We start from the raw sequence: 57,671 nt of genomic DNA, 5'->3' as shown, positions 1-57,671 counted from the left end.
TTGGTTCCGCGGCCGCGCAAACCTGAACAGAGGCGAATGGCAGCGTAACCAACATCAAACGGTGGTATATATTCATGAAAAGTATGATGTTAGTTCTGAGTTGCTAAAAAGAGGGCGGGTAGCTTATAGAATCCCCTGCAAGGATTGAGGGATTTAAATGCGGATTAACATCTGTTCATGAAAAAAGAGAAGACAGACCCGGCGAACGCCGGGCCGGAAAGAAGTTTACGCTAAAACGTATTTTTCAATGGCGAAGGCAACGCCATCTTCAAGGTTCGATTTGGTGATGAAGTTCGCCGCTTCTTTGACCGCAGGAATGGCGTTATCCATTGCCACGCCGACGCCGGCAAATTCAATCATCGCGATATCATTTTCCTGATCGCCAATCGCCATAATCTCTTCCGGCTTGATGCCCAGCGCATCGGCCAGCGACTTCACGCCAGTGCCTTTATTGACGCGTTTATCCAGTATTTCGAGGAAGTAAGGCGCACTTTTCAGCACGGTGTACTTCTCTTTCACTTCCGCCGGAATACGGGCGATGGCCTGGTCGAGGATTGCCGGCTCATCAATCATCATCACTTTCAGCAGCTGGATCTCAGGATCCATTTTCTCCGCTTCGCAGAACACCAGCGGAATGGTTGCCACATAGGATTCGTGGACGGTGTAGTAGCTGATATCGCGGTTCGCGGTATACAGCGTATTGCGATCCAGCGCATGGAAGTGGGAGCCGACCTCGCGGGAGAGCTGCTCAAGGAAGCGATAGTCGTCATAGCTCAGCGCGGTTTGCGCGACGGTGCTTCCGTCACCAGCCTTCTGCACCAGCGCGCCATTGTAGGTAATGCAGTAATCACCCGGCTGCTCCATATGCAGCTCTTTCAAATAGCTGTGGACGCCAGCGTAAGGGCGACCGGTGGTCAGCACCACGTTAACACCGCGCTCGCGCGCCGCGGCGATGGCGGCTTTCACCGCTGGAGAGATGGTATGGTCGGGCAGCAGCAGCGTGCCGTCCATATCGATTGCAATCAGTTTAATAGCCATAGGGTCCCCGGGTAAGATGAGTCTCCCCTCATGCTAACGCGATTCCGCTCAAAAAACAGTAAAAGTGTCGGCCAGAAAGGGGGATGGAACCACAGCAGCGGATTCCTCTTTTAGCGGCAAAAGAAAAGCCCGATCGCGCGATGCGACCGGGCTTATACATCCTGTTGCCCCGGTAAAACTCGTTACCGGGAAACATGCGGCTTAAATATCGATATTCGCCGCTTTCAGGGCATTCTCTTCGATAAACGCGCGACGCGGCTCAACGGCATCACCCATCAGGGTGGTGAACAGCTGATCGGCAGCGATGGCATCCTTGACGGTCACGCGCAGCATGCGACGGCTGTCCGGATCCATGGTGGTTTCCCACAGCTGATCCGGGTTCATCTCGCCCAGACCTTTATAGCGCTGGATGGAGAGACCGCGACGGGACTCTTTCACCAGCCAGTCCAGGGCCTGCTCGAAGCTGGCTACCGGCTGACGACGTTCGCCGCGCTCGATGTAAGCATCTTCTTCCATCAGGCCGCGCAGTTTCTCGCCCAGGGCACAAATACGACGATATTCCGGCCCCATAATGAACTCGTTATCCAGCGGATAGTCGGTATCCACGCCGTGGGTACGTACGCGAATAACCGGCTCAAAATGCTGCAGTTCTTTGTTCTCGTGGAGATCGAATTTCCACTGGCTGCCGTGCTGTTCTTTCTCGTTCAGCTCGGAGACCAGGGTGTTCACCCAGCGGGTCACCTTCTGCTCGTCCGCCAGGTCGGCCTCGGTCAGGGTCGGCTGATAGATTAGCTCTTTCAGCAGCGCTTTCGGGAAGCGGCGCTCCATGCGGCCAATCATTTTCTGGGTGGCATTGAACTCGGCAACCAGTTTTTCCAGCGGTTCGCCCGCCAGCGCCGGCGCATTGGCGTTGGTGTGCAGGGTCGCACCGTCGAGCGCGATGGAGATCTGATACTGATCCATCGCTTCGTCGTCTTTAATGTACTGTTCCTGCTTGCCTTTCTTCACTTTGTACAGCGGCGGCTGAGCAATGTAGACGTGGCCGCGCTCGACGATCTCCGGCATCTGACGATAGAAGAAGGTCAACAGCAGGGTACGAATGTGCGAGCCGTCGACGTCCGCATCGGTCATGATGATGATGCTGTGGTAGCGCAGTTTATCCGGGTTGTACTCATCGCGGCCGATGCCGCAGCCCAGCGCGGTGATAAGCGTGGCTACTTCCTGAGAAGAGAGCATTTTATCGAAGCGGGCTTTCTCGACGTTAAGGATTTTACCCTTCAGCGGCAGGATAGCCTGGTTCTTGCGGTTACGACCCTGTTTAGCAGAGCCGCCCGCGGAGTCCCCTTCCACCAGGTACAGTTCGGACAGCGCCGGGTCGCGCTCCTGGCAATCCGCCAGTTTGCCCGGCAGGCCTGCCAGATCCAGCGCGCCTTTACGACGAGTCATCTCACGAGCGCGACGTGCGGCCTCACGGGCGCGCGCGGCGTCAATAATTTTGCCGACCACGATTTTCGCATCGGATGGGTTTTCCAGCAGGTATTCGCTCAGCAGTTCGTTCATCTGCTGCTCCACCGCTGATTTCACCTCGGAGGAGACCAGCTTGTCTTTGGTCTGCGAGGAGAATTTCGGATCCGGCACCTTCACGGATACCACGGCAATCAGGCCTTCACGCGCATCGTCGCCGGTGGCGCTGACTTTCGCTTTTTTGCTATAGCCCTCTTTGTCCATATAGGCGTTAAGAGTACGGGTCATCGCCGCGCGGAAGCCGGCGAGGTGAGTACCGCCGTCACGCTGCGGAATGTTGTTGGTAAAGCAGTAGATGTTTTCCTGGAAGCCGTCGTTCCACTGCAGGGCCACTTCCACGCCGATACCGTCTTTTTCGGTGGAGAAATAGAAAATATTCGGGTGGATCGGCGTTTTGTTCTTGTTGAGATACTCAACGAACGCCTTGATGCCGCCTTCGTAGTGGAAATGGTCTTCTTTGCCGTCGCGCTTATCGCGCAGGCGGATAGAGACGCCGGAGTTCAGGAACGACAGCTCGCGCAGGCGTTTCGCCAGGATGTCATATTCAAATTCGGTGACATTGGTGAATGTTTCCAGGCTTGGCCAGAAACGCACCATGGTGCCGGTTTTGTCGGTTTCGCCAGTCACGGCCAGCGGTGCCTGCGGCACACCGTGTTCGTACATCTGCTTGTGAACTTTGTTATCGCGCTGGATAACCAGCTCCAGCTTCTGCGACAGGGCGTTAACCACCGAGACGCCTACGCCGTGCAGACCGCCGGAAACTTTATAGGAGTTATCATCGAATTTACCGCCAGCGTGCAGGACGGTCATGATAACTTCCGCTGCGGAGACGCCCTCTTCCGGGTGAATGCCGGTCGGGATGCCGCGGCCGTCATCCTGGACGGAGACGGAGTTATCGCTGTGGATGGTGACAACGATATCTTTGCAGTAACCCGCGAGCGCTTCGTCGATAGCGTTATCCACAACCTCGAATACCATGTGGTGCAGACCGGTGCCGTCATCCGTGTCGCCGATATACATACCCGGGCGCTTACGCACCGCATCCAGCCCTTTCAGGACTTTGATACTGGAGGAGTCATAAGAATTCGACATCAACGTTTCTCGCTCATTTAATCTTGGGTTAATCCGTTATTTTACCTTTTTCCACGCGGAACATCTTCGAATTTTTGTCCGACATGTCCATAACGTGTTCAGCGCTGATCGCGCTGACGAAAACCTGCGACTGCGTCGCTTTCAGGCGGCTGGATAACAGACCGCGGCGGGCATCATCAAGTTCCGAGGCAAAATCATCTATCAGGTACAGGCAGCGCCGCCCGCTGACGCGGGTGAGGAACTCTCCTTGCGCCAGACGCAGGGCGCACATCAGCAGCTTAAGCTGCCCGCGCGACAAGGTATCTTCCACCGGCGCCCCGTCGGCGCGAATGCGAAAATCCGCTTTATGCGGGCCGTGGGCGGTGTAGGTTAACATTCTGTCGCGCTCGAAATTCCGCTCCAACACCTCCGCGTAGTCGGTCTCTTTTTCCCAGCCGCGCTGGAAAGAGAAGGTGAGCGTGAATTCCGGTAAAAATTGCTGACAGGTATCCGCCATGTCTTCGACGATAGCGGCGCTGTATTCGGCACGCCAGCGGCTGATCTGCTCCGCCAGCGGGATTAATTCCAGATCCCAAGGCCGCAGCTGGGCATAGCGGCTGACCTGACGCAGCGCGGCGTTGCGCTGCTTGACCAGGCGCTTCAGGTTGCTCCAGGCGGTGAAGAATCCGGCTTCGTTATGAAAGCATCCCCAGTCAAGGAATGCTCTTCTGTATTTGGGGCCGCCGTTGAGTAAAGTAAACCCCTCCGGCGTAATCAGCTGCATCGGCATCAGGTGCGCCAGCTCCGCCACTTTGTGGCCGTCGGTGCCGTCGATACGCACCTTGCTGTCGCCCTGTTTGTCTTTGGTCAGGCCGATGGCGGTTTCCCGCTCTTCGCCCTGCAGACGGCCATGCAGAACAAACGCATCCTGCTCGTGGCGGATCACTCGGCCAATTTGCAAACTGCGAAATGCCCGGCCGTGGCCAAGCGTATAGATAGCTTCCAGCACGCTGGTTTTGCCGCTGCCGTTCGCGCCAACCAGGAAGTTAAAGCCGGGAGATAAAGCGAGATCCGCATGTTCAATATTGCGGAAATCTTTGATTAGAAGTCGGGATAGCGACATATCAGCTCGTCATCATTCAAGGGGCGTGGGTGTCGCAGCCAGTTCGTCTACCGCCAGCGCGCAGAAAGCGGAGCGTACACGAAGTACGTGAGCATTTGCTCGCTCCGCTCGTCCTTCGGACCGTCTTACAGACGTCCAAAACGCATAGCGTTTTGTCGAGCACTGCCGGAAGGCGAAATGGCAAGTAAACCAGCCCCTTTGCAGATTCTACAATCGCATAGGCATGACAACGTAGGCTGCGGATTGGGAAGCCGCATCCTCAATCTGCACGCTCGACACCGAATCCGTCAGCAGAATGCGTACATTCTCGCACTTCAGCGCATTCAGCACATCCAGCACATAGCTAACGTTGAAGCCAATCTCCATCTCCGTTCCGGCGTAGGTCACATCCAGAATCTCTTCCGCTTCTTCCTGTTCCGGGTTATTGGCGGTGATTTTCAGCTGGTTTTCGCTAACGTACAGCCGCACGCCGCGGAATTTTTCGTTGGAGAGAATCGCCGCGCGCGCAAAAGCCTGCTTCAGAATATCGCAGCCCGCTTCGAGGTGTTTATCCGGATTTTTCGGCAATACGCGGCGATAATCCGGGAAACGGCCATCAACCAGCTTAGAGGTGAAGATAAAATCGCCAACGTGGGCGCGGATATTGTTGCTGCCAATCTGCACGCGCAGCGGGGTATCGCCGCCGTCGAGCATCCGCATCAGCTCAATCACCCCTTTACGCGGCACGATCACCGAATGGTTCGGCAGCGACGCTTCCAGCGGCATCGAACAGACCGCCAGGCGGTGACCATCGGTGGCCACCGTGCGCAGTTCGCTGCCTTCGGTTTCAAACAGCATGCCGTTTAAGTAGTAACGAACATCCTGGTGCGCCATCGAGAACTGGGTGGCTTCGATCAGACGCTTCATGGTCGCCTGCGGCAGGGTAAACTCCACTTCACTCTGCCAGTCATCCAGATTCGGGAAATCGGCGGCGGGCAGGGTCGACAGCGAGAAGCGGCTGCGGCCGGAACGCACCAGCATGCGATCGCCTTCCAACTGAACCGCGATCTCCGCGCCTTCCGGCAGGCCGCGGCAGATATCAAAGAATTTCCGTGCCGGAACGGTCGTTGCGCCCGCTTCGTGCGGCTGAACCAGCGCCACGCGCGCCACCATCTCCATTTCAAGATCGGTACCGGTCAGCGACAGCGCGCCGTCCGCGACCTGAAGCAGCAGGTTACCGAGAATGGGCAGCGTCGGACGACCACCTAACGGACCGCTCACCTGTTGCAGCGGTTTTAATAAATGTTCACGTTCTACGGTAAATTTCATAGCGTCACGAGGATAATGTTCTGATTAAATTGGAAAAATCTTCTTTAATGTCGTGGCTTTCTTCACGCAGCTGCTCAATCTTGCGGCAGGCGTGCAGCACGGTGGTATGGTCTCGGCCGCCAAACGCATCGCCGATTTCCGGCAGGCTGTGGTTGGTCAGCTCTTTGGCCAGCGCCATCGCCATCTGGCGAGGACGCGCCACCGAACGGGAGCGGCGTTTGGACAGCAGATCCGCTACCTTAATCTTGTAGTACTCCGCCACCGTCTTTTGAATATTGTCGATGGTGACCAGTTTTTCCTGCAGCGCCAGCAGATCGCGCAGCGCTTCGCGCACGAAATCGATGGTGATCGCCCGGCCGGTGAAGTTGGCGTTGGCGATAACGCGGTTCAGCGCCCCCTCCAGCTCACGCACGTTCGAGCGCAGACGCTTGGCAATAAAGAACGCCACTTCGCCCGGCAGGCGGATGTCGTTCTCGTCGGCTTTTTTCATCAGGATCGCGACGCGGGTTTCCAGCTCCGGCGGCTCGATCGCCACCGTCAGCCCCCAGCCGAAGCGGGATTTTAGACGATCCTCAACGCCGTTGATCTCTTTTGGATAACGATCCGACGTCAGGATGATCTGCTGATTACCTTCCAGAAGCGCATTGAAGGTGTGGAAAAACTCTTCCTGGGATCGTTCTTTATTGGCAAAGAACTGAATGTCATCGATCAGCAGGGCGTCAACGGAGCGGTAGTAACGCTTAAACTCTTCGATGGCGTTGTTCTGCAGCGCTTTAACCATGTCCTGAACGAAACGCTCGGAGTGCATATAGACCACTTTCGCGTTCGGCTTACGCGCCACAATGCCGTTCCCCACCGCGTGCAGCAGGTGAGTTTTACCCAGACCCGTCCCGCCATAGAGGAACAGGGGGTTGTAGGCGCCGCCCGGGTTATCCGCCACCTGACGCGCCGCCGCGCGGGCCAGCTGGTTAGATTTACCTTCGACGAAGTTATCAAACGTGTGTTTCACGTTAACGTTAGAGCGGTAGGTCGGCTCCGCCGGCGCCGGGACATTATCCCAGCCAGGGCGCACGATCGTCGGCGCCGCGCGCGCGGTCTGCACCTGCGCCGCCGGAATGGCCGCCGCAGCCGGGCTTACCGCCCCTTTCTGCAGCGAGCTGGCGGGCTTAGCGCCCACCTCAAAACGCAGCTGCGGGGCGTCCGCACCGCAAAAATCATTGAGGAGTCCATTGATATTATTGAGGTATTTGTCCCTTACCCAGTCGAGCACAAAACGGTTTGGCGCATACAGTGCCAGCGTGTTATCGCTCAGTTCCGCCTGCAATGGGCGGATCCACATGCTGAATTCTGTGGCTGGTAACTCATCCTGCAATCGGGCAAGACACTGCTGCCAAAGCGAAAGTGACACGGCGGACTCCACTCGAACATAAAATCGATATCAAAGAAAAACTGAAACAATCGTGATTGTTGGCACACGTCGACAAGACCCTGCATTAGCCGAAAAGCCCCTGCACAAAAGGGGTGACGTGCGAACCGCTATCTGCGGTTATTACCCGCTGCGGATCCGGGGATCGCGATCGGGACCGGGGATCATAGCCTAAACTGAGAAAGAGATCTTGTGTTTCTCAACAGATTCTTCCCGATTTATCCACAGGAAGGATCGAAACCGGGTAAGTGTAATCGATCCTGCGGGGAGTGAAGCACGATTTCCGCCGCATATTGGAAAAATTAATGAGCTATGCCGCTTTTGGGCGGAAACGATCTAATAAAGATCCTTGCGGATCCTTGCGCTTTACTGGCCAGGCCGTATAATTCCCCACCCGGCGCGTAATGCCCGTTTTCGTCACGCGTCTCAGCTTATTTTTTGTGCGACGAGGTGCGAGAAATAAGGAAAGAGAATTGACTCCGGAGTGTACAATTATTACAATCCGGCCTCTTTAATCACCCACGCTGAGGCGTAAGTCGTTCGAAGTTCGTTCGGGTCTACGCAAAAGTCAGTGAATTTATTCAAGTTTAGGTAGAAATCGCCATGAAACGCACTTTTCAACCGTCTGTACTGAAGCGCAACCGTTCTCACGGCTTCCGTGCTCGTATGGCTACTAAAAATGGTCGTCAGGTTCTGGCACGTCGTCGTGCTAAAGGCCGCGCTCGTCTGACCGTTTCCAAGTAATAAAGCTAACCCTGCGTGGTTAAGCTCGCATTTCCCAGGGAGTTACGCTTGTTAACTCCCAGTCATTTCACTTTCGTCTTCCAGCAGCCACAACGGGCTGGCACGCCGCAAATCACCATCCTCGGCCGCCTGAATTCGCTGGGGCATCCCCGCATCGGTCTCACCGTCGCCAAGAAAAACGTGAAACGCGCACATGAACGCAATCGGATTAAACGTCTGACGCGTGAAAGTTTTCGTTTGCGTCAACATGAACTCCCGCCAATGGATTTCGTGGTGGTGGCGAAAAGAGGGGTTGCCGACCTCGATAACCGTGCTCTCTCGGAAGCGTTGGAAAAATTATGGCGCCGCCATTGTCGCCTGGCTCGCGGGTCCTGATCGGCCTGATTCGAGTTTATCAGCGCCTGATTAGTCCGCTACTCGGGCCGCATTGTCGTTTCACCCCAACCTGTTCTCAATACGGAATTGAGGCCTTACGCAGGTTTGGAGTGATAAAAGGCAGTTGGTTGACGATGAAACGCGTATTAAAATGCCACCCTTTACACCCTGGTGGTGACGATCCCGTCCCGCCTGGACCATTTGATACCAGAGAACACTAACGATGGATTCGCAACGCAATCTTCTTATCATCGCTTTGTTGTTCGTGTCTTTCATGATCTGGCAAGCCTGGGAGCAGGACAAAAATCCGCAGCCCCAGCAGCAGACCACGCAGACTACGACCACAGCAGCGGGTAGCGCCGCCGACCAGGGCGTACCGGCCAGTGGCCAGGGGAAACTGATTACGGTTAAAACCGACGTGCTTGAGCTGACTATCAACACCAACGGTGGCGATATTGAGCAGGCGCTGCTTCTGGCGTATCCAAAAACGCTGAAATCGACCGAACCGTTCCAGTTACTGGAAACCACGCCGCAGTTTGTCTACCAGGCGCAGAGCGGCTTAACCGGCCGTGACGGTCCGGATAACCCGGCAAACGGCCCGCGTCCGCTGTACAACGTCGATAAAGAGGCGTTTGTGCTGGCCGATGGCCAGGATGAGCTCGTTATCCCGCTGACCTACACTGACAAAGCCGGCAACGTCTTCACCAAAACCTTCACCCTGAAGCGCGGTGGCTATGCGGTGAACGTGGGTTACAGCGTGCAGAATGCCAGCGAGAAGCCTCTGGAAGTCTCGACCTTCGGTCAGCTGAAGCAGACCGCTGCGCTGCCGACCAGTCGCGATACGCAGACCGGTGGCCTGTCCACGATGCATACTTTCCGTGGCGCCGCGTTCTCCACTGCGGATTCGAAATACGAGAAATATAAATTCGATACCATTCTGGATAACGAAAACCTGAACGTCAGCACCAAAAACGGTTGGGTTGCCATGCTGCAGCAGTACTTCACCACCGCATGGGTGCCGCGGAATAACGGGACGAATAACTTCTACACCGCCAACCTCGGCAACGGCGTTGTCGCTATTGGCTACAAATCGCAGCCGGTACTGGTGCAGCCAGGCCAGACCGACAAACTGCAGAGCACGCTGTGGGTCGGCCCGGCTATTCAGGACAAAATGGCTGCCGTTGCGCCGCACCTGGATCTGACCGTCGACTACGGCTGGCTGTGGTTCATCTCCCAACCGCTGTTCAAGCTGCTGAAATTCATCCACAGCTTCCTCGGCAACTGGGGCTTCTCGATCATCGTTATCACCTTTATCGTTCGTGGCATCATGTACCCGCTGACCAAAGCGCAGTACACCTCCATGGCGAAGATGCGCATGCTGCAGCCGAAGATTCAGGCCATGCGTGAGCGTCTGGGCGACGATAAACAACGTCAAAGCCAGGAGATGATGGCGCTGTATAAAGCGGAAAAAGTAAACCCGCTGGGCGGCTGCTTCCCGCTGATTATTCAGATGCCGATCTTCCTTGCGCTGTATTACATGCTGAGCGCCTCGGTTGAACTGCGTCATGCGCCGTTTATCCTGTGGATCCACGACCTGTCTGCTCAGGACCCGTACTACATCCTGCCGATCATCATGGGCGCGACCATGTTCTTCATCCAGAAGATGTCGCCGACCACCGTGACCGACCCGATGCAGCAGAAGATCATGACCTTTATGCCGGTCATCTTCACGGTGTTCTTCCTGTGGTTCCCGTCTGGCCTGGTGGTGTACTACATCGTCAGCAACCTGGTCACCATTATTCAGCAGCAGCTGATTTACCGTGGTCTGGAGAAACGTGGCCTGCATAGCCGCGAGAAGAAGAAATCCTGATACTCTTCATTCTTCAAGCCGCAGATGCGTTGGCTTCATTAGTTCGCCCCAGTCACTTACTACAGTAAGCTCCTGGGGCCTCACTAACTTGCCGCCTTTCTGCAACTTGAATTATTTCGAGTATCTACGGTAGCGTTAATGCCAGAGAAGGCGGTCAATGGACCGCCTTTTTTACATCTACATAGAGAGTCACCATGAGCCATAACGACACTATCGTCGCCCAGGCAACCCCTCCGGGACGCGGGGGTGTGGGCATCCTGCGTATCTCCGGCCTTAAGGCGCGCGACGTCGCGCAGGCGGTGCTGGGCAAGCTGCCGAAGCCGCGCTATGCCGACTACCTGCCGTTCAACGACGTTGACGGTACCCCGCTGGATCAGGGGATTGCGCTGTGGTTCCCCGGGCCGAACTCCTTTACCGGGGAAGATGTGCTTGAGCTGCAGGGCCACGGCGGCCCGGTCATTCTCGACCTGCTGCTTAAACGTATTCTGACCCTGCCGGGCCTGCGCATCGCGAGGCCGGGTGAGTTTTCCGAGCGCGCGTTCCTCAACGACAAGCTCGATCTGGCGCAGGCAGAGGCCATCGCCGACCTTATCGACGCCAGTTCAGAGCAGGCGGCGCGCTCGGCGCTGAATTCGCTGCAGGGGGCGTTCTCCGCGCGGGTGAATCATCTTGTGGAAGCGCTCACTCACCTGCGCATCTACGTGGAAGCGGCCATTGACTTCCCGGATGAAGAAATTGATTTCCTTTCCGACGGCAAAATTGAAGCCCAGCTGAACGAGGTGATGGCCGATCTCGACGCCGTCCGCGCGGAAGCTCGTCAGGGCAGCCTGCTGCGCGAAGGGATGAAAGTGGTGATCGCCGGGCGGCCAAATGCCGGTAAATCAAGCCTGCTGAACGCCCTGGCGGGCCGCGAAGCGGCGATCGTCACCGATATCGCCGGTACCACCCGCGACGTGCTACGCGAGCATATCCATATCGACGGCATGCCGCTGCATATCATCGATACCGCAGGCCTGCGCGATGCTAATGACGAAGTGGAACGTATCGGCATCGAGCGCGCCTGGCAGGAGATTGCCCAGGCCGATCGGGTGCTGTTTATGGTCGATGGCACCACCACCAGCGCCGTTGACCCGGCGGAGATCTGGCCAGACTTTATCGAGCGCCTGCCCGCTAAATTGCCGATTACCGTGGTGCGCAATAAAGCCGATGTCACCGGCGAAGCGCTGGGTATCAGTGAAGTAAATGGCCACTCACTTATTCGCCTGTCGGCACGTACCGGCGAAGGCGTGGAGGTGCTACGTAACCACCTCAAGCAGAGCATGGGCTTCGATACCAATATGGAAGGCGGCTTCCTCGCCCGCCGCCGTCACCTGCAGGCCCTGGAAGAGGCGGCGAACCATCTGCAGCAGGGCAAAGCCCAGCTGCTGGGCGCCTGGGCCGGCGAGCTGCTGGCGGAAGAGCTGCGCCTCGCGCAGCAGGCGCTGAGCGAGATCACCGGGGAGTTCACTTCCGACGATCTGCTGGGCCGCATCTTCTCCAGCTTCTGTATCGGTAAGTAACCGTCAGTCCGTAAACGTTCACTCACCCGCATTAACGCCGCGTTAATGCGGGTTTTTTCTTGCCCTTTGCGGCGCAACGTTCTCTACTTTTATCTCCCCCTCTGCCGCGAGACTAAAACATGACCGTTGAATATACCGTGATCGAGAAGGTGCCCTCCGCCGAAGCGTTTTGCCACCTGCGGGTAGCCGCCGGCATGTCGCCGCGCCCCCTGGAAGGCGCCAGAGCCGGACTGCCGCATAGCTGTTATGGCGTACATATCCTCTGGCAGGAGACGCCGATCGCGATGGGACGCATCGTCGGCGACGGCGCGATTAATTTCGATATTGTCGACGTCGCCGTCGATCCGGCTCACCAGGGAAAAGGCCTTGGCCGGCTGGTGATGGAGAAGCTGGTCGCCTGGCTGGACGCTAACGCCTTTGATGGCGCCTACGTTACGCTGGTGGCGGATGTGCCGGAACTGTACGCGAAGTTCGGCTTCGAAAGCGTTCGCCCGGAGAGCGAGGGGATGGCCCGCGTCTGGCGAACCCGCAGTCGTTAGCTCGCATTTCCTGCCAGGAAAAGAGCGTTGTCCAAATGGCAACTCGTCTTACGGCGCGTTCCTCACTATGCTGAACGCCATTCACATCGCGAGGATCCCATGACACGCTTTCTTCTCTGCAGCTTTGCCCTGGTTCTGCTCTACCCCTCCGGCATCGATATGTATCTGGTCGGCCTGCCGCGTATTGCTCAGGACCTGGGGGCCAGCGAGGCGCAATTACATATCGCCTTCTCGGTCTATCTGGCCGGTATGGCCTCCGCGATGCTGTTTGCTGGCCGCATCGCCGACCGCTCGGGGCGTAAGCCTGTCGCTATTGTAGGTGCAGCGATCTTTGTTATCGCCTCCCTGCTCTGCGCCCAGGCGCATACCAGCAGCCACTTCCTCATCGGACGCTTTATCCAGGGGATCGGCGCCGGCAGCTGCTACGTGGTGGCTTTCGCTATCCTGCGCGATACGCTGGACGACCGTCGCCGCGCCAAGGTGCTGTCGTTGCTCAACGGCATCACCTGCATTATCCCCGTCCTGGCGCCGGTGCTTGGCCACCTGATTATGCTGAAATATCCGTGGCAGAGCCTGTTCTACACGATGACCGGCATGGGCGTCATGATCGCTGTGCTGTCGGTCTTTATCCTGCGTGAAACGCGGCCGACGGCGCCTCCGCAGGCAGCGTCACCGCAGCATGACGCTGGCGAATCGCTGTTGAACCGCTTTTTCCTCAGCCGCTTACTCATTACCACCCTCAGCGTGACGGTGATCCTGACCTACGTTAACGTCTCGCCGGTACTAATGATGGAAGAGATGGGGTTCGACCGGGGAACTTACTCAATGGCGATGGCTCTGATGGCGATGATCAGCATGGCGGTCTCCTTCTCAACGCCGTTCGCCCTGTCGCTGTTTAATCCCCGCACCTGACCTCACAGGTGCTGTTTCTGGCGGCAGGCGTGACGCTGAGCCTCGCCACTCGCCAGGCCGTCACCCTGATCGGGCTGGGCATGATTTGCGCCGGCTTCTCCGTTGGGTTCGGCGTCGCGATGAGCCAGGCGCTGGGGCCGTTCACGCTGCGCGCGGGCGTCGCCAGCTCGGTCCTCGGCATCGCGCAGGTGTGCGGTTCATCGCTGTGGATTTGGCTCGCCGCCATCATCGGACTCAGCGCAATGAATATGCTGATCGGGATACTCATTGCCTGTAGCATAGTGAGCCTTGTTTTGTTACTGGTCGTTACCCCGCCGCGGGTTGCGCAATACGATGAAGAAGCCGCTGTCGAGTCTTGATCTTAATTTACTCCTCTGCCTGCAGCTCCTGACCCAGGAGCTCAGCGTTACCCGTACGGCGAAGCGGATGAACGTTTCGCCGTCAGCGGTGAGCAAGTCGCTGGCCAAACTGCGCGCCTGGTTTGACGACCCGCTGTTTGTGAAAACCCCGCTGGGCCTGGCGCCCACGCCGCTGGTCAGCAGCATGGAGCAGGATCTGGCGGACTGGATGCAGATGGGCAACCAAATCCTCGATAAACCGCACCATACCATGCCCAGCGGCCTCAAATTCGAACTGGCGGCGGAAGCGCCGCTGCTGATGATCCTGTTTAACACCCTCTCTCAGCGCATCTATCAGCGCTATCCGCAGGCATTGATTCGTTTGCGCAACTGGGACTACGACTCCCTGGACGCCATCATCCGCGGTGAAGTGGATATCGGCTTCTGCGGACGCGAAAGCCATCCGCAGTCGCGTGAGCTGCTGAGCCTGCTGCCGTGGTATATCGATTTTGAGGTGCTGTTCACCGACCTGCCGCAGGTCTGGCTGCGCGCCGATCATCCGGCGCTCAGGGAAGAGTGGGATCTGGCGGCATTCTTACGCTTTCCGCATATCACTATCTGCTGGGAACAACGCGATACCTGGGCCCTGGACGACGTGCTGCAGGAGCTGGGGTATAAGCGTAACGTGGCGCTGACCGTGCCGGGGTTTGAGCAATCACTTTTTATGGCCGCTCAGCCGCAGCACACCATGCTGGCCACCGCGCCGCGCTACTGTCAGCACTATAATCAGCAGCACCAGCTGCCGCTCGTCTCCCGGCCGCTCCCCTTGGAGGCGCAGCACCTGGAAAAGCTGCGCGTTCCCTTCACCCTGCTATGGCATAAGCGCAACAGCTACAACCCGAAGCTTGTCTGGCTTAGAGATACGCTGAAAGCGCTCTATTCCGGTACGCTTTAAGCCTTGTTTCGTGCCCATAGCACCTTATTTGCGCAAGAATTTGTAAAATTCAAACAAATTCCCTTTTCAATGGGGGATTTCGGCATTAAAACCTGTTAATACCAGGCGATAATAGCGCCCGCAGTTTTATCCAGACCATTACTCACGGAGCGACGTATGGCAACGCATTTTGCAAGAGGGATACTCAGTACCGGGGAGCCGCTATCGACACGTTTGTCAGCGGCCTGTCATCAATCCGCACGTCTTCTCCCGACATATCGCCAGGCTCGCTTTTGCGCGTCGCGCTCGCTGCTTGCCGAGCTGCTGTTTATGCTTTACGGCATCAGCGAGCTGCCTGAAATCATCAACGAAGCCAATGGCCGACCGGTTTTTAGCGATCGCCAACTGCCCCGCTTTTCGATCGCTTATACTGGCAATATCGTTGGTGTTGCCCTCACCACCGAGGGGGATTGTGGCCTCGACATGGAACTGCAGCGCACTGTCCGCAGCCACGACGCCGACCGGCACAATTTCAGCAACAATGAGAATCTGTGGATTAACATACAGCATGACCCGGACGAAGCGCGCAGCCAGCTGGTAGCGCTGCGCCGCAGCGTGCTAAAGCTGACCGGCGAAGCATCAACGCAGCTGCAGCTGCTGCCCGGCTCTGGCCGCCTGCGCACCGCCGGCAGTCAGCCAATCGAAGCGGTATGTGACGCCGAATCGCTGCTGGTATGGTCCATTGCCGCTACCCCGAACATCGGCTCGCTGAAGGTCTGGGAATATGATGCTAAGGGAGGTGACTGGCGCAGCCTGGCAGATGCGCAGCAGCGCGCACGCGAACCGTCAGCCCGCCTGATGCGCTTTACCAGCTTACCCATGGAAAAAACCTTATCCCTCAATTGACCGGTCTTGCCGGCATCATGATCCAAAGGAGCAATCATGTCAGATACCTTGAAAGTGGTTACGTTACTCGGCAGCCTGCGTAAAGGGTCGTTTAATGGAATGGTCGCGCGCACCCTGCCCGGCATCGCGCCAGCGGGCATGGATATCTCCGCGCTGCCGTCGATCGGTGATATCCCGCTGTACGATGCTGATATGCAGGAGGAAGAAGGTTTTCCGCAGCGCGTGCAGGAGATTGCGCAACAGATCCGCGAGGCGGATGGGGTAGTGATAGTCACTCCAGAATATAACTATTCCGTGCCTGGCGGCCTGAAAAACGCCATCGACTGGCTCTCACGTCTGCCGGAACAGCCGCTGGCCGGCAAACCGGTACTGATCCAGACCAGCTCCATGGGCGCTATCGGCGGGGCTCGCTGCCAGTATCATCTGCGCCAGATTCTGGTCTTCCTCGATGCGATGGTCATGAACAAGCCGGAGTTTATGGGCGGCGTCATCCAGAACAAAGTCGATCCGCAGGCGGGTGAAGTGGTCGATCAGAGCACGCTGGACCATCTGCGCGGCCAGCTGACCGCCTTTGGCGACTATATTCGGCGGGTTAAAGCATAAAAAAAGCCCGGCAGCGATGCCGGGCTTTTTCATCATGCGTGCGGATTAATGTGCATCGATAAAGACAATTTTCAGCACGAACAGCAGCGAAACGATAATCACACACGGGCTGAGCTCGCGCAGCCGGCCGGTACCGATCTTCATCACGCAGTAAGAGATAAAGCCCAGGGCGATACCTTCGGTGATCGAGAAGCTAAACGGCATCATCACTGCGGTGATGAACGCAGGCACCGCCTCGGTCAGGTCGCTCCACTTCACGCGCGCGAGGCTGGAGGTCATCAGCACGCCAACGTATATCAGCGCGCCCGCGGCGGCATAGCCAGGAACCATCCCCGCCAGCGGAGAGAGGAAAATAACCAGCAGGAACAGGATACCAACGACAACGGCGGTCAGGCCGGTACGCCCGCCCACGGAAACGCCGGAAGAAGATTCGATATAGGCCGTCACCGACGAGGTACCGATGAAGGAGCCCGCCACCGACGAGACGCTATCGACAAACAGCGCTTGCTTCATGCGCGGGAATTTACCGTTGGCATCCGCGAGACCCGCTTTATCCGTCACGCCAATCAGCGTCCCGGAGGAGTCAAACAGGTTGACCAGCATAAAGGAGAAGATCACGCCGGCCAGGCCCAGGTTCAGGGAGCCCGCCAGATCGACCTGACCAATCACCGAAGCCACGCTCGGCGGCGCCGAGACGATCCCGGTGTAATGCACGTCGCCCAGCATCCAGCCCAGCAGGGTGGCCACAACGATAGAGACCAGTACCGCGGCGTGAATGTTGCGCGACGCCAGAATCGCGATGATAAAGAAGCCCAGCACGCCCAGCAGTACGCTGTGGGAAGTCAAATGACCAATGCTGACCAGCGTTTCCGGATTGGCGACAATCACCCCGGCGTTTTTCAGGCCCATCATGCCGATAAACAGGCCGATACCGCTGGTGATACCTACACGCAGGCTAAGCGGAATATTGGCGATCATCCAGTAACGTACGCGGAAGATGGTCAGCAGCAGCAGGCCCACGGCGCCCCAGAAGATGGCGCCCATGCCCACCTGCCACGGCAGCCCCATCGCCTGCACCACCACAAAGGCGAAAAAGGCGTTCAGGCCCATCGCCGGCGCCAGGGCGACCGGCAGGTTCGCGAACAGACCCATCAGGATACTGCCGAAAGCGGCAATCAGACAGGTGGTCACAAACACGGCGCTGGTATCCATGCCCGCTACGCCAAGAATTTGTGGGTTAACAAAAACGATATACACCATCGTCAGGAACGTGGTGAAACCGGCGATGGCTTCGGTGCGCACCGTGGTGCCGTGCTCGCGCAGCTTAAATACGCGCTCCAGCAGACCCTGGCCAGAAGACTGGCTGGTTTGTTGTTGACTCATTATCGGTTTCCGAACGTAAGGAGGGAAAATTCGAGGCTATCCTATACCAAATTACGGCACCAGGCGCGGTTGTATGGTAATTTTTTTCATTTATTTTGCTTATACGGCAACGATTGCGTCGCGGCATTGAGCATTACGAAAACGTTAAACTTGTTAATATGGAAAGGCTATGACTCAACCAGAAGCAGTATTTTTTGACTGTGACGGCACGCTGGTCGACAGCGAGGTGATTTGCTCCCGCGCCTACGTTCACATGTTTCAGGAATTCGGCATTACGCTGGACCTCGCCGAGATTTTTAAGCGCTTCAAAGGTGTGAAGCTGTACGAAATTATCGACACCATCAACGCTGAGTATGGCGTTAATCTGCAAAAGGCCACCCTGGAGCCGATTTACCGGGCGGAGGTCGCTCGCCTGTTCGATAGCGAGCTGGAGGTGATTCCCGGAGCCCAGGCGCTGCTGGATGCGGTAAGCGTCCCGATGTGCGTGGTTTCCAATGGCCCGGTCAGTAAGATGCAGCACTCGCTCGGACGCACCGGCCTGCTGCGCCATTTCACTGACCGCTTGTACAGCGGCTACGATATTCAGCGCTGGAAGCCCGACCCGGCGCTGATGTTTCATGCGGCAGAGGCCATGCAGGTAAAAGCCGAAAACTGTATTCTGGTGGATGACTCCAGCGCCGGCGCTCAGTCGGGGATTGCCGCCGGCATGGAAGTGTTTTATTTCTGCGCCGATCCGCACAACCAGCCGATCGATCATCCCAAAGTGACGACCTTTACCGATCTGGCAGAGCTGCCGGCATTGTGGCAGGCGCGCGGCTGGGATATCACGCGTTAAGGGCCTGGTGAGCGGCACGTTGGCATCGATGCCCCCCCGCTATGCGTCTGCGTAAGCGGGGAATAGAACTAGCGGCTTTTTATTGCTGCAATTCCGCCGCCGCCGCTTTATCGGCAATAATCACCAGTGAAGGGTGCAATTTGAGCACTGAAGCCGGCACCTGCACGCTGACCGGACCTTCCACCACTTGCTTTAACGCGTGCGCTTTTGCCGCACCGCTGACAATTAGCAATAAATTTTTCGCCGCCATCACGCTTCTCGGCCCCATGGTGACATAGCTGTCTGGTACTGCCGAGATATCCCCGCCCATCTCGCTGTTAGCGATAAGAGCAATCATTTCCCCATGAATCGGCACTTCGACCGTCTGATCATGAAAGCGGGTGGTATTCGGCAGGTTGCCGCAAAAATGGCCGTCGGCCCCCAGCCCCAGCACCATCAGATCCAGACCGCCAGCCTCTTCCAGCTGGCGATCGTGCTGAGCGGCGTTGTCCAGCGTCAGCTTGTGAATGTTCTCTTCTTTGATCTGCGCCGGGGTAAAAAACAGCTGGCGCAAATTAGATATCGTGACGCCTTCTCGCGACTGGCCGCGAAAAGGGATCTCATCGAAGTTGTAATAGTGCACCCGATCATAGAATGCTTTGCCTTTCACGGCGGCGGTCAAATGCTCATACATCCGCTTTGGCGTGCTCCCCGCCGTCACCGCCAGATTCACCCGCCGCGGCGCCGTGATATAGCCCAGAACATGATGGCTGGCGACCAGGCTCATCTCTTCATAATCTTCGGTCACAATCATTTTCATCTTGTCGTCCTTCACAAGCACAAAACGGGGGCTGAAGGCCCCCTAAAGGTTATTTAAACAGTTTTTGCACAAACTCGGCATAGGCCGGGCGCCAGACGTCCATTTCATGGTTCAGGCCGGGATACTGGTGGTAATCAAATTTAATCTGCTGTTTTTCCAGCTCGCTTTTCAGACCAGCAATGTCTTTACCGGTCACAGAATCTTTTTCCCCGACGACCACGGTAAAGTTACGCAGCTGCTTATTGATCGCGTCAGGCTGCTTCAGCTGCGCTTCCACGCCGGCATGCGGCACTGTGGTAGTCGTAACGCCGCTAAAGGTGGCGAGCCAGCCAAAGCTCTCCAGATGATTCATTCCGGAAACCAGCGCCTGATAACCGCCCTGCGAGAGGCCCGCCAGCGCCCGACCGTCGGCATCGTTACGCACGTTAAATCGGGCATCGATCAGCGGAATAATATCCTGCATGAGCTCTTTATCCGCCGCCTGCGCATTAAGTGGATAGAAGGTTTTGCGCCGCTCCTGCGGCGGGAAGTTTTCCGCGACCGCTTCCGGGATATCGGTTTCGGTATCCGGGACCACCACCAGCATCGGCTTAATCTTGCCCTCCGCCAGCAGGTTATCCATGATTTGCGGGATCCGCCCCTGATCGATGGCCGACAGGCCGCTGTCGCCAAAGCCATGATAGAAATAGAGCACCGGCAGCGGATCGCCGGTTCCGCTATAGCCCGGCGGCGTCCAGACATAGAGACGACGTTCGGCGTTCAGAGCCTTCGAGTGATAGGTGAGGGTGCGCAGATCGCCATGCGCAACCTCCCGATCGTCAAGAATACTGCCCGGCACCAGAATCAAACTGGTGTTCACCTGGCGCTGCGGCTTCTGATAGCGGCTGCCGGTATCTACCGAGCGGAAGCCATCCACATCGAAATAGTATTCATAGAGATTGGGCTTCATCGGCTCGCTTTTCCATGTCCAGACTCCGTCCGCTGCCTTGGTCATGTCGTGCGAGACAAAGGAGTCCGGCGTGGCGCCAGTCACTATCGAGACCCGCCGGGCATCAGGGGCAAACAAGCGGTAAGTGATACTCTTATCCGCGTTAACCTGGGTGATAAAGTGGCTCACCGGCAGGCTTGGGTCCGGCATCGCGGGTAATGGCGCCGCCTGGAGGGTAAACGCCGCGCCCGCCAGCGCCAGGGCGAAATAAATTGCATGTCGTTTCATCGTTGTTCCTCTTTCGTTGTGTCCGCTCAGTTATCGTCTCACCACCAGATTTCCGCCTGCGCCCCCACGGCAAACTGATCGTTCTTCCCGTCTTCAAAAATGCTGGTGGTATTATTCGCGGCCTTATCCAGGTCAATATCCTTCGCTTTAATATAGGTGGCATAGAAACGAATTTCCGGGCGCGAGGTCAGCATACTGGTATTGACTTTGAAGGTATGGAACAGCGTGGTCTTGTAGCCGGACTCGTTATATTTCTTGCCGGTAACATCTTTGTTTTGCTGTTTGAAGTACCCCAACTCGACGCCGGTCTGGTTATATTTATCCCAGATATAAGCCGGTCGCAGAACCGTACGGATAGATTCAAAATCGGAGTGGGCCCCGGTTTCGTAGCTATAGACGTCGTTACCAAAAGAGTAGACGATGGCATTCGCCATAATAACGTCATCGCGTAAATAGGTTTCCCCCTGCGAGGTTAAGCGCACGGCGGTGCCATTGGTATGATCGCCATAATAGCGGCCATTAAAGGTGGTATAGGGGCTGGATCCGGCATAGCGTGAGAAGCTGCTGGCAATAGAGTTATTGGCCAGTAAGAAAGAGAATTCGTTAAAGCCGCCGTTAGCAAATTTCTGCGTTAAAGAGGTACCAGCCATCCAGGTATCTTTCCACGGATAATAACCTTCATTGCCCTTTTTATATTTCTCAGAGGAACTTTGGTTGGCGGCGACATAGCGTCCGCTAACCATCAGGCTGGCTTTATCCCACAGCGGAATCTCTTTGTAACGAACGTCCAGGGTGTTGGTGTTAATTTGCTGCTTATTGCTTAAAGAACGGTCATAATCATCGACATCTTCGCGAATCAACGCGATATCGAATTTCCCGGCGCCCACCTGCCAGTTTTCCAGCCCTACGCCGGCCGCCGCATCGGTTCTCTGCGTTTTCCAGTCCAGCATCTGGATTTCAATTTTTGGCGCCCCGTGTTTGCCGACCCAGAAATCGGCTTCCGGCGCAAACGGCAGGAACCCTTTGGTGTTAACATACATATCCGAGAATTGAATGTAGTTTTCGCCGCCGGCATTGTCACCAAACCAGCCAGTGGAATACTGCTGGCCGACGTTCCCGTCGAGCATCACGATGGCGTCGACGCGTTTATCGCCTTCCTGAAACACCCGCTGCTTCAGCTGCAGATCGAACCAGCCGGAATATTCATTGCCCAGGCGGCCAAGCGAACCGATCGCCCATGATTTTGGCGAGCCGTGCGAGGCGGTCCCCCAGCCGGAACGGAAGTAGCCGTTATAGCTAAAGCCAATTTCATCTTTCACGAACTTGCTAAAGTCTTTCAGCGTCATCGCGCTGTAGGCTGGCGCGCCATCGGTGACAGGTTGTTGATTTTTAACCAGCACCGCATCCGGTTTAACCGCCGTTTTCGGCCCGGCGGTCGCCCCCCCGGTCTTGCGCTTCTGACCTTCCGCAGGAGGAGACCATGAGGCCCAAATCTGGTCTCTTTTTCTTTCCTGGTCCTGATATTTTTTGAGCTCTTTTTGCGTGTCTTTGAGCGCTTTTTCCAGCAGCTCAAGCCGTTGTTCCACCGTCAACTGGCTCGCTAGCAGATTAGTTGAATAACAAAGTGGCGCCAGCAAGACTATCGCCGAAGCGATCCTGTTTTTTCTCATCATAATATTCCCTTATATAATCATTGGCGTAAATAAAACACGACAACAACCCTATTCCGTGCCGGTGCTAATAGCCGTATCCATACCGTTTGACGTCGCGGCGGCTGTTATTTTTGCGGTTAGACAAAAACAAAAAAACCTGAAGAAGACCATCTGCCTTGGCAGATAATCCTCTTCAGGTTTTGCCCGCGCATCGCGGTAGCAACCCTCATTCAGCCATTATTGGCCCGTATAAAACAAAAAACCTGATATCGCCCCCAGGAGCAATATCAGGTTTTGCCTGCTGTCGCAGTCACAATCCGTTTAAACCATCCTGAGCGTTAAAACTCAGTGAGTGGCAGCTGATTGTTACGCGATAAAATGAATAACTCAAACGGGCAGATTGTTAATTGTGACGATAATCTCAGCAATCTCGCTGCCGCGGGGTAAAACATATCTAATTCTGATAAATCCATTTACCAGAATTAGACAGAATGATTATTACTCTTTCGGATCTTTGCCAGCGAGCAGTTTATCCAGCTCATCGCCGCCAACGTGACGGAAATCCTGACCTTTGACGAAGTAGAAAATATATTCGCAGATATTCTGGCAGCGGTCGCCGATACGCTCGATGGAGCGCGCGCAGAACAGCGCGGTCAGGACGCTGGGGATAGTGCGCGAGTCTTCCATCATGTAGGTCATCAGCTGACGCACGATGCCTTCATACTCCTGGTCGACTTTCTTATCTTCGCGATAGATACGTACCGCTTCGTCGAGATCCATACGCGCAAACGCATCCAGTACGTCATGCAGCATCTGCACCGTGTGGCGGCCCAGCGATTCGAGGCTCACCAGCAGCGGCTGGTGCTGCTGGGAAAACTTCTCCAGCGCGGTGCGGCAGATTTTATCCGCCACGTCGCCAATGCGTTCCAGCTCAGCGATAGTCTTGATGATCGCCATCACCAGGCGCAGGTCGCTGGCGGTCGGCTGGCGCTTGGCGATGATGCGCACGCACGCTTCATCGATAGCCACTTCCATCATGTTGACCTGCTTGTCGCCGTCGATGACGCGTTTCGCCAGATCGCTGTCCTGGTTATGCATGGCGGTGATGGCATCAGAGAGCTGCTGTTCCACCAGCCCACCCATGGTCATCACCTGGGTGCGGATATACTCCAGTTCAGCGTTGAACTGGCCGGAAATATGTTTGTTAAGATTTAGGTTGTCCATGGTGTCTCCTGATTGCCCAACTGGTGAGAGCCTGAAAGCACAAGGGCAAATCAACCGTAGCGGCCAGTAATATAATCTTCAGTTTGTTTCTTCGCGGGCTTAGTGAACAGGTCATCCGTGTTGCTGAACTCAATCAGCTCGCCAAGATACATAAATGCCGTATGGTCGGAGCAACGCGCAGCCTGCTGCATGTTGTGAGTCACGATAACGACGGTGTAGTCCTGTTTCAGCTCGGTGATCAGCTCTTCGATACGCCCGGTGGAGATCGGGTCCAGCGCGGAGCACGGCTCATCAAGCAGCAGCACTTCCGGGCGGATCGCGATACCGCGGGCAATGCACAGACGCTGCTGCTGACCACCGGAGAGAGAATACCCGCTCTGGTGCAGTTTATCTTTGGTTTCGTTCCATAATGCGGCTTTGGTCAGCGCCCACTGCACGCGCTCGTCCATATCGGCACGGGACAGCTTTTCAAACAGGCGCACGCCGAAGGCGATATTGTCGTATATGGACATTGGGAACGGCGTTGGTTTCTGGAACACCATGCCAACCTTAGCGCGCAGCAGGGCGATATCCTGGGTGTTAGTCAGAATGTTGTCGCCATCCAGCAGGATCTCACCTTCCGCGCGCTGCTCCGGATACAGTTCAAACATCTTGTTGAACGTGCGCAGCAGGGTGGATTTACCACAGCCTGACGGACCGATAAACGCCGTCACCTGGTTTTTGGTGATATCCAGGTTGATGTTCTTCAGGGCATGGAATTTGCCGTAGTAGAAGTTCAGGTTACGAACTGAAATCTTACCCGGAGCTGTATTCACCATACTCATCTCAATCTCTTCCTCATTCAGCGCAGCAGTTGCTGCGCTGCAAAAAATTAACCGTGTTTCTTCTTGGCGAAGATAACGCGCGCCAGGATGTTCAGCAGCAAGACGCACAGGGTGATAATCAATACCCCGGCCCATGCCAGTTGCTGCCACTCCGCAAACGGACTCATGGCAAATTTGAAAATGGTCACCGGCAGGTTGGCAATCGGCTGCATCATGTCGGTGCTCCAGAACTGGTTGGACAGCGCGGTGAACAGCAGCGGCGCCGTTTCCCCGGCGATACGGGCGATAGCCAGCAGGATCCCGGTCATAATCCCTGAGACGGAGGCTTTCAGGGTGATCGCCGAGATCATCTTCCACTTCGGCGTCCCCAGCGCATAGGCCGCTTCACGCAGGCTATCCGGCACCAGCTTCAGCATGTTTTCGGTGGTACGAATAACGATAGGCACCTGCAGCAGCGCCAGCGCGATAACGCCCGCCCAGCCCGAGAAGTGCTGCATCTGCGCCACCACAATGGTGTAGACGAACAGACCCACCACGATAGACGGCGCGGAAAGCAGAATGTCATTGATAAAGCGGATGATTTCCGCCAGCACCGACTTGCGGCCATACTCCGCCAGATAAATTCCGGCGAGGATACCCAGCGGCGTACCAAATACTGTTGCCCACAGGATCAGCAGGCCGCTGCCGGCGAGGGCGTTAGCCAGTCCACCGCCCGCCGTATTCGGCGGCGGCGTCATTTCGGTGAACAGCGCCAGACTCATGCCGTCGAAACCGCGGGTTATCGTCGCCATCAGGATCCAGATAAGCCAGAACAAACCAAACGCCATGGTCGCCATCGACAGCGCCAGAGCGATACGGTTCTTCATGCGGCGTTTGGCCTGCATCTTGCGACGGGACTCCGCCAGTTCGGCGGTAGTTTGCAATTCAATGGTCGCCATTAGCGTGCCCCCTCATTCTTCGCGAGGCGCATAATCATAAACTTCGACGCGGCCAGAACGATAAAGGTGATAACGAACAGGATCAGGCCCAGCTCCATCAGCGCCGCCACGTGCAGGCCGGTTTCCGCTTCGGCGAACTCATTAGCCAGCGCGGAGGTAATACTGTTCCCCGGCATATACAACGAGATGCTGTCGAGCTGGTAGGTGTTGCCGATGATAAAGGTGACCGCCATGGTTTCACCCAGCGCGCGGCCCAGACCGAGCATCACCCCGCCGATCACCCCGTTTTTAGTGAACGGTAAAACGATGCGCCAGATCACCTCCCAGGTGGTGCAGCCGATGCCATAGGCCGACTCTTTCATCATCACCGGGGTCTGCTCGAAAACATCGCGCATGACCGCGGCGATGTAAGGGATGATCATGATGGCCAGAATGACGCCAGCGGCGAGAATACCGATACCAAAAGCCGGGCCGGCAAACAGCGCGCCGACGAACGGGATGGTCGACAGGACGTTGCCGACCGGTTCCTGGAAGTAAGTCGCAAACAGCGGGGCGAAAATAAACAGGCCCCACATGCCGTACACGATGCTCGGGATTGCCGCCAGCAGCTCAATCGCAATGCCCAGCGGACGCTTGAGCCAGGCGGGGGACAATTCTGTCAGAAACAGCGCGATGCCGAAGCTCACCGGAACGGCGATCAGCAGCGCGATAAAAGAGGTGACCAGGGTTCCGTAAATCGGGACCAGCGCGCCGAAGATCTCGTTAGGCGCATCCCACTCTTTGGTCCACAAAAAGGCAAAGCCAAACTTTTGAATGCTCGGCCAGGAAGAAATGATCAGGGAAACGATGATGCCGCCCAGCATCAATAGCACAATCAGCGCAGCCAGTTTTACCAGCGCACTGAAAATCATGTCACCCTTTTTCCCCGGAGGGGTAAATGCAGGCTTGGTTGCAGCCATAGATTACTCTTTACGTATTAAAACTTGTTCGAATAAATGCCCGGTGGCGTTGGCTCCCGGGCCTACAGTCTGAACCGTAGGGCGGGCAGCGCCTGAACGCCCCCGCCATCTTCGTCAAAAATCTACTGTTAGTACAGCGCTTTACCGCTGCTGTCTTTGACGTTGGTTTTCCATGCCGCGCGAACCTGCTCTACCACGCTTTCCGGCAGCGTCGCGTAATCCAGCGCATTCGCTTCTTTCCCGCCGTTTTTATACGCCCAGTCGAAGAACTTCAGCACTTCAGCGGTCTGTTCCGGCTTGTTCGTCGCCTTATGCACCAGGATGAAGGTGGTTGAGGTGATCGGCCATGCATTCTCGCCTTTCTGGTTGGTCAGGTCCTGAGCGAAAGACTTGCTCCAGTCAACGCCTTTTGCGGCGTTAGCGAAGTTGTCTTCAGTCGGGCTAACCGGCTTGCCGTCGGCAGAGACCAGTTTGGTGTAGGCCAGGTTGTTTTGCTTAGCGTAAGCGTATTCGACGTAACCAATCGAGCCCGGCAGACGCTGAACAAAGGCGGCGATACCATCGTTGCCTTTACCGCCCAGACCGGTTGGCCAGTTTACGGTAGAGCCGGCGCCGATTTTCGATTTCCACTCTTCATTCACTTTGGACAGGTAGCTGGTGAAAACGAAGGAGGTACCTGAACCATCGGCGCGGCGGACCACGGCGATGTTCTGCGACGGCAGCTTCAGGCCCGGGTTGAGCTTAGCGATCGCTTCGTCATCCCATTTTTTAATTTTACCCAGGTAGATATCACCGAGGGTTTTGCCATCCAGCACCAGTTCGCCGGATTTCACGCCAGGCAGGTTAACCGCCAATACCACGCCGCCAATCACGGTGGGGAACTGGAACAGACCTTCCTGGGTCAGTTTGTCATCAGCCAGCGGAGCATCAGAAGCACCGAAATCAACGGTGTTGGCAATAATCTGCTTAACGCCACCAGAGGAACCAATACCCTGGTAGTTCACTTTATTGCCGGTTTCTTTCTGATAGGTATCAGCCCATTTGGCATACACCGGCGCAGGGAAAGTTGCGCCTGCGCCAGTCAGGCTTGCTGCTGCGAAGGCAGAGAAAGCGCTCATCGATAAGGTCGCGGCGACAACTGTTGCGACGGTGGTACGCATAACGTTCATAATGTCTCCTGCTGGGATTCGTAAATCATTGTTTCGAGGCTATGGTGAGCAAAATAGGTCAAAGAGGTGACAGTAAAATGTACGAATTATGACAGTTTTATGACAGGCCGGGAGAGTGGATTTTACGCCAAATAATACGCTTATAACTCAGATGGTTATCTCTAATCATGACCGTGGAATGACAAAATAATTTTCTTTTTATGACGGCGAAATCGGACCGTAAAACGATCGTTTGTCATCTACCGCCAGCCAAAATATTACGCACGTAATCGGTGGAAAACAGCAGGTGCAAATAAAAAGGGCCGCCGTCGGCAGCCCTTTGCAAGATAGGATGCTTTACTCAACCGTTACCGATTTCGCCAGGTTACGCGGCTGGTCAACGTCAGTGCCTTTGATCAGCGCGACGTGATAAGCCAACAGCTGCAGCGGAACCGTATAGAAGATAGGGGCGATGGTCTCTTCCACATGCGGCATCTCAATGATGTGCATGTTATCGCTACCGTTGAAGCCGGCTTCACCGTCGGCGAAGACGTATAGTTCACCGCCGCGGGCACGAACCTCTTCGATGTTGGATTTCAGTTTTTCCAGCAGTTCGTTGTTCGGCGCCACCACAATCACCGGCATTTCCGCATCAATCAGCGCCAGTGGGCCGTGCTTAAGCTCGCCCGCCGCATAGGCTTCCGCGTGAATGTAGGAGATCTCTTTCAGCTTCAGCGCCCCTTCCATAGCGATCGGATACTGATCGCCACGGCCAAGGAACAGCGCATGGTGCTTATCAGAGAAGCGCTCTGCCAGCTGCTCAATACGCTTGTCCTGGGAGAGCATCTGCTCGATACGGTTCGGCAGAGCCTGAAGGCCGTGCACGATATCATGCTCGATAGACGCATCCTGACCTTTCAGTCGCGCCAGTTTCGCCACCAGCATCAACAGCACGGTTAGCTGAGTGGTAAAGGCTTTGGTCGAGGCCACGCCGATTTCCGTTCCGGCTTTGGTCATCAGCGCCAGATCGGACTCGCGCACCAGCGACGAGCCCGGCACGTTGCAGATGGCCAGCGAGCCGAGATAGCCCAGCTCTTTCGACAGACGCAGCGCCGCCAGGGTATCGGCAGTTTCACCGGACTGGGAGAGGGTGATCATCAGGCTATTGCGACGCACCGCGGACTTGCGATAGCGGAATTCGGAGGCGATTTCCACATCGCACGGGACGCCGGCTAACGCTTCGAACCAGTAGCGGGAGACCATCCCGGAGTTATAGGAAGTCCCGCAGGCAACTATCTGAATATGTTCAACCTGAGCCAGCATTTCATTGGCGTTGGGCCCCAGTTCGCTGAGATCCACTTCGCCATGGCTGATGCGCCCGGTCAGGGTGTTCTTAATCGCGTTCGGCTGCTCGAAAATCTCTTTCTGCATATAGTGGCGGTAGATACCTTTATCGCCAGCGTCATACTGCAGATTGGATTCGATCTCCTGGCGCTTCACTTGCGCAGCGGACTTATCAAAAATCACCACCGAACGGCGAGTCACTTCCGCGATATCGCCCTCTTCGAGGAAGATAAAGCGGCGGGTAACCGGCAGCAATGCCAGCTGGTCGGAGGCGATAAAGTTTTCACCCATCCCCAGGCCAATCACCAGCGGGCTACCGGAGCGGGCCGCCAGCAGAGTTCCCGGGTCACGGGTATCCATGATCACCGTACCGTAAGCGCCGCGCAGCTGCGGGATAGCGCGCAGGACGGCTTCACGCAAGGTACCGCCTTGTTCCAGCTCCCAGTGCACCAGATGGGCAATAACTTCGGTATCGGTCTCGGTGACGAAGACATAGCCGCGAGACTGCAGCAGGGCGCGCAGCGGCTCATGGTTTTCGATGATCCCGTTATGGACCACCACAATGTGTTCAGAAACATGCGGATGCGCATTGCTCTCAGACGGTTCGCCGTGCGTCGCCCAACGAGTATGGGCGATCCCGGTACCACCGTGTAACGGTTGCTCTTCTACCGCCTGAGCCAGCATCTGAACTTTACCCAGGCGACGCACGCGGGTCATATGACCTTCGCTGTCGACCACTGCCAGACCGGCAGAGTCATAGCCACGGTATTCCAGACGACGTAAACCTTCGAGAAGGATTTCAGCAATATCACGCTGCGCGACTGCGCCAACAATTCCACACATAGTTAAATTTCCTGATAATGGCGATATGCCATGCGTTGTCGCTGACCTGTATTTGCCCGTTTTCCGGGCGCCCCGAGCCTTGTAGAGAGTGGGGTTATTGTTATGGTACTGCCTGCGGACGGGGATCTATGTTGACCCTCTCATCCTGGTTCGCCGGGAAAATTTCCCCGGCGATAATCCAAATTATTTCTTCTTCACCGGACGCTGCCAGCCCTGTTTGTGGACCTGCTGTACGCGGCTCAACACCAGCTCATTATCGGCGATATTGCGCGTGACGGTGGTGCCGGCGGCGATCGTGACGCCGTTGCCTACCGTGACCGGGGCCACCAGCTGAGTATCCGAGCCGACAAAGACATCATCGCCAATAATCGTTTTATGCTTGTTCGCACCATCGTAGTTGCAGGTGATGGTGCCCGCGCCGATATTGACGTTATCGCCAATCTCCGCATCGCCCAGATAGGTCAGATGACCCGCCTTGGAGCCTTTCCCGAGACGCGCTTTTTTCATTTCCACGAAGTTACCAACGTGGGCGCCTTCCAGCAGTTCGGCGCCCGGGCGCAGACGGGCAAATGGACCGATGGTGCAGGCCGCCTGCAGCTGGGCATCTTCCACCACGCTGTAGGGGCTAATTTCGCAGTCATCGCCGATGGTGCTGTTTTTGATCACGCAGCCGGCGCCGATTTTCACTCGATCGCCCAGCACCACGTTGCCTTCCAGAATAACGTTAGTATCGATCTCTACATCGCGCCCGTGCTGCAGCGTACCGCGCAGATCGAAACGCGCCGGATCGCGCAGCATCACGCCCGCCAGCAGCAGCTTTTCCGCCTGCTCCGCCTGGTAGACGCGCTCCAGGCGCGCAAGCTGCAGGCGGTTGTTGACGCCTTCGACTTCGCTCAGGCGCTGCGGATGCACTGCGACGATCTGGTGTCCTTCCTGGTGCGCCATGGCGATGATATCGGTGATGTAGTATTCGCCCTGAGCGTTGTTATTGGTGAGTTTCGCCAGCCAGCGCTTTAGATCCGCTCCGCCGGCGATCAGGATCCCGGTGTTGATTTCCTGGATCTGGCGCTGGGCCTCGCTGGCATCTTTGTGCTCAACGATGCCCGTCACCTGGCCATTTTCACGGGTAATGCGGCCATAGCCGGTTGGGTCATCCAGCTTCACCGTTAACAGACCAATCCCACCCTGTGGTTTCGCGGCGCGCAGGCGCTGTAGCGTCTCAACGGAGATCAGCGGCACGTCGCCATAGAGCATCAGGATGTCTTCATCATCATTGAAGAATGGCGCCGCCTGCTGCATAGCGTGCCCGGTTCCGAGCTGCTCGGCCTGCAGCACCCAGTTCAGGTTGTCTTCATGCAGAGTCTGACGCAGCAGATCGCCGCCGTGGCCGTATACCAGGTGTACCGCATATGCGCCTAAATCGTTAGCGGCATCAATGACATGCTGCACCATTGGCTTCCCGGCCAGGGTATGCAGCACCTTAGGAAGATCGGAATACATGCGGGTCCCTTTGCCTGCAGCAAGGATAACCACGCTCATCGCACTATTTGACATACTCATCCTGACGGTAGTTAGAACGAAAAGTAAAAGCCTTTCACGTTGAAATTTCTACATATTTTTCATCATAAAACGAGACGTGGAGAAAACGTCCAGGCTCACTGTTTTACCCCATTTTATGACGCTATTTTTAACCACTGCAAATCAGTTTAACGCTGAAAAAGGAGGGCGGGGTGGAGAATCATTAACTATCTCACTGCTTTTGCTGTTTTTTCGCCACCTGAATAAAGCCGCAGCGGCAGGCGTTTATCAGCACCCACAGCGGGAAGAACCAGGATAAATATTCGCCAGTCGCTGGCGGGGGAGGGCGGTAAAGTGATGGATGCTATCCATAAAAAACGAAAGGCCACCTATCAGGTGACCTTCTTTTCCCGGTTTCACATCGCCAGTGTTGTCGTTTTGATGGGCGATACGTCGTGTCAGCGGGCGAGATAGCGCGGAGCTTAGAAGCTCAGGACGCTAAATTTAGCGATGATTTTATGGAACAGTTTCATGATGATTTCCTGACGCAGGTGCAGTTTATAACGCTCTTTTTTGTGATATACATCACATAAAAAGAGTTTACGCCTCCTCATTTAACTAATCAATAACAATTAAGGGTGAATGCTGTTTTCACTTCATCCGCTCGTCAGCAGCGGGCAATAAAAAAAGCCAGCCTGGAACCCAGACTGGCTTTTTACGTTCAAGCCGGTGTTACATCGCTTTTTTGGTCAACTCGATAACGCGCAGTTTAGCGATCGCTTTGGCCAGTTCCGCAGACGCCTGAGCGTAATCCACATCGCCGTGAGAGCTCTTAATGTGCTCTTCCGCTTTGCGTTTCGCTTCCAGCGCTCGCGCTTCGTCGAGGTCCTGACCGCGAATTGCGGTATCCGCCAGGACGGTCACGCTGCCAGGCTGCACTTCAAGAATGCCGCCGGACAGATAGATAAACTCTTCATGACCGTGCTGTTTAACGATGCGAATCATACCAGGCTTAATGGCGGTGAGCAGCGGCGCGTGGCCCGGGTAAATACCCAGTTCACCTTCGCTACCCGTTACCTGGATTTTTTCGACCAGACCAGAGAACATTTGTTGCTCTGCGCTGACGACGTCCAGGTGGTAAGTCATTGCCATATCACCCTCCGATTAAGGCGTTAAAGTTTTTTGGCTTTTTCCACGGCTTCGTCGATGGAACCGACCATGTAGAACGCCTGCTCTGGCAGGTGATCGTATTCGCCTTCCATGATGCCTTTAAAGCCACGGATGGTGTCTTTCAGCGCCACGTATTTGCCCGGAGAACCGGTAAAGACTTCTGCCACGAAGAACGGCTGGGACAGGAAGCGCTGGATCTTACGCGCGCGAGCTACCACCAGTTTGTCTTCTTCAGACAGTTCGTCCATACCGAGGATGGCGATAATGTCTTTCAGTTCCTGATAACGCTGCAGGATGGACTGAACGCCACGCGCGGTGTCGTAGTGTTCCTGACCAACAACCAGCGGATCCAGCTGACGGCTGGTGGAATCCAGCGGGTCAACGGCCGGGTAGATACCCAGGGATGCGATCTGACGGCTCAGTACTACGGTTGCATCTAAGTGAGCAAAGGTAGTGGCTGGGGATGGGTCAGTTAAGTCATCCGCCGGTACGTATACCGCCTGTACGGAGGTGATAGAACCGGTTTTGGTGGAGGTGATACGTTCCTGCAGAACGCCCATCTCTTCCGCCAGGGTCGGCTGATAACCTACCGCTGAAGGCATACGACCCAGCAGCGCGGATACTTCAGTACCGGCCAGGGTGTAACGATAGATGTTATCGACGAACAGCAGTACGTCACGACCTTCGTCACGGAATTTCTCAGCCATGGTCAGGCCGGTCAGCGCAACGCGCAGACGGTTTCCCGGCGGCTCGTTCATCTGGCCGTACACCAGGGATACTTTATCGATAACGTTGGAGTCGGTCATTTCGTGGTAGAAGTCGTTACCCTCACGAGTACGCTCACCTACGCCCGCAAACACAGAGTAACCGGAGTGCTCGATCGCGATGTTACGGATCAGCTCCATCATGTTTACAGTTTTACCTACACCCGCACCGCCGAACAGACCAACTTTACCGCCCTTGGCGAACGGACACATCAGGTCGATAACTTTGATACCGGTTTCCAGCAGTTCCTGAGAGCTGGACAGCTCTTCATAGGACGGTGCCGCGCGGTGGATAGCCCAACGCTCTTCTTCGCCGATGTCGCCTTTCATGTCAACCGGTTGACCCAGTACGTTCATGATACGACCCAGCGTTGCTTTACCTACCGGGACTTCGATCGGGTGCTCGAGGTCTTTTACATCCAGACCGCGGCGCAGACCATCAGAAGAACCCATGGCGATGGTACGTACGATACCGCCTCCCAGCTGCTGCTGAACTTCCAGCACCAGAACTTCATTACCATTCTGTACCTCAAGGGCTTCGTACACGCGTGGTACGGCATCCTGAGGGAACTCGACGTCGACCACGGCGCCGATTACCTGGACAATCTTTCCAGTAGCCATCTTAAATCCTCTACGAAATAACCTGGTTAAACCGCGGCGGCCCCCGAGACGATCTCGGTGAGTTCCTGAGTAATGCTGGCCTGACGAGCTTTGTTGTATACCAACTGCAGCTCTTTAATCAGGCTGCCGCCATTATCGGTCGCGGCTTTCATCGCCACCATACGGGCGGCCTGCTCGCTGGCCAGGTTTTCAACCACGCCCTGATAAACCTGAGATTCGACGTAGCGGCGCAGGAGGGTATCCAGCAGCGCTTTCGGATCGGGCTCATACAGGTAATCCCAGGATTTACGTTTCAGATCAGCATCTTCTGATGCCGGTAACGGCAGCAGCTGAGTGATCGTCGGAACCTGAGACATGGTGTTAATAAATTTGTTGCTGACAACGTACAGCTTGTCCAGACGGCCTTCATCATAGGCCTGCAACATCACTTTTACCGGGCCGATCAGTTCGGACAGGGATGGGTTATCCCCCATACCGGTCACCTGTGCAACCACGTTGCCGCCCACGGAGTTAAAGAAAGAAACGCCCTTAGAGCCGATCATTGCGAGGTCGCACTGAACGCCTTTATCGGACCATGCTTTCATTTCCGCCAGCAGTTTCTTGAACAGGTTAATGTTCAAGCCGCCGCACAGACCACGGTCGGTCGACACCACCAGGTAGCCCACGCGCTTAACGTCGCGTTCTTCCAGGTAAGGGTGCTTATATTCCAGATTACCGTTCGCAAGGTGACCAATCACTTTGCGCATAGTATCTGCGTAAGGACGGCTGGCCGCCATGCGCTCCTGCGATTTACGCATTTTGGAAGCGGCGACCATCTCCATCGCTTTAGTGATCTTTTGCGTGTTCTGGACGCTTGCGATCTTACTACGTATCTCTTTTGCGCCGGCCATGAGCTTCTCCTCAATGCCTTGCGGCCTGCCCTAAGACAGACCGCCAGACGTTACCAGGACTGGGTTGCTTTGAAGGAATCGAGGATGCCTTTCAGCTTGCCTTCGATTTCGTCGTTATAGCCACCGGACTGGTTAATCTCTTGCATCAGCGGAGCGTGATCACGGTCGACGTAAGCCAGCAGAGCGGCTTCGAAGCTACCGATTTTCGCCAGTTCTACATCAGCCAGGTAACCACGTTCTGCTGCGAACAGAACCAGAGACTGCTGCGCGACGGACATCGGCGCATACTGTTTCTGTTTCAGCAGCTCGGTCACTTTCTGACCGTGGTCCAGCTGTTTGCGGGTTGCATCGTCAAGGTCGGATGCAAACTGGGAGAACGCCGCCAGTTCACGATACTGCGCCAGCGCGGTACGGATACCACCGGACAGTTTCTTCATGATCTTGGTCTGCGCTGCACCACCAACACGGGATACGGAGATACCCGGGTTAACCGCAGGACGAATACCGGCGTTAAACAGGTTGGTTTCCAGGAAGATCTGACCATCGGTAATAGAGATTACGTTGGTCGGAACGAATGCGGAAACGTCACCCGCCTGCGTTTCGATAATCGGCAGCGCGGTCAGAGAACCGGTTTTCCCTTTCACTTCACCTTTGGTGAAGGCTTCAACGTATTCGGCGTTAACACGCGCAGCACGCTCCAGCAGACGAGAGTGGAGGTAGAATACGTCGCCCGGGAACGCTTCACGTCCAGGCGGACGACGGAGCAGCAGGGAGATCTGGCGATAAGCAACAGCCTGTTTAGACAGATCATCGTAAACGATCAGCGCATCTTCACCGCGGTCGCGGAAGTATTCGCCCATTGCGCAACCAGCGTATGGCGCCAGGTATTGCAGTGCAGCAGATTCAGATGCAGTCGCTACCACTACGATGGTGTTAGCCAGCGCGCCGTGCTCTTCCAGTTTACGCACCACGTTAGAGATGGTGGACGCTTTCTGACCGATAGCGACATAGACGCACTTGATGCCGGAATCACGCTGGTTGATGATGGCATCGATAGCCAGCGCAGTTTTACCGGTCTGACGGTCGCCGATGATCAGTTCACGCTGACCACGACCGATTGGGATCATGGCGTCAACGGATTTGTAACCGGTCTGTACCGGCTGATCGACGGACTGACGTTCGATTACGCCCGGCGCGATCGCTTCAACGGCGGAGAAACCGTCGTTTTCCAGCGGACCTTTACCATCAATTGGCGCGCCCAGGGTGTTAACCACGCGGCCCAGCAGGCCACGGCCTACCGGAACTTCCAGGATACGGCCAGTACATTTCACCTTCATGCCTTCGGCGAGGTCAGCGTACGGACCCATTACCACCGCACCTACGGAGTCGCGCTCCAGGTTCAGTGCGATAGCGTAACGGTTACCCGGCAGGGAGATCATCTCGCCCTGCATACATTCGGCAAGGCCGTGGATGCGGATAACACCGTCACTTACAGAAACAATAGTACCTTCGTTATGAGCTTCGCTCACAACATTGAACTGAGCAATGCGCTGCTTGATCAGTTCGCTGATTTCGGTGGAATTCAGTTGCATGCTCCAGTCCCCTTAAGACTGCAAGACGTCTGCAAGGCGCTCAAGACGGCCGCGTACGCTGCCATCAATGACCATATCACCCGCACGGATGATAATACCTGCCATAACAGACTTATCGATTTTGCAATTCAGCTTAACTTTGCGTGACAGACGTTTTTCCATCGCGCTGACGATCCTGGCAAGCTGTTCATCACTCAGTTGGTTGGCAGATATTACTTCTACCTCTGCGATGGCCTCACTGGCCGCGCGCAGGTGAATGAATTGCTCAAGAACGTCCGGGAGCACCTTCAGACGATTATTTTCCGCCATCACCTTAATCAGGTTCTGGCCATTTTCGTCGAGTTGCTCGCCGCAGATAGCGATAAACGCTTCTGAGAGCGTTTCCGGCGCCAAAGCACCGGAGAGAAGCTCTGCCATTTGGTCGTTTTTGGTCACTTCGGCGGCAAACGCCAGCATATCCTGCCAGCGTTCAACACTGTTGTGTTCGACGGCAAAGTCAAAAGCTGCTTTGGCGTAGGGGCGAGCTACCGTTACAAATTCAGACATCAGCCCCTCCCTCCTTACAGTTCAGCGACAAGTTTATCCACGATGTCGCTGTTAGCAGCTTCATCCACGGAACGTTCGATGATCTTCTCGGCGCCAGCAACAGCCAGGATAGCGACCTGCTTACGCAGCTCCTCGCGTGCACGTTTACGCTCAGCATCAATTTCAGCCTGCGCTTGTGCAACGATTTTGGTGCGTTCCTGTTCTGCTTCAGCTTTAGCTTCGTCCAGAATCTGAGAGCGGCGCTTGTTCGCCTGCTCAATGATTACCTGGGCTTCCGCTTTCGCTTTTTTCAGCTGGTCGGTCGCGTTGGCCTGTGCAAGGTCCAAATCTTTCTTAGCGCGTTCTGCAGAAGCTAAACCGTCAGAAATCTCTTTCTGGCGTTTTTCGATGGCAGCCATTAAAGGCGGCCATACGTATTTCATGCAGAACCATACGAAGATAACAAACGCGATGGCCTGGCCGAGGATTGTTGCGTTCATGTTCACAGCACAATACCTCTTTAATTAACTCTGTGGCTTAGGTTTCTAACAACTTACTACGCGACGGCGAACATCACGTACAGACCCAGACCTACAGCGATCATCGGGATAGCATCCACCAGACCCATAACGATAAAGAACTGAGTACGCAGCAGAGGGATCAGATCCGGCTGACGCGCTGCGCCTTCCAGGAATTTACCTCCGAGGATGCCGATACCGATCGCAGCACCGATTGCCGCCAGACCCATCATCACAGCGGCAGCCATGTACAGCAGATCCATATTCAGGTTTTCCATGACAGTCTCCAGTTTGTTTCAGTTAAAACGTAGTAGTGTTGGTAAAAAATCAATGCTCTTCAGATGCCATCGACAGATAGACAATCGTCAGAACCATGAAGATGAAGGCTTGCAGCGTAATAATCAGGATGTGGAAAATGGCCCAAGGCACATTCAGAACCCACTGTGACCACCACGGCAACAGACCAGCAATCAGAATGAAAATCAGCTCACCGGCATACATGTTGCCGAACAGTCGCAGACCGAGAGAGACCGGTTTGGACAGCAGGCTTACCCCTTCAAGGATTAAGTTGACAGGAATGAACGCCCAGTGATTGAACGGCTGCATGGTCAGTTCTTTAACGAACCCACCAACGCCTTTCATTTTGATGCTGTAGAAAATAATCAGGATGAACACGCCAAGCGCCATCGACAGGGTGATGTTCACGTCGGCAGACGGAACCACGCGCAGTGCAGGCAGGCCGAGTATGTGCTCACCGATCCAAGGTAAGAAATCGATAGGCAAGAGGTCCATCAGGTTCATCAGGAAGACCCAGACGAACACGGTCAGCGCCAGCGGCGCGATAACCTTGCTCTTGCCATGGTACATGTCTTTGACGCTGCCATGGACGAAGCCGATGATCATTTCGATGAAGGTTTGGAATTTCCCTGGTACGCCGCTGGTCGCTTTCTTAGCAACGCTACGGAACATGGCAAGGAACAGCAGACCGAGAACCACCGAGAAGAACATGGAGTCAATGTTGAGCGTCCAGAAGGTGGCTGTGTGGTTGTGCGGATCCACCAGCGAGAATGTACGCAGGTCCAACTGAAGGTTGTTCAGATGGTGTCCTATGTAATCCTGCGGCGTCATATTTTCTGAAGCCATGATGCCTTTACCCTTTGTTGTTAATTACAGCTGGCGCCAGAACTTGTACCACCAGCACCAAAACCCACGTCACGATCAGTGGCAAAAATACCACTTTTAAAACGGCCAGCGCCACTGCCAGAAGGGCGAAGGTCAGCAACACCTTGAAGGCTTCACCGAAGGCGAAGGTCCAGGCCACACGGCCTTTTGCTGGTGTATGCGCCTGATGACGCCAGGCAAAAATTATAAACATCAGATTTGGCAAGACCACTGCCAAACCGCCGCATACAGCGGAAATGCCCCAGAAGGGGTCTTTGAGGCTGAACAGCAGTCCACTTGCCATTACTGCCAGTAACTGAATAAACAGAAGCTTGCGAGCAACGTTTCGACTCAAGAGCGACACTGACATCACGTTTTTACTCCTGCTCCCTTTGAGGTATGTCGCGTGTCGTATAAAACGTCCTTTAAGACGAAGAGTCAAGCATCAAAAAGCGGACAAATTATACGGTGACGCCCCGTGATTTCAAACAATAAGTAGCAAAATAGTGAATAAATGTTTAATTATTTTCCAACGGACAACTTTCCGTGCATTTCAGCGTTCTGTGAGCGGTCATACAAAACTGCAAATAACGAGGAAACACGGCAATTAAAGCGTGCATCAGATCACATAATAAACATTTCAAGCGCCCTTTAATGAATCAAGGACATAAAACACTATTTTTCATGCTTTTGATATTCAAGATAAAAAGTGAGGACATTATCTAAAACAACCTCACATACAATAAAAACCTTTTATTGACATTTATAATAAAAATTTAACATCACTATGCTGTTCATCATTGTCGATTTTTAGCACCCTGATATTTTCAAAGTTGACTATTTTGTCAGTGAATCACTTACGCTAAGTTAACTGCAAGAAAAGCCTTAGTAAAAACAAGGTTAAATGCAGCCCGTTAATATCGGGGGACGTCCTTTATTTTTGTAACATGCGCGGGCCACATTTTTTCCACATTTTTTGATAAAAATTAACTCGATTTTGGCTTAATCACCACCAGGTGCCGCTCCCCTTCCAACCGAGGAACATGCAGCTCAATCACCTCGACAATGTCATACCCTTCCGGCAGACTTTCCATTTCTTCTTTTTGCGCTAACCCTTTGAGCGCATAGAAGTGACCATTCGCTGCCGGCAGATGATGGCACCAGCTCACCATATCATTAAGCGATGCGAAAGCGCGGCTTATCACGCCATCAAACGGCGGCTCGGCCGGGAAGGCTTCCACGCGGCTCTGCACCGGGGTGACGTTATCCAGCTTCAGCTCGTGCTGCACCTGACGCAGGAAGCGCACGCGCTTGCCAAGGCTGTCCAGCAGGGTGAAATGTGACTCCGGACATACGATGGCCAACGGGATCCCCGGCAACCCCGGGCCCGTACCAACATCGATAAAGCGCGAGCCCTGCAGATAAGGCGCCACGATGATGCTGTCGAGAATATGACGCACCAGCATCTCATTCGGATCGCGAACGGAGGTCAGGTTATAGGCTTTGTTCCACTTATCGAGCAGTCCGACGTAAGCCACCAGCTGATTTTTCTGGTGATCGGTGAGCGAAATACCCGCTTCATCCAGCAGACGAGAAAGTTTGTTGAGCACGGTAAGTACCTTCAAAAAATAATGAGCCCGGAGGCGCTAACGCTTACCGGGCTATGAATGATAAAGGCGAACGCTGATTATGCAACTGGGAAATCAGCGCGGCAGGCAGCCGCAATCAGGCGCTGCGGCGCAGCATCCCCTGCTTTTTCAGCCAAACCAGCAAAATAGAGATCGCCGCCGGGGTGATCCCGGAGATACGTGACGCCTGCCCTATCGACGACGGTTTATGGTCGTTCAGTTTGGCAATCACCTCGTTAGACAGCCCAGTGACCTGGCGGTAGTCGAGGGTCGCTGGCAGCAAGGTATTCTCATTGCGCTGTTGTTTCTCAATCTCATCCTGCTGGCGCGCGATATAGCCCTCATACTTCACCTGGATCTCTACCTGTTCAGCCGCCTGACGATCTTCCAGTCCCGGGGTGAATGGCGAGAGTTGAACCAGCTGTTCGTAGGTCATTTCCGGACGACGCAGCAGATCTTCGCCGCTGGCTTCACGCGACAACGGCGCGGTCAGGTGAGCGTTCACTTCGTTGGCGCTCTCTGCCTGCGGATTCACCCAGGTGGATTTCAGACGCTGGCGTTCACGTTCGATGCTTTCCAGCTTCTCGTTGTAACGTGCCCAGCGTTCGTCATCCACCAGACCCAGCTCGCGCCCCTGTTCGGTCAAACGCAAATCGGCGTTGTCTTCGCGCAGCATCAGACGATATTCAGCGCGGGAAGTAAACATGCGGTACGGTTCTTTGGTACCCAGGGTGCAGAGGTCATCTACCAGCACGCCGAGGTAAGCCTGATCGCGACGCGGCGCCCAGCCCTCTTTTTCCGCAGAGAAGCGGGCGGCGTTAAGTCCGGCCAGCAGCCCCTGAGCCGCCGCCTCTTCATAACCGGTGGTACCATTGATTTGGCCGGCGAAGAACAGACCCTGAATAAATTTGCTCTCAAGCGTTGGCTTCAGATCGCGCGGGTCGAAGAAATCGTACTCAATAGCGTAGCCTGGACGGACGATCCGCGCATTCTCCATCCCCTGCATCGAGCGGACGATTTGCATTTGCACATCAAACGGTAGGCTGGTGGATATACCGTTCGGATAAATTTCGTTTGAGGTCAGTCCTTCCGGCTCGAGGAAGATCTGATGCTGGTTGCGATCGGCAAAGCGCATGACTTTGTCTTCGATCGACGGGCAATAGCGAGGTCCGATCCCTTCGATCACTCCGGCGTACATAGGACTGCGATCGAGGTTATTGCGGATCACATCGTGGGTTTTCTCGTTAGTGTGGGTGATATAGCACGGTACCTGGCGCGGATGCTGATCCGCGGATCCCATGAACGAGAAGACCGGCATCGGGTTATCGCCATGCTGCTGCGCCAGCACGCTGAAATCGATGGTGCGCGCGTCAATACGCGGCGGAGTACCGGTTTTCAGACGACTTACGCGCAGAGGCAATTCACGCAGACGACGAGACAGCGGGATAGACGGCGGATCGCCGGCGCGGCCGCCGCTGTAGTTGTCCAGACCAATATGGATTTTGCCGTCAAGGAAGGTCCCGACAGTCAGCACTACCGCTTTAGCGCGGAATTTGAGGCCCATCTGGGTGACGGCGCCCACGACGCGATCGTTTTCGACAATCAGATCTTCAACCGCCTGCTGGAAGATCATCAGGTTCGGCTGGTTCTCCAGCGCGGTACGTACTGCCTGACGATAAAGCACGCGGTCAGCCTGGGCGCGGGTGGCGCGCACTGCCGGTCCTTTGCTGGCGTTTAGTATCCTAAACTGAATACCCGCCTGATCGATCGCTTTGGCCATCAAACCGCCGAGCGCATCCACTTCTTTTACCAGGTGTCCTTTCCCAATGCCGCCAATCGCCGGGTTGCAACTCATTTGCCCCAGCGTGTCGATATTGTGTGTCAAAAGCAGGGTTTGTTGACCCATACGCGCTGCGGCCATTGCGGCCTCAGTGCCTGCATGACCCCCGCCAATGATAATGACGTCAAAAGGATCCTGATAAAACATGGTGGTCTGCCTCGCATAAAGCGGTATGAAAATGGATTGAAGCCCGGGCCGTGGATTCTACTCAACTTTCGTCTTTCGAGAAAGACTCCGGGATCCTGAGTATTAAAAAGAAGATCTTTATATAGAGATCTGTTCTATTGTGATCTCTTATTAGGATCGACTCTCTTTGTGGATAAGTCGGATCCGCGAAGTAAGATCAAAAGCTTAAGAAGGATCACTATCTGTGAATGATCGGTGATCCTGGTCCGTATAAGCTGGGATCAGAATGAAGGGTTATGCACAGCTCAAAAACCATACTACGGTTATTCTTTGGATAACTACCGGTTGATCCAAGCTTTTAAGCATGGTTATCCACAGAAGATCGGACGATCTTTACAATTCTCAGAGCAAATTTTTCCAAGATCCCAGCCAGATTTCCGCTGGATCCTCCGGAATTTCGTGTTCAAGGACGTTGATCTTCAGCGTCTCACCGATCTGTTTTGCCCCGCAGGCCTTCAGCGCCGCTTCTAATTTATCGATCGCGCCGCAAAAGGTGTCGTATTCGCGGCTGCCGATCCCTATAGCGCCAAAGCGCACGGCGGAAAGATCGGCCTGCTTCTCCTGCAGCGCGTCATAGAAGGGAACCAGGTTGTCGGGAATGTCGCCGGCGCCATGGGTGGAAGAGATAATTAACCAGATCCCTTGCGCCTGCAGATCGTCCACCAGCGGACCGTGCTGGATTTCAGTGCTATAGCCGGCTTCTTCCAGCTTTTCCGCCAGATGCTCTGCTACATATTCCGCACTGCCCAGGGTGCTGCCGCTGATAAGTGTAATGTCTGCCATAGATCGCCGATCGCCCGCTCAACTGTTCAGAGTGGCGTATTGTACGCTGTGAGCGAGCTGGGATCTACCTGTGGAAAAATGTGGGATTAAAAAAAGCGATCAGGGCTTGATGGTGCGCATGATCGGGTTCTGCAGCACGATCAGAGTTTCAGTGGACTGAATTTCATCGATTGTTTGGATCTTGTTGATAAGTACCTGCTGCAGAGCATCGATGGATTTACACATCACCTTAATAAAGATGCTGTAGTGGCCGGTGGTGTAGTAAGCCTCGGTGACCTCCTCCAGACTTTCCAGGCGGGCGAGGGCGGAGGGATAGTCTTTGGCGCTTTTTAAAATAATGCCGATGAAGCAACCGACGTCGTAGCCCAGCTGCTTGGGGCTGACGTCAATGCGCGCGCCGGTAATGATACCCGCCTGCTTCATCTTTTCGACGCGCACGTGAATGGTACCCGGGCTGACGCTGAACTGTTTGGCCAGTTCGGCATAGGCGGTACGGGCGTTGGCCATCAGCGCATCAAGAATGCCGCGGTCCAGATTGTCGATCTGATAATTTTCCATATCTTTTTCTTATGAAGTTTGAGGGTTCTTACTATTTTAGCGCCATATTTTAATGAATTAAAAGTTGATGCGCCTTTTTATTGATTGATTATTGTATTGCCGCCCTGTTTTGTTGCTTAATCAATGGCAACAGGACGCAGGAGTCATAAAAATGAAAACCGCATATATCGCAAAACAACGCCAGATCAGTTTCGTTAAATCCCACTTTTCCCGTCAGCTGGAAGAGAAGCTTGGCCTGATTGAAGTCCAGGCGCCAATCTTAAGCCGCGTGGGCGATGGGACGCAGGATAACTTGTCCGGCTGCGAGAAAGCGGTTCAGGTAAAAGTGAAAACACTGCCCGACGCCCAGTTCGAAGTGGTTCATTCGCTGGCGAAGTGGAAGCGTCAAACCCTGGGACAACACGACTTCAGCGCGGGCGAAGGGCTGTACACGCACATGAAAGCCCTTCGCCCCGATGAAGACCGTCTGACGCCTATCCATTCCGTCTATGTTGACCAGTGGGACTGGGAGCGCGTGATGGGGGATGAAGAGCGTCACGTCGGCACCCTGAAGGCAACCGTCGAGGCGATCTACGCCGGGATCAAAGCCACCGAGCTGGCGGTCAGCCAGGAGTTTGGCCTGACGCCGTTCCTGCCGGAACAGATCCATTTTGTTCACAGCCAGGAGCTGCTGAGCCGCTATCCGGAGCTTGATGCCAAAGGTCGTGAGCGGGCTATTGCCAAAGAGCTGGGCGCCGTCTTCTTAATTGGTATCGGCGGCAAACTAGCTGATGGCAAGCGCCACGACGTGCGTGCGCCGGATTATGATGACTGGAGTACTGAGGTTTCTGAAGGTTTTGCCGGCCTGAACGGCGATATCCTGGTGTGGAACCCGGTGCTGGAGGATGCGTTCGAGATCTCCTCGATGGGGATCCGCGTTGACGCCGAGGCGCTAAAGCGCCAGCTGGCGCTGACCGGCGATGAAGATCGCCTGAAACTGGAGTGGCACCAGGCGCTGCTGCGCGGCGAGATGCCGCAGACTATCGGCGGCGGCATTGGCCAGTCTCGTTTGACGATGCTGTTGCTGCAGCTTGACCATATTGGTCAGGTGCAGTGCGGCGTATGGCCGGCGCAGGTTCGCGAAAGCGTTTCCGCGCTGCTGTAACGATTAGCGCCGCCAGCGTCGCAGCAGGCGGCTACGCAGCCCGGTGTCAAAGCGCCAGATATGATCGAAGATGCGCATGATGCCGGGTTTGCCGTGAACCGACATCGCCACCGCGTGAAAACGGTGCTGATGCTTACGCTGTAACTCCCCCACTTGAGCAATCACCTCATCCGGCAACCGTTGGGCAATAAAGTCGGAGATCACCACGGCATCCGCATCCACCCACTGCGGGTTTTGCAAACGTTCAATAATGGCGCGAAAACAGCTGGCCAGATCGGTGCCGCCGCGAAAACGCTGGCTCAGGAAACGGATCGCCTGCTCCAGTCCGCTCTCGCTGGTCAACTCGTAATGCACCACTTCGCTGGAAAACAGCATAATGAAGCAGCGACGGTTATCGGCCAGCGCGATGCGCATCAGGGCCAGACAAAAGGCCTTAGCGCACTGTTCGTTAAAACCGCCCATCGATCCTGACGTATCGACGCAGACAATGAACGGCCCGCGCGGTTGCTCATCAAAATCCTGCCGCGTTACCGGGCGTTCGGTAATTTTCTCGCGCCAGGCATCGCCGTGTAGCCGGTAGGTGAGCAGCTGTTTCTCCACCAGCTTGCGATAAAATTCAAACTCCAGCTCCGTGATGCCAAGCGTCGCCAGCTCCGGCGGCAGCAGGCGTAGAATGTCGTCGCTCTGCTGGAGGCCGTCGACCTGTTCAGGCACCGTTGCCGGCTCGCGTACCAGGCTGCGGAAGGTTTCCATCGGCGCATCTTTCTTCGGCACGGATTTCGCTTCCCTTGAACGCCCCAGCTGTTCCGCCAGCTGCAGCAGCTCCGGTTGCTGGTTAAGAAAATCGCCATAGCGCACGATCAGCTGGTAGTCGCCTCGTTTGAGTTCCCCGGCGCTCATATCCCACAGGCGTCCGGCGGCGGTATCATTTTCCGCCAGCACCGGATCGAGCTGACCGCTGAGCGTCATTCGTTCCTGGACCTCACTGAGCAACTGGTCGCGCTCCTCGTCCAGCAGCTGCTGGTTAAGGCTGGTGGCTTGCACCACCAGGCTCAGTCGCCAGCGCTGTAAAAACAGCGTATGCAGCGCCGGGGTAAAGGTGGCATTGTCATCCACCAGCTTCTGCGCCTGGGCGGCAAAAGGGGACTGGAGCTGGTGCAGTTTGCCGAGAATTTGCGGGAGCTGGACGATAAACTGCGAGGTAGAGAGCAGCTGAGCCTGCTGATAGGTTTGCACTTCGGCGTCCAGATCCGGCGGGATGTTAACTTCTTTTAAGCGGGCGCGAACGGCTTCCCGCCAGCGCGGAATATCCGCCGCGATGATGTTTTTCAGGCGGGGAAATTTTTCAAAGAACACCGCCAGTTGAGGAGAGGCCAACAGCGCCAGCAGCATCTCCTCGATCATTCCCTCTTCGCTGACTGCCAGCATGACATTCAGCATATCGAGCGTCATGGCTGCTTCGCCTGTTTAATCTGCGCGCCGACGTCCTGCAGGCTGGCTTCGATTCTTCCCAGCCATTCGACCGGGATAAACAGGCACTTTTGCTGCTCGCTGAAGCGGTTGTGTTGCTGGTGCCACTCATCATCCAGCGCTTCCAGCTGCTGGCGAATTTCCGCCGGCATATTCTCCTGCGCTGCGCTGCCGGGCAGCGCGAGGCGTGAGCCCTGCAGGCTCACATCGCGGACGACCAGATGCTGGCTGGTGTCGACATCCATATTGAGTAGTTGGGCAAAGCCGATCCCGTTGAGCTTACCGCGGATCTCGCCGCCCTTTTCCAGCCAGTTGGCTAACGCCTCGCGTTCAAAAGTAATGTGGATCACTTCCATATCGTGAAGTTTGAGCGGCTGCTGCAGCAGCAGCGTCAGGGTGGTTCCCTGGATCTCCGCCGGCAGTTCATAGTGCGGTTTGCGGCTAAACATCCCGCCAAGGCGGGTGACCTTCAGCGCCGTTTTGTCGCTTTGCTGTTGTTGGATCTGAATGCGTCGCTGCACAATCGCCCCCAACCGCGTCAGCATCGCCTGCTGTTGCCAGGCGTGACAGGTCATGAGCGTTTCCAGCTGCTGCGACATCAGGTTCATACTTTCGACGTTGTGCCACAGACAATCTTTCAGCAGGATTAGGTCGATCGGCGCGATGCTGTCGCGGCCGCTGAAGAAGGCGCTGGCCTGCAGCAGGCGAATAGCCTTTTTCCAGCGGCGATCCGAGACGTAGGGGGCATTTGGCAGGGCGTCCAGCTGCTGGCGGAGCTGGAATATCAGCTCAAACACCGCGTCCGGCAGTTTAATATTGCCGATCTGCTGCTGCCATTGGGTAAATTCCTCGTCGCTCACCTGCAGCGCGCTGGGCACTGGATTGCTGTTTTCATCCTGCTGGCTGACCAGCATCGAACGGAAATTACCTTTATCCTGCACTTTATCAAGCCATAGACGGATCAGCATTCGGTCATACAGCGCTTCCAGGCTGCTGTCGGCTTCCGGGAGTTCGTTCGACGCGGCCACCAGCAGGCGCATTGGGATTTTCTCTTCATGCGCGCCATTGCGGAAGTGACGTTCGTTAATCGCCGTCAGTAGGGTGTTGAGGATAGCCGGACCTGCTTTCCATATTTCATCGAGAAACACGATTTCCGCTTCCGGCAGGTAGCCGGCGGTTAAACGTTCGTAACGGCCTTCATCTTTCAGCGCCTGAATGGACAGTGGCCCAAAAACCTCTTCCGGGGTGGAGAAGCGGGTCATCAGGTATTCAAAAGCGCGCGCCTGCTGGAAGGCGAATTTGAGGCGGCGGGCAATCAGGCTTTTGGCGATCCCCGGTGGACCAAGCAAAAAAACGCTCTCGCCGCTGAGCGCCGCCAGCAGGCAGAGGCGTATCGCGTGGCTGCGTTCAAAGAGTCCTTTTTCGAGTGCCGCGCTGAGCCGGGAAATTCTTTCAGCCAGTAAATGTGTTTGAGCCATAATTGAGTTGCGTGCTTTGTCATGTATCGTTATTGGGACGAGTATAGATGTTAGAGCCGGGGCGGTAATAGCCTGAAGAATCGATTTATTTTTTTTGAGCCAGGTTAATATGGTGTCTGTTAGGGGTACGATTTCACAAATAATCGTGCATACTGTGCGCTTTTTGTGGGCCAAGGGACTAGGCACACATTTGTTTTATAAACGAAAAGACTAGTCTATGAGCACTGATAATAAACAATCGTTGCCGGCGTTAACGCTGGCGGCCATCGGCGTGGTGTACGGCGATATCGGTACCAGTCCACTGTATACCCTGCGCGAATGCCTGTCAGGTCAGTTTGGCTTTGGCGTAGAGCGCGATGCCGTTTTTGGCTTTTTGTCGCTGATTTTCTGGCTGTTAATCTTTACCGTATCGATTAAATACATCACCTTCGTGATGCGGGCGGATAACGCCGGGGAAGGCGGGATCTTAACGCTGATGTCGCTGGCCGGACGTAATACTTCGGCCAGAATGACCTCCGTGCTGGTGATCCTCGGCCTTATCGGCGGCAGTTTCTTCTATGGCGAAGTGGTGATTACCCCGGCGATTTCGGTAATGTCGGCGATAGAGGGGTTAGAAATTATCGCCCCGCAGCTCGATACCTGGATTGTCCCTATCTCCATTATCGTGCTCACCCTGCTGTTTGTGATCCAGAAGCACGGGACTGGCATGGTCGGCAAGCTGTTTGCGCCGATTATGCTGATCTGGTTCCTGTTGCTGGCGGTGCTGGGCGCGCGAAGCATTTACGCTAATCCGGAAGTTCTGCAGGCGCTGAATCCCTACTGGGCTGTGCACTTCTTCCTGCAATACAAGACCGTTTCCTTTATTGCGCTTGGCGCGGTGGTGCTGTCGATTACCGGGGTGGAAGCGCTGTACGCCGATATGGGCCACTTCGGCAAACTGCCGATCCGCGTCGCCTGGTTCTCCGTCGTGCTGCCCTCGTTGGTGCTGAACTATTTTGGCCAGGGCGCGCTGCTGCTGAAGCACCCGGAAGCGATTAAAAACCCGTTCTTCCTGCTGGCGCCTGAGTGGGCGCTGATCCCGATGCTGATTATCGCCACGCTGGCGACGGTTATCGCCTCCCAGGCAGTGATTTCCGGGGTCTTCTCCCTGACCCGTCAGGCAGTGCGTCTGGGCTATCTGTCGCCGATGCGCATTATCCATACCTCGGAAATGGAGTCCGGGCAGATTTACATTCCGTTCATTAACTGGCTGCTGTACGTTTCTGTGGTCATCGTTATCGTCAGCTTTGAGCATTCGTCTAACCTGGCGGCGGCGTATGGTATCGCCGTAACGGGCACCATGGTGCTGACCTCCATTCTGTCGGCGACCGTGGCGCGCAAAAACTGGCACTGGAACAAGCTGTTTGTCGGTCTGATGCTGGTGGCCTTCCTGTGCATTGATATTCCGCTGTTCTCGGCGAACCTCGATAAGATTGTCTCCGGCGGCTGGCTACCGTTGTCCCTGGGGATGGTGATGTTTACGGTGATGACGACCTGGAAGAGCGAGCGTTTCCGCCTGCTGCGCCGGATGCACGAGCATGGCAACTCGCTGGAAGCGATGATCTCTTCGCTGGAGAAGTCACCGCCAGTGCGTGTGCCGGGTACTGCGGTGTATATGTCCCGCGCCCTGAACGTGATCCCGTTTGCCCTGCTGCATAACCTGAAGCACAACAAGGTGCTGCATGAGCGAGTGATCCTCCTGACCCTGCGTACCGAAGATGCGCCTTACGTGCATAACGTTCGCCGGGTGCAGATTGAGCAGCTGTCACCGTCCTTCTGGCGGGTGGTGGCCAGCTACGGCTGGCGGGAAACGCCTAACGTTGAAGAGGTGTTCCACCGCTGTGGCCTGGAAGGACTCAGCTGCCGGATGATGGAGACCTCGTTCTTTATGTCGCATGAGTCGCTGATTATCGGCAAACGGCCATGGTATCTTCGCCTGCGCGGCAAGCTTTATCTGCTGCTGCAGCGTAACGCCCTGCGGGCGCCGGATCAGTTTGAGATCCCGCCAAACCGGGTTATCGAGCTCGGTACCCAGGTCGAAATCTGATGTCAAAAAAGCCCTTCCATTGCGAAGGGCTTTTTGTTTCTCACTCCGGTTGTTATGTCCTGTCGCTGCCTCGCGAAACGTTTCGATGGCGATCACATTTCTCTCTTCTGGTGATGGTTTTCTGCTCACACATTGATAATAATTATTTTAGCGAAACGTTTCGCTAGTGGAGCAAAAGAGAAAAAATGAAAAAAGGCACCGTACTTAACGCTGATATTTCCGCGGTCATTTCCCGCCTGGGCCACACCGATACGCTGGTGGTCTGCGATGCCGGATTACCGGTTCCCCGCAGCAGCACGCGCATTGATATGGCGCTGACTCAGGGCGTACCTTCATTTATGCAGGTGCTGGAAGTGGTGACGACGGAAATGCAGGTTGAAGCGGCTGTCATCGCGGAAGAGATTAAAACCCATAATCCGCAGCTCCACGCGACGTTGCTCACTCACCTCGAGCAGCTGCAGCAGCACCAGGGAAATACCATTGAAATTCGTTACACCAGCCATGAGCAGTTCAAAAAACAAACCGCAGACAGTCAGGCGGTAATTCGCAGCGGGGAGTGTTCCCCGTTTGCGAATATCATTCTCTGTGCCGGCGTCACGTTCTGAGGTCGCCGTCATGGAAGCCTTATTGCAACTGAAAGGGATCGACAAAGCGTTCCCTGGCGTCAAGGCGCTCTCCGGCGCGGCGCTGAATGTCTATGCCGGCCGGGTGATGGCGCTGGTAGGGGAAAATGGCGCCGGCAAGTCCACTATGATGAAGGTGTTGACCGGGATCTACACCCGTGATGCCGGCTCTTTGCTGTGGTTAGGCAAAGAGACGACCTTTAACGGCCCAAAATCCTCCCAGGAAGCCGGGATCGGCATTATCCATCAGGAACTGAACCTGATCCCTCAGTTGACGATCGCCGAGAACATCTTCCTTGGCCGCGAGTTCGTTAACCGTTTTGGCAAAATCGACTGGAAGCAGATGTATGCCGAAGCCGACAAGCTGTTGGCAAAGCTGAATCTCCGCTTTACCAGCCAGAAACTGGTGGGCGATCTATCGATTGGCGATCAGCAAATGGTGGAGATCGCCAAAGTGCTGAGCTTCGAATCGAAAGTCATCATTATGGATGAACCGACCGATGCGCTGACCGATACCGAAACCGAATCGCTGTTCCGCGTCATCCGCGAACTGAAGTCGCAGGGGCGCGGTATCGTCTATATCTCCCACCGTATGAAAGAGATCTTCGAGATTTGCGACGACGTGACGGTCTTTCGTGACGGGCAGTTTATCGCCGAGCGCGAGGTCTCGTCGCTGGATGAGGACCGACTTATCGAGATGATGGTCGGCCGTAAGCTGGAAGACCAATATCCACACCTCGATAAGGCGCCCGGCGCGGTGCGCCTGAAGGTCGACAACCTCTGCGGCCCGGGGGTGGATAACGTGACCTTTACCCTGCGCCAGGGGGAGATCCTCGGCGTTGCCGGGCTGATGGGCGCCGGGCGGACCGAACTGATGAAAGTGCTGTACGGCGCGTTGCCGCGCAGCAGCGGTTCCGTGACGCTCGATGGCCGCGAAGTGGTGACCCGTTCGCCGCAGGATGGTCTGGCGAACGGCATTGTCTATATCTCCGAAGACCGTAAGCGCGATGGTCTGGTTCTCGGGATGTCGGTAAAAGAAAACATGTCCCTGACGGCGCTGCGCTATTTCAGCCGGGCGGGCGGTAGTCTTAAGCATAAAGATGAACAGCAGGCGGTGAGTGATTTCATCCGCCTGTTTAACGTGAAAACGCCGTCCATGGAGCAGGCGATCGGCCTGCTCTCCGGCGGCAACCAGCAAAAGGTCGCCATCGCCCGCGGGCTGATGACCCGGCCGAAGGTGCTGATCCTCGATGAACCGACCCGCGGCGTCGACGTCGGGGCGAAGAAAGAGATCTACCAGCTCATCAACCAGTTCAAAGCCGACGGCCTGAGCATCATTCTGGTCTCCTCCGAGATGCCGGAAGTGTTGGGCATGAGCGATCGCATCATAGTGATGCATGAAGGGCATCTCGGCGGTGAATTCACACGCGAGCAGGCCACCCAGGAAGTATTGATGGCTGCCGCTGTGGGCAAGCTTAACCGTGTGAATCAGGAGTAAGAAAGATGACAACCCAGGCTGTTTCTGGTCGCCGCTATTTCACAAAAGCGTGGCTGATGGAGCAAAAATCGCTGATTGCCCTGCTGGTGCTGATCGCGGTGGTATCGACCATGAGCCCCAACTTTTTTACCGTCAATAACCTGTTCAATATTCTGCAGCAAACCTCCGTTAACGCCATTATGGCGGTAGGGATGACGCTGGTCATACTGACCTCGGGGATCGATCTGTCCGTCGGCTCCCTGCTGGCGCTCACCGGTGCGGTGGCAGCGTCGATCGTTGGCATTGAGGTTAATGCGCTGGTGGCGGTCGCGGCTGCCCTCGCATTAGGTGCGGCGATCGGCGCAGTCACCGGGGTGATTGTAGCGAGAGGCCGCGTGCAGGCCTTCATCGCCACCCTGGTGATGATGCTGCTGCTGCGCGGCGTAACCATGGTGTACACCAACGGCAGCCCGATCAATACCGGCTTTAGCGATAATGCCGATCTGTTTGGCTGGTTTGGCATCGGGCGTCCGCTGGGGATCCCGACGCCGGTATGGATCATGGCGATTGTCTTCCTGGCGGCCTGGTACATGCTGCACCATACTCGCCTGGGCCGTTATATTTATGCCCTGGGCGGTAATGAAGCGGCGACGCGTCTGTCCGGGATTAGCGTCAATAAAGTTAAAATTATCGTTTACGCCTTGTGCGGAATGCTGGCTTCGCTGGCCGGGATCATCGAAGTGGCGCGTCTCTCCTCCGCGCAGCCGACGGCGGGGACGGGCTATGAGCTGGACGCCATTGCGGCGGTGGTGCTCGGCGGCACCAGCCTCGCTGGTGGCAAAGGACGCATTGTCGGCACGCTGATTGGTGCGCTGATCCTTGGCTTCCTGAATAATGGTCTTAATCTTTTAGGCGTTTCTTCCTATTACCAGATGATCGTTAAAGCGGTGGTGATTTTGCTGGCGGTACTGGTAGATAACAAAAAGCAGTAACTGAGAACTCTACAGGACATCTTAACTATGAATATGAAAAAACTGGCGACCCTGGTCTCTGCTGTTGCGCTAAGTGCGACCGTTAGCGCGAACGCGATGGCCAAAGACACCATCGCTCTGGTTATCTCTACCCTCAACAACCCGTTCTTCGTGTCGCTGAAAGACGGCGCGCAAAAAGAAGCTGACAAGCTGGGCTACAACCTGGTGGTGCTGGATTCCCAGAACAACCCGGCGAAAGAGCTGGCGAACGTCCAGGATTTAACGGTGCGCGGCACCAAGCTGCTGCTGATCAACCCCACCGACTCTGATGCCGTTGGCAACGCCGTGAAGATGGCGAACCAGGCGAAAATCCCGGTCATCACTCTCGACCGTCAGGCGACAAAAGGCGATGTTGTGAGCCATATCGCCTCTGACAACGTGCAGGGTGGGAAAATGGCTGGCGATTACATCGCGAAAAAAGTGGGTGAAAGTGCAAAAGTCATTGAGCTGCAGGGCATTGCCGGAACTTCTGCGGCGCGCGAGCGTGGCGAAGGCTTTAAACAGGCCGTGGCGGCGCACAAATTCAACGTCCTGGCCAGCCAGCCGGCCGATTTCGACCGCACCAAAGGCCTGAACGTGATGCAGAACCTGCTGACCGCACATCCTGACGTCCAGGCAGTGTTCGCGCAAAATGATGAAATGGCGCTGGGCGCCCTGCGCGCGCTGCAGACTGCAGGCAAGTCCGATGTGATGGTGGTTGGATTTGACGGCACTCCGGATGGCGAAAAAGCAGTAAACAGTGGCAAACTGGCGGCGACCGTCGCACAGTTGCCGGAGCAGATCGGCGCGAAAGGCGTTGAGACTGCTGATAAGGTACTGAAGGGCGAAAAAGTGGAAGCTAACTACCCGGTTGAGCTGAAGCTGGTCGTTAAGCAGTAATATGCGATTCGGACTGGCAACGGTCCGAGGGACAATATAAAAAAAGAAAAGCAGGGCATGCGCCACCGGATCCCGGTGGCGCGCTTTCCCGGGAACAGAAATGATGAAAACTGCAGGCAAACTTGTCGTCCTTGGCAGTATCAATGCCGATCACATTCTTAACCTTGACGCTTTCCCGACGCCGGGCGAAACCGTCACCGGCCACCATTATCAGGTGGCGTTCGGTGGAAAAGGGGCCAACCAGGCGGTGGCCGCCGGGCGCAGCGGAGCGGATATCGCGTTTATCGCCTGCACCGGCGATGACGATATCGGTGAACGCATCCGTCGTCAGCTGGCGAGCGATAAAATCGACGTGGCGCCCGTGCGCGCGGTTGCCGGGGAAGCGACCGGGGTGGCATTAATTTTCGTTAACGCCGAAGGTGAGAATGTCATCGGTATTCATGCCGGCGCCAATGCGGCGCTTTCCGTCTCCCAGGTTGAGGCGGAAAAAGAGCGTATCGCCAGCGCACAGGCGTTGTTGATGCAGCTGGAGTCGCCGCTGGAGAGCGTCATAGCGGCGGCGAAAATCGCCCATCACCATCACACCACCGTGGTGCTGAACCCCGCGCCAGCGCGTGAGCTACCGGATGAACTGCTGGCGCTGGTGGATATTATTACCCCTAACGAAACCGAAGCGGAAAAGCTGACCGGTATTCGCGTTGAGAGTGACGAAGATGCGGCAAAAGCCGCCAACGTGCTGCATGCCAAAGGCATTGGTACGGTGATGATCACCCTCGGCAGCCGCGGCGTCTGGCTCAGTGCCGAAGGCGAAAGCCGCCGGATCCCAGGGTTTCGCGTACAGGCCATTGATACTATCGCGGCCGGTGATACCTTTAACGGCGCGCTGGTGACCGCGCTGCTGGAAGGGACCGCCCTGCCGGAGGCGATTCGCTTTGCGCATGCCGCAGCGGCGATCGCCGTAACCCGCAAAGGCGCTCAGCCGTCCGTGCCGTGGCGCACAGAGATCGATGAATTTTTAGCGCAACAGGGGTAATGCTTGGCTACGATGAAAGATGTGGCCCGCATCGCGGGCGTTTCCACATCGACGGTGTCACACGTCATCAATAAGGACCGCTTTGTCAGCGAGGCGATTACCGCCAAAGTTGACGCTGCGATCAAAAGCCTCAACTACGCCCCCTCTGCGCTGGCGCGTAGCCTCAAGCTCAATCAAACCCGTACCATCGGCATGCTGATCACCGCCAGTACCAATCCGTTTTATTCGGAGCTGGTGCGGGGCGTGGAGCGTAGCTGCTTTGAGCGGGGTTATAGCCTCGTGCTCTGCAATACCGAAGGTGATGAGCAGCGAATGAATCGTAATCTGGAGACGCTAATGCAAAAACGCGTCGATGGATTACTCCTGCTGTGCACGGAGACCCATCAGCCCTCCCCGGAAATCATGCAGCGCTATCCGTCGGTACCGACGGTTATGATGGACTGGGCCCCCTTTGATGGCGATAGCGATCTGATTCAGGATAACTCGCTGCTCGGCGGCGATATGGCGACCCAGTATCTGATTGACCAGGGGCATTTACGCATTGCCTGTATTGCCGGCCCGCTGGATAAAACCCCGGCGCGCCTGCGTCTTGAAGGCTATCATGCCGCGATGGCGCGCTGCGGCCTGCCGGTTGCCGAAGGATATGTGGTGACCAGTGATTTTGAGTTTGGCGGCGGGTTTAGCGCGATGCAGCAGCTGCTGGCGTTGCCGCAGCGTCCGCAGGCGGTGTTTGTCGGTAACGATGCGATGGCGGTTGGCGCTTATCAGGCGTTATACCAGGCCGGGCTGCAGATTCCGCAGGATATGGCGCTGGTGGGCTACGATGATATTGAGCTGGCACGTTATATGACGCCGCCATTGACCACCATTCACCAGCCAAAGGATGAGCTGGGGGAACTGGCCATCGACGTACTGATCCATCGCATGGCCGATCCGCAGCAAAAACAGCAGCGCGTTCAGTTAACGCCGGAGCTGGTGGTGCGCGGTTCCGCTTAGCGTTTATGCCGCTCGCTAATCAGGTTGCGGCCATCCTTCGCTCTTAACAGCATAAACATCAGCGCCGATATAATGGTTATCACGCCCATGGTTATAAAGGTGTAGTGAAACTGCTGTACCGTGCTTGCATTATCAAAACCTTCATAGAAGCGTAGCACCGCAGCGCTGATGGCCACCCCGAGACTAATTGAAAGCTGCTGGGTGACGGCCAGCAGGCTGTTGCCGCTGCTGGCATTATCATCGGTCAGATCGGCCAGGGTAATGGTATTCATGGCGGTAAACTGCGTGGACATCGCCATCCCCAGCACGAACAGCGGCAGAAGAAGCATCCACAGCGGCATCTCTGGCGACTGCAGCGAGAACTGGGCGATCATAAGGCCAATAAACACGGTGATCCCCACCAGGGTCTTACGATAGCCAAACCAGCGCAGCACCTGGGTAACGGTGGATTTCGCAATAATCGAGCCGATAGCGGTGGGGGCGATCATACAGCCGGCGATAATGGCCGGATAGCCGAAACCAACCTGCAGCATCAGCGGCATCAGAAACGGTACGCAGCCGGTACCCAACCGCGTGGCGAGGTTGCCGGCAATGCCGACCGAGAACGTATGGGTCTTAAATAAAGAGAGCGAGATAAGCGGCGTCGGATGGCGACGCGCGTGACGCACATAGGCCACGAGCAGTAACAGACTGACGGCAATCACGGCCAGCGCCTGCCATGTCGCCACGATTTTTTCCCCAAACAGTTCAATACCGCTGGAAAATAACACCAGACTTAAGCCAAATAACAGAAAACCGCCTATATCGAAGCGTCGGCGCGGCGTTGTGAAATTTGGCATGTATTTACGGGCGTACAGAATGCCAATTACGCCGATCGGAATGTTTATCAGGAAAATCCAATGCCAGCTGGCCCAGGTCACAAATACCCCGCCGAGTACCGGGCCCAGAATCGGCCCCACCAATCCCGGCATGGTGACAAAGTTCAGGACCGGCAACAGTTCGCTGCGGGGGTAGGCACGCAGCAGGGCCAGCCTCGCTACCGGCATCATCATCGCCCCACCGATCCCCTGAATTACGCGAAAAATAACCAGTTCCGTTAAGGAACTGGAGAGGGCGCAGGCGAGGGAACCGAGGGTGAACAGGCTAACGGCGATGATAAAGACCCGGCGCGTGCCGAAGCGATCTGCCAGCCAGCCGCTGACCGGGATCAGCATCGCCACCGTCAGCGTATAGCTGATAATGGCCGACTGCATCGCTAAGGGAGAACGATTAAGACTGTGGGCGATAGCCGGGAGGGCGGTGTTAAGAATGGTGGCATCCAGCGCCTGCATAAAGAAGGCCATCGCCGCGATCCACGGCAGGCCAGCCATGCTGCGCCCTTTTTTTCCGCTCATGCCAAATCCTTGTTATTGATTTACGTGGTGTGGGGCGTTCAACAATGCCTGGCAGGCGAGCAATGCCCCCGGCGCATCACTGTTAAGAATGGCATCGACAATCGCCTGGTGGAGATCGAGCTTCACCACTTCATTTTGCGTAATCGACGTGAAGTAGGTGTGGTAGACCGAATGAAACAGCGAGGCGAAAGAGCTGAGGAAAGGATTACCGCTCATTTCATAGATATGTTCATGCCAGGCCATATCGACTTCTATCCAGCGTTCGCGCTGAAAATGGCGTTTCAGAGCAATCATCTCTTCCATTAATGTATTGAGCTGCGCTTTTTGCCCGGCGGTGCCGTTGGCGGCGGCGAGAAAGCAGGCCTGTGGCTCCAGGCTGCTGCGCATGACGAGAAAGTGGCTTACCACCTCTTCGAAGTTATCTTCTGTTAGCCACCAGGAGAGCAGTTCCTTATCAAGGAAATTCCAGCTGCTGCGCGGCATCACCCGGGTGCCAATGCGAGGGCGGGGCAGCAGCATGCCTTTTGCAGTAAGCGTCTTCACTGCTTCGCGGACGGCGGTACGGCTGACGCCGAACTGCTCCCCCAACTCCATTTCGCCGGGAAGAATGCTTTCCGGCTGATATTCGCCAGTCAGTATTTTTTGGGCGAGCTTTTCGGCCAGTACCCAGGAGATGTTCTTTTGTGCCGCCAGTTGCTGTGCGCTTAAAGACATAAATGCCGTTCCTTTCTTTCCTCTACTCTAACAGTATGCCACCAGGCGCCCCGTTTCGTCGGTTAAAACGGCAAAACGGCGGTTTTTTGCGACATTCCTCGCCGCATTGTTGAAAAAAGAGACGGTTGAAAACTTTTTTTGCATTTCCCCTTGTCAC

Annotated in this window: 52 protein-coding genes and 1 pseudogene (1 of these 53 running past the window's edge); 19 read left to right on the top strand and 34 right to left on the bottom strand. The window is 55.6% G+C overall.

Going from position 1 to position 57,671, the window contains the following annotated elements:
- From KHQ26_RS22705 to dnaA, 6 genes are all read right to left on the bottom strand, one after another.
- Positions 1-76, bottom strand: the beginning of a protein-coding gene (locus tag KHQ26_RS22705) for a hypothetical protein (protein ID WP_029497068.1). 1,007 nt of this gene lie to the left of the window's left edge; 76 of the gene's 1,083 nt are visible here — the first part of the coding sequence; it begins with the start codon at positions 74-76; the stop codon falls past the left edge of the window.
- 149 nt (positions 77-225) lie between these two features.
- Positions 226-1,038, bottom strand: a complete 813-nt coding sequence (gene yidA, locus KHQ26_RS22700) for a sugar-phosphatase (protein WP_004151530.1) — start codon at positions 1,036-1,038, stop codon at positions 226-228.
- Between the two features lie 201 nt (positions 1,039-1,239).
- Positions 1,240-3,654 carry a DNA topoisomerase (ATP-hydrolyzing) subunit B gene (gene gyrB / locus KHQ26_RS22695; protein WP_004173845.1) on the bottom strand — a complete coding sequence of 805 codons (2,415 nt, stop codon included), beginning with the start codon at positions 3,652-3,654 and terminating at the stop codon, positions 1,240-1,242.
- 28 nt (positions 3,655-3,682) lie between these two features.
- Positions 3,683-4,756: a DNA replication/repair protein RecF gene (gene recF, locus KHQ26_RS22690; RefSeq protein WP_004150293.1), complete on the bottom strand. Its 1,074-nt coding sequence runs from the start codon at positions 4,754-4,756 to the stop codon at positions 3,683-3,685.
- A 207-nt stretch (positions 4,757-4,963) separates the two neighbouring features.
- Positions 4,964-6,064, bottom strand: coding sequence for a DNA polymerase III subunit beta (dnaN, locus tag KHQ26_RS22685; RefSeq protein WP_004145090.1), 1,101 nt, complete (start codon positions 6,062-6,064; stop codon positions 4,964-4,966).
- 4 nt (positions 6,065-6,068) lie between these two features.
- Positions 6,069-7,472: a chromosomal replication initiator protein DnaA gene (dnaA, locus tag KHQ26_RS22680; RefSeq protein ID WP_004151534.1), complete on the bottom strand. Its 1,404-nt coding sequence runs from the start codon at positions 7,470-7,472 to the stop codon at positions 6,069-6,071.
- Positions 7,473-8,093: 621 nt separating this feature from the next.
- Here dnaA and rpmH point away from each other — a divergent pair.
- The 10 genes and pseudogenes from rpmH (at position 8,094) to KHQ26_RS22630 (ending at position 16,270) form a co-directional block, all read left to right on the top strand.
- A complete protein-coding gene (gene rpmH, locus KHQ26_RS22675; RefSeq protein WP_000831330.1) occupies positions 8,094-8,234 on the top strand; it encodes a 50S ribosomal protein L34 in 141 nt (46 codons plus the stop codon).
- Between the two features lie 15 nt (positions 8,235-8,249).
- Entirely contained in the window at positions 8,250-8,609 is a 360-nt protein-coding gene (rnpA, locus tag KHQ26_RS22670; protein WP_004151535.1) for a ribonuclease P protein component, read from the top strand.
- Positions 8,573-8,830: a membrane protein insertion efficiency factor YidD gene (gene yidD / locus KHQ26_RS22665; protein WP_004151536.1), complete on the top strand. Its 258-nt coding sequence runs from the start codon at positions 8,573-8,575 to the stop codon at positions 8,828-8,830. Before rnpA ends, yidD begins: the two co-directional genes overlap by 37 nt.
- Positions 8,831-8,832: 2 nt before the next feature.
- Positions 8,833-10,479, top strand: a complete 1,647-nt coding sequence (gene yidC / locus KHQ26_RS22660) for a membrane protein insertase YidC (RefSeq protein ID WP_004150295.1) — start codon at positions 8,833-8,835, stop codon at positions 10,477-10,479.
- Between the two features lie 194 nt (positions 10,480-10,673).
- Positions 10,674-12,038 (top strand): tRNA uridine-5-carboxymethylaminomethyl(34) synthesis GTPase MnmE, encoded by a 1,365-nt coding sequence (gene mnmE, locus KHQ26_RS22655; RefSeq protein WP_021313053.1) that lies wholly within the window; start codon positions 10,674-10,676, stop codon positions 12,036-12,038.
- Between the two features lie 119 nt (positions 12,039-12,157).
- Positions 12,158-12,577: a GNAT family N-acetyltransferase gene (locus tag KHQ26_RS22650; RefSeq protein ID WP_004151539.1), complete on the top strand. Its 420-nt coding sequence runs from the start codon at positions 12,158-12,160 to the stop codon at positions 12,575-12,577.
- A 99-nt stretch (positions 12,578-12,676) separates the two neighbouring features.
- Positions 12,677-13,848: pseudogene (locus KHQ26_RS22645) on the top strand (MFS transporter).
- The gene (gene yidZ / locus KHQ26_RS22640; RefSeq protein WP_032410655.1) at positions 13,823-14,782 is read left to right on the top strand and encodes an HTH-type transcriptional regulator YidZ; all 960 of its coding nucleotides are present in this window, start codon (positions 13,823-13,825) and stop codon (positions 14,780-14,782) included. Before KHQ26_RS22645 ends, yidZ begins: the two are co-directional and overlap by 26 nt.
- 309 nt (positions 14,783-15,091) lie before the next feature.
- Positions 15,092-15,667 (top strand): 4'-phosphopantetheinyl transferase family protein, encoded by a 576-nt coding sequence (locus tag KHQ26_RS22635; RefSeq protein ID WP_004145098.1) that lies wholly within the window; start codon positions 15,092-15,094, stop codon positions 15,665-15,667.
- A gap of 36 nt (positions 15,668-15,703) precedes the next feature.
- Positions 15,704-16,270: an NADPH-dependent FMN reductase gene (locus KHQ26_RS22630; protein ID WP_021313050.1), complete on the top strand. Its 567-nt coding sequence runs from the start codon at positions 15,704-15,706 to the stop codon at positions 16,268-16,270.
- 45 nt (positions 16,271-16,315) lie between these two features.
- Here KHQ26_RS22630 and KHQ26_RS22625 read toward each other — a convergent pair whose 3' ends face one another.
- Entirely contained in the window at positions 16,316-17,653 is a 1,338-nt protein-coding gene (locus KHQ26_RS22625; protein WP_032436412.1) for an NCS2 family permease, read from the bottom strand.
- A gap of 169 nt (positions 17,654-17,822) precedes the next feature.
- Here KHQ26_RS22625 and yieH point away from each other — a divergent pair, with 169 nt between their 5' ends.
- A complete protein-coding gene (yieH, locus tag KHQ26_RS22620) occupies positions 17,823-18,488 on the top strand; it encodes a 6-phosphogluconate phosphatase (protein ID WP_004145102.1) in 666 nt (221 codons plus the stop codon).
- A gap of 79 nt (positions 18,489-18,567) precedes the next feature.
- Here the strand turns inward: yieH and KHQ26_RS22615 are convergent, their stop codons facing one another.
- From KHQ26_RS22615 to asnC, 23 genes are all read right to left on the bottom strand, one after another.
- Entirely contained in the window at positions 18,568-19,287 is a 720-nt protein-coding gene (locus KHQ26_RS22615) for a glucosamine-6-phosphate deaminase (RefSeq protein WP_004901614.1), read from the bottom strand.
- A 49-nt stretch (positions 19,288-19,336) separates the two neighbouring features.
- Positions 19,337-20,503, bottom strand: coding sequence for an alpha/beta hydrolase-fold protein (locus KHQ26_RS22610; RefSeq protein WP_032410658.1), 1,167 nt, complete (start codon positions 20,501-20,503; stop codon positions 19,337-19,339).
- 38 nt (positions 20,504-20,541) lie between these two features.
- Complete coding sequence (locus KHQ26_RS22605; protein ID WP_032410660.1) at positions 20,542-22,176, bottom strand: carbohydrate porin; 1,635 nt, start codon at positions 22,174-22,176, stop codon at positions 20,542-20,544.
- 477 nt (positions 22,177-22,653) lie between these two features.
- The gene (gene phoU / locus KHQ26_RS22600; protein ID WP_004145007.1) at positions 22,654-23,379 is read right to left on the bottom strand and encodes a phosphate signaling complex protein PhoU; all 726 of its coding nucleotides are present in this window, start codon (positions 23,377-23,379) and stop codon (positions 22,654-22,656) included.
- A 50-nt stretch (positions 23,380-23,429) separates the two neighbouring features.
- Positions 23,430-24,203, bottom strand: coding sequence for a phosphate ABC transporter ATP-binding protein PstB (gene pstB, locus KHQ26_RS22595; RefSeq protein ID WP_004145006.1), 774 nt, complete (start codon positions 24,201-24,203; stop codon positions 23,430-23,432).
- A gap of 47 nt (positions 24,204-24,250) precedes the next feature.
- Positions 24,251-25,141: a phosphate ABC transporter permease PstA gene (gene pstA, locus KHQ26_RS22590; protein WP_004151547.1), complete on the bottom strand. Its 891-nt coding sequence runs from the start codon at positions 25,139-25,141 to the stop codon at positions 24,251-24,253.
- Positions 25,141-26,100, bottom strand: a complete 960-nt coding sequence (gene pstC, locus KHQ26_RS22585; RefSeq protein WP_004145004.1) for a phosphate ABC transporter permease PstC — start codon at positions 26,098-26,100, stop codon at positions 25,141-25,143. Before pstC ends, pstA begins: the two co-directional genes overlap by 1 nt.
- A 128-nt stretch (positions 26,101-26,228) precedes the next feature.
- Positions 26,229-27,269 carry a phosphate ABC transporter substrate-binding protein PstS gene (pstS, locus tag KHQ26_RS22580; RefSeq protein WP_004150308.1) on the bottom strand — a complete coding sequence of 347 codons (1,041 nt, stop codon included), beginning with the start codon at positions 27,267-27,269 and terminating at the stop codon, positions 26,229-26,231.
- A gap of 336 nt (positions 27,270-27,605) precedes the next feature.
- Positions 27,606-29,435: a glutamine--fructose-6-phosphate transaminase (isomerizing) gene (gene glmS / locus KHQ26_RS22575; RefSeq protein WP_004150309.1), complete on the bottom strand. Its 1,830-nt coding sequence runs from the start codon at positions 29,433-29,435 to the stop codon at positions 27,606-27,608.
- Positions 29,436-29,618: 183 nt separating this feature from the next.
- Complete coding sequence (gene glmU, locus KHQ26_RS22570; RefSeq protein WP_211777955.1) at positions 29,619-30,989, bottom strand: bifunctional UDP-N-acetylglucosamine diphosphorylase/glucosamine-1-phosphate N-acetyltransferase GlmU; 1,371 nt, start codon at positions 30,987-30,989, stop codon at positions 29,619-29,621.
- 696 nt (positions 30,990-31,685) lie between these two features.
- The gene (locus KHQ26_RS22565) at positions 31,686-32,105 is read right to left on the bottom strand and encodes a F0F1 ATP synthase subunit epsilon (RefSeq protein WP_001251971.1); all 420 of its coding nucleotides are present in this window, start codon (positions 32,103-32,105) and stop codon (positions 31,686-31,688) included.
- A 20-nt stretch (positions 32,106-32,125) separates the two neighbouring features.
- Positions 32,126-33,508: a F0F1 ATP synthase subunit beta gene (atpD, locus tag KHQ26_RS22560; RefSeq protein WP_004144997.1), complete on the bottom strand. Its 1,383-nt coding sequence runs from the start codon at positions 33,506-33,508 to the stop codon at positions 32,126-32,128.
- A gap of 26 nt (positions 33,509-33,534) precedes the next feature.
- On the bottom strand, positions 33,535-34,398 hold the full coding sequence (gene atpG / locus KHQ26_RS22555; RefSeq protein WP_004144996.1) for a F0F1 ATP synthase subunit gamma: 864 nt from the start codon (positions 34,396-34,398) through the stop codon (positions 33,535-33,537).
- A 50-nt stretch (positions 34,399-34,448) separates the two neighbouring features.
- The gene (gene atpA, locus KHQ26_RS22550) at positions 34,449-35,990 is read right to left on the bottom strand and encodes a F0F1 ATP synthase subunit alpha (protein ID WP_004144995.1); all 1,542 of its coding nucleotides are present in this window, start codon (positions 35,988-35,990) and stop codon (positions 34,449-34,451) included.
- Between the two features lie 12 nt (positions 35,991-36,002).
- Entirely contained in the window at positions 36,003-36,536 is a 534-nt protein-coding gene (gene atpH / locus KHQ26_RS22545; protein WP_004144994.1) for a F0F1 ATP synthase subunit delta, read from the bottom strand.
- A gap of 14 nt (positions 36,537-36,550) precedes the next feature.
- Positions 36,551-37,021 (bottom strand): F0F1 ATP synthase subunit B, encoded by a 471-nt coding sequence (atpF, locus tag KHQ26_RS22540; RefSeq protein ID WP_004107293.1) that lies wholly within the window; start codon positions 37,019-37,021, stop codon positions 36,551-36,553.
- A gap of 50 nt (positions 37,022-37,071) precedes the next feature.
- Complete coding sequence (gene atpE, locus KHQ26_RS22535; protein WP_000429386.1) at positions 37,072-37,311, bottom strand: F0F1 ATP synthase subunit C; 240 nt, start codon at positions 37,309-37,311, stop codon at positions 37,072-37,074.
- Between the two features lie 49 nt (positions 37,312-37,360).
- Positions 37,361-38,176 carry a F0F1 ATP synthase subunit A gene (gene atpB / locus KHQ26_RS22530; RefSeq protein ID WP_004173838.1) on the bottom strand — a complete coding sequence of 272 codons (816 nt, stop codon included), beginning with the start codon at positions 38,174-38,176 and terminating at the stop codon, positions 37,361-37,363.
- Between the two features lie 7 nt (positions 38,177-38,183).
- Positions 38,184-38,564 (bottom strand): F0F1 ATP synthase subunit I, encoded by a 381-nt coding sequence (atpI, locus tag KHQ26_RS22525; protein ID WP_004144991.1) that lies wholly within the window; start codon positions 38,562-38,564, stop codon positions 38,184-38,186.
- A gap of 616 nt (positions 38,565-39,180) precedes the next feature.
- The gene (gene rsmG / locus KHQ26_RS22520) at positions 39,181-39,804 is read right to left on the bottom strand and encodes a 16S rRNA (guanine(527)-N(7))-methyltransferase RsmG (protein WP_004151554.1); all 624 of its coding nucleotides are present in this window, start codon (positions 39,802-39,804) and stop codon (positions 39,181-39,183) included.
- A 115-nt stretch (positions 39,805-39,919) separates the two neighbouring features.
- Positions 39,920-41,809 (bottom strand): tRNA uridine-5-carboxymethylaminomethyl(34) synthesis enzyme MnmG, encoded by a 1,890-nt coding sequence (mnmG, locus tag KHQ26_RS22515; protein WP_004144989.1) that lies wholly within the window; start codon positions 41,807-41,809, stop codon positions 39,920-39,922.
- A gap of 381 nt (positions 41,810-42,190) precedes the next feature.
- Positions 42,191-42,631 (bottom strand): FMN-binding protein MioC, encoded by a 441-nt coding sequence (gene mioC, locus KHQ26_RS22510; protein ID WP_004144988.1) that lies wholly within the window; start codon positions 42,629-42,631, stop codon positions 42,191-42,193.
- A gap of 99 nt (positions 42,632-42,730) precedes the next feature.
- Complete coding sequence (gene asnC / locus KHQ26_RS22505; RefSeq protein WP_002882510.1) at positions 42,731-43,189, bottom strand: transcriptional regulator AsnC; 459 nt, start codon at positions 43,187-43,189, stop codon at positions 42,731-42,733.
- Positions 43,190-43,340: 151 nt separating this feature from the next.
- Here asnC and asnA point away from each other — a divergent pair, with 151 nt between their 5' ends.
- A complete protein-coding gene (gene asnA, locus KHQ26_RS22500; protein ID WP_002882514.1) occupies positions 43,341-44,333 on the top strand; it encodes an aspartate--ammonia ligase in 993 nt (330 codons plus the stop codon).
- A 3-nt stretch (positions 44,334-44,336) separates the two neighbouring features.
- On the opposite strand, the gene viaA is transcribed toward asnA, so the two are convergent.
- Positions 44,337-45,785: an ATPase RavA stimulator ViaA gene (gene viaA / locus KHQ26_RS22495; RefSeq protein WP_002882517.1), complete on the bottom strand. Its 1,449-nt coding sequence runs from the start codon at positions 45,783-45,785 to the stop codon at positions 44,337-44,339.
- On the bottom strand, positions 45,782-47,281 hold the full coding sequence (gene ravA, locus KHQ26_RS22490) for an ATPase RavA (protein WP_004151555.1): 1,500 nt from the start codon (positions 47,279-47,281) through the stop codon (positions 45,782-45,784). Before ravA ends, viaA begins: the two co-directional genes overlap by 4 nt.
- A 217-nt stretch (positions 47,282-47,498) precedes the next feature.
- Between ravA and kup the strand changes: the two genes are divergently transcribed.
- The 7 genes from kup (at position 47,499) to rbsR (ending at position 55,406) form a co-directional block, all read left to right on the top strand.
- On the top strand, positions 47,499-49,367 hold the full coding sequence (kup, locus tag KHQ26_RS22485; protein ID WP_002882520.1) for a low affinity potassium transporter Kup: 1,869 nt from the start codon (positions 47,499-47,501) through the stop codon (positions 49,365-49,367).
- A 185-nt stretch (positions 49,368-49,552) separates the two neighbouring features.
- Positions 49,553-49,972: a D-ribose pyranase gene (rbsD, locus tag KHQ26_RS22480; protein WP_002882527.1), complete on the top strand. Its 420-nt coding sequence runs from the start codon at positions 49,553-49,555 to the stop codon at positions 49,970-49,972.
- Positions 49,973-49,982: 10 nt separating this feature from the next.
- Positions 49,983-51,488 carry a ribose ABC transporter ATP-binding protein RbsA gene (rbsA, locus tag KHQ26_RS22475; protein ID WP_002882529.1) on the top strand — a complete coding sequence of 502 codons (1,506 nt, stop codon included), beginning with the start codon at positions 49,983-49,985 and terminating at the stop codon, positions 51,486-51,488.
- A gap of 5 nt (positions 51,489-51,493) precedes the next feature.
- The gene (gene rbsC / locus KHQ26_RS22470) at positions 51,494-52,459 is read left to right on the top strand and encodes a ribose ABC transporter permease (RefSeq protein WP_002882531.1); all 966 of its coding nucleotides are present in this window, start codon (positions 51,494-51,496) and stop codon (positions 52,457-52,459) included.
- Positions 52,460-52,486: 27 nt separating this feature from the next.
- Complete coding sequence (gene rbsB, locus KHQ26_RS22465; protein ID WP_002882536.1) at positions 52,487-53,377, top strand: ribose ABC transporter substrate-binding protein RbsB; 891 nt, start codon at positions 52,487-52,489, stop codon at positions 53,375-53,377.
- Between the two features lie 100 nt (positions 53,378-53,477).
- Positions 53,478-54,410, top strand: coding sequence for a ribokinase (gene rbsK / locus KHQ26_RS22460; protein ID WP_004173836.1), 933 nt, complete (start codon positions 53,478-53,480; stop codon positions 54,408-54,410).
- 3 nt (positions 54,411-54,413) lie between these two features.
- Complete coding sequence (rbsR, locus tag KHQ26_RS22455) at positions 54,414-55,406, top strand: ribose operon transcriptional repressor RbsR (protein ID WP_016831327.1); 993 nt, start codon at positions 54,414-54,416, stop codon at positions 55,404-55,406.
- Here rbsR and mdtD read toward each other — a convergent pair.
- A complete protein-coding gene (gene mdtD / locus KHQ26_RS22450; RefSeq protein ID WP_002882539.1) occupies positions 55,403-56,800 on the bottom strand; it encodes a multidrug transporter subunit MdtD in 1,398 nt (465 codons plus the stop codon). The genes rbsR and mdtD overlap by 4 nt on opposite strands.
- 12 nt (positions 56,801-56,812) lie before the next feature.
- Entirely contained in the window at positions 56,813-57,514 is a 702-nt protein-coding gene (locus KHQ26_RS22445; protein ID WP_002882540.1) for a FadR/GntR family transcriptional regulator, read from the bottom strand.
- Between the last annotated feature and the right edge of the window lie 157 nt (positions 57,515-57,671).

Source organism: Klebsiella sp. 10 (assembly GCF_018223925.1).
GTDB lineage: Bacteria > Pseudomonadota > Gammaproteobacteria > Enterobacterales > Enterobacteriaceae > Klebsiella > Klebsiella pneumoniae.
The sequence above is the reverse complement of the archived record's forward strand: the minus strand, read 5'-3'. Positions and strand labels throughout refer to the sequence as shown.

Bases quoted from the DNA above. Each gene is read 5' to 3' on its own strand.
- dnaN (WP_004145090.1), bottom strand. From the start codon at position 6,064: ATGAAATTTACCGTAGAACGTGAACATTTATTAAAACCGCTGCAACAG.
- pstB (WP_004145006.1), bottom strand. From the start codon at position 24,203: ATGAGTATGGTGAATACAGCTCCGGGTAAGATTTCAGTTCGTAACCTG.
- yidD (WP_004151536.1), top strand. From the start codon at position 8,573: ATGGCGCCGCCATTGTCGCCTGGCTCGCGGGTCCTGATCGGCCTGATT.
- atpD (WP_004144997.1), bottom strand. From the start codon at position 33,508: ATGGCTACTGGAAAGATTGTCCAGGTAATCGGCGCCGTGGTCGACGTC.
- KHQ26_RS22445 (WP_002882540.1), bottom strand. From the start codon at position 57,514: ATGTCTTTAAGCGCACAGCAACTGGCGGCACAAAAGAACATCTCCTGG.
- yieH (WP_004145102.1), top strand. From the start codon at position 17,823: ATGACTCAACCAGAAGCAGTATTTTTTGACTGTGACGGCACGCTGGTC.
- rbsA (WP_002882529.1), top strand. From the start codon at position 49,983: ATGGAAGCCTTATTGCAACTGAAAGGGATCGACAAAGCGTTCCCTGGC.
- rbsK (WP_004173836.1), top strand. From the start codon at position 53,478: ATGATGAAAACTGCAGGCAAACTTGTCGTCCTTGGCAGTATCAATGCC.
- yidC (WP_004150295.1), top strand. From the start codon at position 8,833: ATGGATTCGCAACGCAATCTTCTTATCATCGCTTTGTTGTTCGTGTCT.
- pstA (WP_004151547.1), bottom strand. From the start codon at position 25,141: ATGGCGACCATTGAATTGCAAACTACCGCCGAACTGGCGGAGTCCCGT.
- mnmG (WP_004144989.1), bottom strand. From the start codon at position 41,809: ATGTTTTATCAGGATCCTTTTGACGTCATTATCATTGGCGGGGGTCAT.
- pstS (WP_004150308.1), bottom strand. From the start codon at position 27,269: ATGAACGTTATGCGTACCACCGTCGCAACAGTTGTCGCCGCGACCTTA.
- mdtD (WP_002882539.1), bottom strand. From the start codon at position 56,800: ATGAGCGGAAAAAAAGGGCGCAGCATGGCTGGCCTGCCGTGGATCGCG.
- rbsB (WP_002882536.1), top strand. From the start codon at position 52,487: ATGAATATGAAAAAACTGGCGACCCTGGTCTCTGCTGTTGCGCTAAGT.
- KHQ26_RS22605 (WP_032410660.1), bottom strand. From the start codon at position 22,176: ATGATGAGAAAAAACAGGATCGCTTCGGCGATAGTCTTGCTGGCGCCA.
- rpmH (WP_000831330.1), top strand. From the start codon at position 8,094: ATGAAACGCACTTTTCAACCGTCTGTACTGAAGCGCAACCGTTCTCAC.
- yidZ (WP_032410655.1), top strand. From the start codon at position 13,823: ATGAAGAAGCCGCTGTCGAGTCTTGATCTTAATTTACTCCTCTGCCTG.
- KHQ26_RS22565 (WP_001251971.1), bottom strand. From the start codon at position 32,105: ATGGCAATGACTTACCACCTGGACGTCGTCAGCGCAGAGCAACAAATG.
- kup (WP_002882520.1), top strand. From the start codon at position 47,499: ATGAGCACTGATAATAAACAATCGTTGCCGGCGTTAACGCTGGCGGCC.
- recF (WP_004150293.1), bottom strand. From the start codon at position 4,756: ATGTCGCTATCCCGACTTCTAATCAAAGATTTCCGCAATATTGAACAT.
- atpE (WP_000429386.1), bottom strand. From the start codon at position 37,311: ATGGAAAACCTGAATATGGATCTGCTGTACATGGCTGCCGCTGTGATG.
- KHQ26_RS22625 (WP_032436412.1), bottom strand. From the start codon at position 17,653: ATGAGTCAACAACAAACCAGCCAGTCTTCTGGCCAGGGTCTGCTGGAG.
- atpG (WP_004144996.1), bottom strand. From the start codon at position 34,398: ATGGCCGGCGCAAAAGAGATACGTAGTAAGATCGCAAGCGTCCAGAAC.
- glmS (WP_004150309.1), bottom strand. From the start codon at position 29,435: ATGTGTGGAATTGTTGGCGCAGTCGCGCAGCGTGATATTGCTGAAATC.
- atpA (WP_004144995.1), bottom strand. From the start codon at position 35,990: ATGCAACTGAATTCCACCGAAATCAGCGAACTGATCAAGCAGCGCATT.
- asnC (WP_002882510.1), bottom strand. From the start codon at position 43,189: ATGGAAAATTATCAGATCGACAATCTGGACCGCGGCATTCTTGATGCG.
- pstC (WP_004145004.1), bottom strand. From the start codon at position 26,100: ATGGCTGCAACCAAGCCTGCATTTACCCCTCCGGGGAAAAAGGGTGAC.
- phoU (WP_004145007.1), bottom strand. From the start codon at position 23,379: ATGGACAACCTAAATCTTAACAAACATATTTCCGGCCAGTTCAACGCT.
- mioC (WP_004144988.1), bottom strand. From the start codon at position 42,631: ATGGCAGACATTACACTTATCAGCGGCAGCACCCTGGGCAGTGCGGAA.
- KHQ26_RS22615 (WP_004901614.1), bottom strand. From the start codon at position 19,287: ATGAAAATGATTGTGACCGAAGATTATGAAGAGATGAGCCTGGTCGCC.
- KHQ26_RS22635 (WP_004145098.1), top strand. From the start codon at position 15,092: ATGCTTTACGGCATCAGCGAGCTGCCTGAAATCATCAACGAAGCCAAT.
- rbsD (WP_002882527.1), top strand. From the start codon at position 49,553: ATGAAAAAAGGCACCGTACTTAACGCTGATATTTCCGCGGTCATTTCC.
- glmU (WP_211777955.1), bottom strand. From the start codon at position 30,989: ATGTCAAATAGTGCGATGAGCGTGGTTATCCTTGCTGCAGGCAAAGGG.
- mnmE (WP_021313053.1), top strand. From the start codon at position 10,674: ATGAGCCATAACGACACTATCGTCGCCCAGGCAACCCCTCCGGGACGC.
- ravA (WP_004151555.1), bottom strand. From the start codon at position 47,281: ATGGCTCAAACACATTTACTGGCTGAAAGAATTTCCCGGCTCAGCGCG.
- KHQ26_RS22630 (WP_021313050.1), top strand. From the start codon at position 15,704: ATGTCAGATACCTTGAAAGTGGTTACGTTACTCGGCAGCCTGCGTAAA.
- KHQ26_RS22650 (WP_004151539.1), top strand. From the start codon at position 12,158: ATGACCGTTGAATATACCGTGATCGAGAAGGTGCCCTCCGCCGAAGCG.
- atpH (WP_004144994.1), bottom strand. From the start codon at position 36,536: ATGTCTGAATTTGTAACGGTAGCTCGCCCCTACGCCAAAGCAGCTTTT.
- KHQ26_RS22610 (WP_032410658.1), bottom strand. From the start codon at position 20,503: ATGAAACGACATGCAATTTATTTCGCCCTGGCGCTGGCGGGCGCGGCG.
- gyrB (WP_004173845.1), bottom strand. From the start codon at position 3,654: ATGTCGAATTCTTATGACTCCTCCAGTATCAAAGTCCTGAAAGGGCTG.
- asnA (WP_002882514.1), top strand. From the start codon at position 43,341: ATGAAAACCGCATATATCGCAAAACAACGCCAGATCAGTTTCGTTAAA.
- atpI (WP_004144991.1), bottom strand. From the start codon at position 38,564: ATGTCAGTGTCGCTCTTGAGTCGAAACGTTGCTCGCAAGCTTCTGTTT.
- viaA (WP_002882517.1), bottom strand. From the start codon at position 45,785: ATGACGCTCGATATGCTGAATGTCATGCTGGCAGTCAGCGAAGAGGGA.
- atpB (WP_004173838.1), bottom strand. From the start codon at position 38,176: ATGGCTTCAGAAAATATGACGCCGCAGGATTACATAGGACACCATCTG.
- rbsC (WP_002882531.1), top strand. From the start codon at position 51,494: ATGACAACCCAGGCTGTTTCTGGTCGCCGCTATTTCACAAAAGCGTGG.
- yidA (WP_004151530.1), bottom strand. From the start codon at position 1,038: ATGGCTATTAAACTGATTGCAATCGATATGGACGGCACGCTGCTGCTG.